Origin of the sequence: Paracoccus fontiphilus, from assembly GCF_017356265.1 — a bacterium.
GTDB classification, from domain to species: Bacteria; Pseudomonadota; Alphaproteobacteria; order Rhodobacterales; family Rhodobacteraceae; genus Paracoccus; species Paracoccus fontiphilus.
The window spans coordinates 1-43,109 of record NZ_JAFNAW010000030.1 but is presented as its reverse complement, the minus strand read 5'-3'; the positions used below and the strand labels follow the sequence as shown (position 1 = coordinate 43,109).

General features: G+C 60.0%; 29 protein-coding genes and 6 pseudogenes. 17 read left to right on the top strand and 18 right to left on the bottom strand.

Annotation, left to right across the window (positions count from 1 at the left end; all coding sequences use genetic code 11):
- A pseudogene (locus tag J0F76_RS11820) lies at positions 1-188 on the top strand (IS5/IS1182 family transposase); the annotation flags it as partial.
- Between the two features lie 199 nt (positions 189-387).
- On the opposite strand, the gene J0F76_RS11815 reads toward J0F76_RS11820, so the two are convergent.
- Both J0F76_RS11815 and J0F76_RS11810 read right to left on the bottom strand, forming a co-directional pair.
- On the bottom strand, positions 388-1,338 hold the full coding sequence (locus tag J0F76_RS11815) for a glycosyltransferase (RefSeq protein WP_207469671.1): 951 nt from the start codon (positions 1,336-1,338) through the stop codon (positions 388-390).
- 129 nt (positions 1,339-1,467) lie between these two features.
- Positions 1,468-2,707, bottom strand: a pseudogene (locus J0F76_RS11810) (transposase).
- Positions 2,708-3,306: 599 nt separating this feature from the next.
- Here J0F76_RS11810 and J0F76_RS11805 point away from each other — a divergent pair.
- Positions 3,307-6,042: a right-handed parallel beta-helix repeat-containing protein gene (locus tag J0F76_RS11805; protein ID WP_207469670.1), complete on the top strand. Its 2,736-nt coding sequence runs from the start codon at positions 3,307-3,309 to the stop codon at positions 6,040-6,042.
- A gap of 37 nt (positions 6,043-6,079) precedes the next feature.
- Here J0F76_RS11805 and J0F76_RS11800 read toward each other — a convergent pair whose 3' ends face one another.
- A complete protein-coding gene (locus J0F76_RS11800) occupies positions 6,080-7,051 on the bottom strand; it encodes a ParB N-terminal domain-containing protein (RefSeq protein WP_207469669.1) in 972 nt (323 codons plus the stop codon).
- A gap of 33 nt (positions 7,052-7,084) precedes the next feature.
- The gene (locus J0F76_RS11795; RefSeq protein WP_207469668.1) at positions 7,085-8,404 is read right to left on the bottom strand and encodes an AAA family ATPase; all 1,320 of its coding nucleotides are present in this window, start codon (positions 8,402-8,404) and stop codon (positions 7,085-7,087) included.
- A gap of 586 nt (positions 8,405-8,990) precedes the next feature.
- Between J0F76_RS11795 and J0F76_RS11790 the strand changes: the two genes are divergently transcribed.
- The 4 genes from J0F76_RS11790 (at position 8,991) to J0F76_RS11775 (ending at position 12,598) form a co-directional block, all read left to right on the top strand.
- Complete coding sequence (locus tag J0F76_RS11790; RefSeq protein ID WP_207469676.1) at positions 8,991-9,950, top strand: replication initiator protein A; 960 nt, start codon at positions 8,991-8,993, stop codon at positions 9,948-9,950.
- Positions 9,951-10,517, top strand: coding sequence for a hypothetical protein (locus tag J0F76_RS11785; RefSeq protein WP_207469666.1), 567 nt, complete (start codon positions 9,951-9,953; stop codon positions 10,515-10,517).
- A gap of 42 nt (positions 10,518-10,559) precedes the next feature.
- The gene (locus tag J0F76_RS11780; protein WP_207469664.1) at positions 10,560-11,528 is read left to right on the top strand and encodes a glycosyltransferase; all 969 of its coding nucleotides are present in this window, start codon (positions 10,560-10,562) and stop codon (positions 11,526-11,528) included.
- Positions 11,529-11,713: 185 nt separating this feature from the next.
- Positions 11,714-12,598, top strand: a complete 885-nt coding sequence (locus tag J0F76_RS11775) for a VirK/YbjX family protein (RefSeq protein WP_207469662.1) — start codon at positions 11,714-11,716, stop codon at positions 12,596-12,598.
- A gap of 79 nt (positions 12,599-12,677) precedes the next feature.
- Here the strand turns inward: J0F76_RS11775 and xrtD are convergent, their stop codons facing one another.
- The 3 genes from xrtD to J0F76_RS11760 form a co-directional block, all read right to left on the bottom strand.
- Positions 12,678-14,276, bottom strand: a complete 1,599-nt coding sequence (gene xrtD, locus J0F76_RS11770; RefSeq protein ID WP_207469657.1) for a VPLPA-CTERM-specific exosortase XrtD — start codon at positions 14,274-14,276, stop codon at positions 12,678-12,680.
- 185 nt (positions 14,277-14,461) lie between these two features.
- On the bottom strand, positions 14,462-15,022 hold the full coding sequence (locus tag J0F76_RS21245) for a VPLPA-CTERM sorting domain-containing protein (RefSeq protein ID WP_341351588.1): 561 nt from the start codon (positions 15,020-15,022) through the stop codon (positions 14,462-14,464).
- Between the two features lie 356 nt (positions 15,023-15,378).
- The gene (locus tag J0F76_RS11760; RefSeq protein ID WP_207469652.1) at positions 15,379-15,951 is read right to left on the bottom strand and encodes a VPLPA-CTERM sorting domain-containing protein; all 573 of its coding nucleotides are present in this window, start codon (positions 15,949-15,951) and stop codon (positions 15,379-15,381) included.
- 286 nt (positions 15,952-16,237) lie between these two features.
- On the opposite strand from J0F76_RS11760, the gene J0F76_RS11755 reads away from it, so the two are divergent.
- Positions 16,238-17,179 (top strand): glycosyltransferase family 2 protein, encoded by a 942-nt coding sequence (locus tag J0F76_RS11755; RefSeq protein ID WP_207469645.1) that lies wholly within the window; start codon positions 16,238-16,240, stop codon positions 17,177-17,179.
- 19 nt (positions 17,180-17,198) lie between these two features.
- Here the strand turns inward: J0F76_RS11755 and J0F76_RS11750 are convergent, their stop codons facing one another.
- The gene (locus J0F76_RS11750; RefSeq protein WP_207469643.1) at positions 17,199-18,416 is read right to left on the bottom strand and encodes a glycosyltransferase family 4 protein; all 1,218 of its coding nucleotides are present in this window, start codon (positions 18,414-18,416) and stop codon (positions 17,199-17,201) included.
- A 176-nt stretch (positions 18,417-18,592) separates the two neighbouring features.
- Here J0F76_RS11750 and J0F76_RS11745 point away from each other — a divergent pair, with 176 nt between their 5' ends.
- Positions 18,593-21,217 (top strand): AMP-binding protein, encoded by a 2,625-nt coding sequence (locus J0F76_RS11745; RefSeq protein ID WP_207469642.1) that lies wholly within the window; start codon positions 18,593-18,595, stop codon positions 21,215-21,217.
- Positions 21,218-21,290: 73 nt separating this feature from the next.
- Here the strand turns inward: J0F76_RS11745 and J0F76_RS11740 are convergent, their stop codons facing one another.
- The 4 genes from J0F76_RS11740 to J0F76_RS11725 form a co-directional block, all read right to left on the bottom strand.
- Positions 21,291-22,637 (bottom strand): hypothetical protein, encoded by a 1,347-nt coding sequence (locus tag J0F76_RS11740; RefSeq protein WP_207469639.1) that lies wholly within the window; start codon positions 22,635-22,637, stop codon positions 21,291-21,293.
- Positions 22,634-23,236 carry a polysaccharide biosynthesis/export family protein gene (locus J0F76_RS11735; protein WP_207469638.1) on the bottom strand — a complete coding sequence of 201 codons (603 nt, stop codon included), beginning with the start codon at positions 23,234-23,236 and terminating at the stop codon, positions 22,634-22,636. The genes J0F76_RS11740 and J0F76_RS11735 overlap by 4 nt, the downstream gene beginning before the upstream one ends.
- Before the next feature lie 167 nt (positions 23,237-23,403).
- Positions 23,404-25,896 carry a tetratricopeptide repeat protein gene (locus J0F76_RS11730; RefSeq protein WP_207469636.1) on the bottom strand — a complete coding sequence of 831 codons (2,493 nt, stop codon included), beginning with the start codon at positions 25,894-25,896 and terminating at the stop codon, positions 23,404-23,406.
- Positions 25,897-26,013: 117 nt separating this feature from the next.
- Complete coding sequence (locus J0F76_RS11725) at positions 26,014-26,703, bottom strand: sugar transferase (protein WP_207469633.1); 690 nt, start codon at positions 26,701-26,703, stop codon at positions 26,014-26,016.
- A 330-nt stretch (positions 26,704-27,033) separates the two neighbouring features.
- On the opposite strand from J0F76_RS11725, the gene J0F76_RS11720 reads away from it, so the two are divergent.
- Genes J0F76_RS11720 through J0F76_RS11710 form a run of 3 tightly spaced genes read left to right on the top strand, consistent with a single transcriptional unit; the run spans position 27,034 to position 30,296 of the window.
- Positions 27,034-27,933: an ExeA family protein gene (locus J0F76_RS11720; protein WP_242690159.1), complete on the top strand. Its 900-nt coding sequence runs from the start codon at positions 27,034-27,036 to the stop codon at positions 27,931-27,933.
- Entirely contained in the window at positions 27,930-29,447 is a 1,518-nt protein-coding gene (locus J0F76_RS11715; protein ID WP_207469632.1) for a GumC family protein, read from the top strand. The genes J0F76_RS11720 and J0F76_RS11715 overlap by 4 nt, the downstream gene beginning before the upstream one ends.
- Positions 29,448-29,465: 18 nt before the next feature.
- Positions 29,466-30,296: a CpsD/CapB family tyrosine-protein kinase gene (locus J0F76_RS11710; protein WP_207469630.1), complete on the top strand. Its 831-nt coding sequence runs from the start codon at positions 29,466-29,468 to the stop codon at positions 30,294-30,296.
- A gap of 177 nt (positions 30,297-30,473) precedes the next feature.
- On the opposite strand, the gene J0F76_RS11705 is transcribed toward J0F76_RS11710, so the two are convergent.
- Positions 30,474-31,646, bottom strand: a complete 1,173-nt coding sequence (locus J0F76_RS11705; RefSeq protein WP_207469673.1) for an IS5 family transposase — start codon at positions 31,644-31,646, stop codon at positions 30,474-30,476.
- Between the two features lie 173 nt (positions 31,647-31,819).
- Here J0F76_RS11705 and J0F76_RS11700 point away from each other — a divergent pair.
- Positions 31,820-32,140: pseudogene (locus tag J0F76_RS11700) on the top strand (IS5 family transposase); the annotation flags it as partial.
- Between the two features lie 255 nt (positions 32,141-32,395).
- Here J0F76_RS11700 and J0F76_RS11695 read toward each other — a convergent pair.
- Positions 32,396-33,424: an IS110 family RNA-guided transposase gene (locus J0F76_RS11695; RefSeq protein ID WP_207469625.1), complete on the bottom strand. Its 1,029-nt coding sequence runs from the start codon at positions 33,422-33,424 to the stop codon at positions 32,396-32,398.
- A 74-nt stretch (positions 33,425-33,498) separates the two neighbouring features.
- Here J0F76_RS11695 and J0F76_RS11690 point away from each other — a divergent pair.
- Together J0F76_RS11690 and J0F76_RS11685 are read left to right on the top strand one after the other, a co-directional pair.
- A pseudogene (locus tag J0F76_RS11690) lies at positions 33,499-33,681 on the top strand (IS5/IS1182 family transposase); the annotation flags it as partial.
- Positions 33,676-34,386 (top strand): annotated as a pseudogene (locus J0F76_RS11685) (transposase); the annotation flags it as partial. The pseudogenes J0F76_RS11690 and J0F76_RS11685, both read left to right, overlap by 6 nt.
- A gap of 27 nt (positions 34,387-34,413) precedes the next feature.
- Here the strand turns inward: J0F76_RS11685 and J0F76_RS11680 are convergent.
- From J0F76_RS11680 to J0F76_RS11670, 3 genes are all read right to left on the bottom strand, one after another.
- Positions 34,414-35,358 carry an IS110 family RNA-guided transposase gene (locus tag J0F76_RS11680; protein ID WP_207469615.1) on the bottom strand — a complete coding sequence of 315 codons (945 nt, stop codon included), beginning with the start codon at positions 35,356-35,358 and terminating at the stop codon, positions 34,414-34,416.
- A 201-nt stretch (positions 35,359-35,559) separates the two neighbouring features.
- Entirely contained in the window at positions 35,560-36,573 is a 1,014-nt protein-coding gene (locus J0F76_RS11675; protein ID WP_207469608.1) for a coiled-coil domain-containing protein, read from the bottom strand.
- Positions 36,574-36,587: 14 nt separating this feature from the next.
- Entirely contained in the window at positions 36,588-37,211 is a 624-nt protein-coding gene (locus J0F76_RS11670) for a hypothetical protein (RefSeq protein ID WP_207469606.1), read from the bottom strand.
- Positions 37,212-37,419: 208 nt separating this feature from the next.
- On the opposite strand from J0F76_RS11670, the gene J0F76_RS11665 reads away from it, so the two are divergent.
- Positions 37,420-41,004, top strand: a complete 3,585-nt coding sequence (locus J0F76_RS11665) for a glycosyltransferase (protein WP_207469604.1) — start codon at positions 37,420-37,422, stop codon at positions 41,002-41,004.
- A gap of 99 nt (positions 41,005-41,103) precedes the next feature.
- A complete protein-coding gene (locus J0F76_RS11660; RefSeq protein WP_207469602.1) occupies positions 41,104-41,967 on the top strand; it encodes a hypothetical protein in 864 nt (287 codons plus the stop codon).
- Positions 41,968-42,208: 241 nt separating this feature from the next.
- On the opposite strand, the gene tnpA is transcribed toward J0F76_RS11660, so the two are convergent.
- Positions 42,209-42,580, bottom strand: a complete 372-nt coding sequence (gene tnpA / locus J0F76_RS11655) for an IS66-like element accessory protein TnpA (protein WP_341351589.1) — start codon at positions 42,578-42,580, stop codon at positions 42,209-42,211.
- A 190-nt stretch (positions 42,581-42,770) separates the two neighbouring features.
- Between tnpA and J0F76_RS11650 the strand changes: the two are divergent.
- Positions 42,771-42,944, top strand: a pseudogene (locus J0F76_RS11650) (transposase domain-containing protein); the annotation flags it as partial.
- Between the last annotated feature and the right edge of the window lie 165 nt (positions 42,945-43,109).

The window sequence follows — 43,109 nt, the reverse complement described above, 5'->3', positions numbered from 1 at the left end:
GACGTCTGGCCAGATGCCCGCTGAAGGGCCGCATCGGCGACGCAATCTTCGCCGTCCTCTGCGCCTGCGGTCACAATATCCGCAAGATCCTCGCCCATCTCAGAACTCTTTGGGTCCTGCTCTTTCACCTGATCGGGGCAATGATCCGGCCCGAAACGTCCCATCAACGCGAAGCATTGGCTGCCTGATAAGGTTGTTCAGAGCCGACTATTTACATGAACAGAACCACTTCTCTACCATGTATTCTGATCGGCTCCATATTTCTGCGGAAGTCAGGTATAATTATATAATTTTATAGTTCCATCGATATTGTGGAGCAGCTCACCTGAGCTGCTCTTCATTTTCCTGAATTATTTTTGGATCAGCCTCAAACATGTTACTTGGCTTTCATGCGCTTTCAATAATCTGCTGCAACCTTTCAGCAGCTGCCTGATCTGAAAAGCTATGGTGAAATCTCTCCTTTGCCTTAAGTGCTAAGCCTTGCCTCCTTGAAACGTCTTCCCACAGGCTTAAAATAGCTAATTTCATGTCTACCTCATCACCAGGCGCAACTAAAAGTCCAGTTTCACCATCGTCAAAGTACCCATCTGTTCCTGGGCAGCGCGTTGCTATCGAAGGAACACCTAATTGCATTGCATTTAAGAAAGTAACTTGCCCAGAAGCTGTCTCCTGATTGGAGATCGGTGTCACGCTTATTCTTGCACGTGACAATAGCTGCATGCACTCCTCAGGCGTTAGAGAAGACATGAAAGTAACATTAGAACTTGAAGGTAAAGCCTCAACAATATCAGGCCGAGTTACTATAATGGTCCGTATGCCGAGGCTATCTACAGCTTTGATAAGCGTTTCATAGTCCCGTCCAGCCGATCCCATCGCGATCACATATGGGTCATCAAAATCTTCAATCCGAGCAATATCCACCTTACCTCGTTGTAGGGGAATGAATTTCACTTTGTCCTTGGGTACCCCTAGATACGAAGTATAACTTTCTACCTCCGCCGGAGAATGAACAACAAAGCATTCTATCTGGTCTGCTACAAAACGTATAGCTGCCCGTCTTCTGCCAAGCCGCAGCGCGCCAAGATTGAAGTTGTAAGCTATAATTCTAACATTACTGCGCGTAATTTTTTTCACAAAGGCAGAACACATTGCCAATTGTGGAAAGCAGGCGATAATTCCATCCGGCCTTTTTCTTGATGCTCTTAAAGATTGACGGAAATGACTGAACCATTCCCGTTTAGATGTGAGCTTGGATTTTCGGGTGTGCCAAATGCCAGAATTTTCTATTGGTGGTACTTTTACAAATTCAATCTGAGGATCGTTAATGAAATCGTCCAACCACTGGTCATTATTTCCACTGAAGAAATGGGCAACAACAGCCCAACGTGCCTTCCCTTTTTTTAGCAAAATCAAACTCCATATCGTCTACAGGTTCTTTCATATTCTATAGGGCATAGGATGTCTGCATTAGATTCCAGAGTCGTTAACTTTTTTGCGGCATGAGTGCCTTGTCAGAATGAAGCGGGATCTCACCCGTTCGACACCGCGGCAGACGGTCTGGGCCATGCCGCCGACGGTCTTGGCCCAGCCAAAGGGTTCCTCGATCAGCTTGCGACGTTTGGTGGACAGGGCATAGCCTATATGCCGTGTGTTGCGTCCGTCGATTGCCGCATGCCGCGCGTGTCTCGGGCAACATGCGGGGTGACGCAGGCCCGGCGCAGATCGGCCACGAAGCCGGCGGCATCATGGGCCTTGTCGGCGCCCGGCGTCAGTTTCCGGGTCGAGCCGGGCGAGTGGCGATGCGGCATGTCCAGCGCGGCCTTCCGTTCGGCATGACCATCGGCCTGTGTCAGGTCGCCTTGAACGATCAGCCCGTGGCGGTGCTTCATCAAGGCATGCCCCCTCAAGCAGAGCATTGCGCCGGTGCCAGGCGCTTTCTTGAAAAGGCGCGCTTCTGGATCGGTCGTGGAGGCATGGATCGCGCGGGTTAGGCTTCTCGCCTCTGACGTCGGCCTCGGCATTGCGGCTGCGATGGGGGAGCGGGGCGTTGCGGCAGTCTCGGGGTTGGTCTTGGCGGTTTGATCGTCGGGACTGTCACCTTGGGCGGGCGGCCCGTCGGGGTCCTCGTCGTCGGGCGGCACGCCCCCGGCCTTCGGCTTGAAGCTTTTCATCGACGCCCAGGCCTTGGTGAGCGTGCCGTCGACCGAGAAGCGATCGTCCGACAAGAGTGGCGCGACGTCGCGATGGGCCAGGATCGCCGCCATGACCGGTGCCGCGACATTTCCGTCCTCAGCAGCCGGTCGAGGTTCTTCGAGAACCCGGTCGGCCTGCGGCCCGGGGCTTCGCCTGTTCAGGGCTGAAATCCGTCCACTGGACAGATTTCCGCGCGCCCTTCACCCCAGACAGGGTCATCGATCCCGAGGCCCACGAACCAACGGAACAGCAGGTTGTACCGCATCTGCTCCATCAGCTGCCGCTCTGACCGGATCGGGAACAGGATCCGGATCAGGCTGGCCCGGATCAGCCGCTCCGGTGCGATCGAGGGGCGGCCGAAATCAACATAAAGCCGGTCGAAATCCGCATCGAGACTGGCGAGCGCGTCATTCACGACCTGTCGGATCTTGCGCAGCGGGTGCCGCGCAGGAATGCGGTCCTCAAGATCGACATAGCTGAACAGCGACCCGCTCGCCTCATCCGTGCCCCGCATGATCACTCCAGCCGTCTTCCTGTCGGTGATGATCATGTTCTGAAAACCGCGTCGAGAGCCGACTAGTTCAGCAGCGTGCTAGAAAGGATCGCGCTATCAAGCCGCATCAAAAACCTAGGCATATACCTAAATATTTATGGCTATGTTTGCTGTTCGATAAAAATGGGAGCCAGTTTAAGGACGTTTCAAAACAGAGACTGGATACGGCTTGGCAGTCGATTGTTACCGAAGGTAATTCAGTATATCCATAGAGTGTAATATAGTAAAGAAATCGGTAAATAAATTCATAGCTTGATAGCGTATCCTGCTTGGCATAAAAGTGAAAGCATGTATCTGATCTCTGAATTTTGTATTTAAACTTAGTTTTATTAATCTGCGTTCTAATGGCAATCTTATTGGACAACGCTGTCATCAAGAGGCTGCACAGCATCTATCCAAAAACATTATCGCAACCTAAAAGCAAGACGATTCTAGATTATACGTAGAAATAAAAAATTTATTTCAATAATTATTAAAAATCTATCTAATACAACCATAAGTTTATCTTACTTTTGCGAACATACGCTTTATAATGAAGGGCATCTTGTCTGGCAAAGAGAATGAAAATGGCCTCTACTATACAAGCTTCGGAAAAACCTTCCGATAGAGAAAAACACTACATTGCCGAAGCCGGTCGCGTCGTATCCATCGGCCTGGATGACAGCGGCCCTGTCGAAAGCGTCCGCATCCTGTCCCAGTCCAGCCATGGTCATGTCAGCGTCAACCCCGACAACAGCCTGTCGTTGGTCCTGAGCGAGGACCCCCAAGACGCCTCGGATACGGATTTCCGCTACGAGATCACCTATGCTGATGGACGGGTTCAAGCGGTCCAAGCCACCGTTGACGTGACGCTTGGTCAGCAAGAGCAGGGCTGGGGCTTGGGCCAAGTCTACATGCTTGCCAAGGACAAGAACGACCAAGTTGTGGTCGAGCATGGCGAGAACCACCGCAAGGTCCATGTCACCGAAGGCGCGCATGGCCTGACCGCGGCCGACATCGCCCGAGCAGAGGGACTGAACGCCAAGGACATCACCGCGACTTGGCTGGCAAAGCATTCCGAATACGGCGCCACGCCCGACAAGGCTCTGGCAACTGATCTCGGGATGCAGTTGTGGTACAACATCACTTCTGACAGGGCCGGCCCCAACTCGCACTGGCTGTTATTTGAAAAGGGGTACGAGTACGATAATGTCGGCCGCCTGATCACTCGCGCCTCACAAGGCGAAAGCGCGCTGAACCCCATGTTCATTGGTGCCTATGGCCAGGGGGAAGATCCAAAGATCACTGGCCCTATCCAGCTTTTCCAAGAAGATACCAGCCATGTGGTTATGCAGGGCCTAGATGTTGGCGAGTTTATGGCTCTTCTGGGTAACAACCTGCTGATGGACCGAATTAGCATTACTGGCGATTACGGTCTGAACGTCCAGAACGTCAATGGCTTCACCTTCATAAATTCTGACGTTATCGATATTGTTCGGGAAAGTCCGATCAATAATGCAGCCACTTGGGAAGCGCATGTCAATCGGATCAGCGGTGTCTATATCGCAAACACCAAAGGCATGCTGCTCGAGAAAAATCTCATTGACCGCAATGGTTGGGCCGAGGGGTATGATCCTAAACTCTCGGGGACATTCCCACAGCCGCCCAGCATGTACAGCCAAAACGTGTATCTTCAGTCCGACAATTTGGACGTCACATTGCGCGACAACATCGTCATGCGTGGGGCATCCTTTGGAGTGCAGGTTCGTTCCGGCGGCTTTGTCGAGGGAAATAGCTTTATCGATAACAATGCAGCGCTGAATTTTCTGGGTGGAGATTACAATGGCGCAGGACCTGTCGGAAACTATACATTACTTCTGGACAATCTGGTCACCTCAGCCGGTCACAAGCGCGTTTCCCAAGCCGAGGGAGCCTTGTCTCAAGGTATCGAAGGGCAGGCATCAGTCCAGAGTTCCTACATCGGCAATATCATCGCTCACTTGGCCGATCCGAACAATCCTGCCGAGCAGGCTCAAAAGAATGTCGTCCATGCTGCTTTTACAAAAGGCAAAAACCCTACTTATGACGATACGATTGTATACAACTGGGACAAGAACGAAGCGCGATCGGCCAATCCTGACCAGAACATTGCAGGGCTTTCCAAGACTATCCTCGATGAAACCACTATCCAGAACTTCGCTGCACAATTACTAGGGCAAAAGACCGCAACGATTTCAGATCTAGCCGATTACCTCCGGGCGCAGGCTTCGGGCAGGTTCGACGGGACTGTTGATGCCGATGTCATCAACGCCTTCTTCCGCAAGGGCTTCGGGCTGGACACGACCCTTCGGGACGAGGCCCAGACTTTGCGCTTCGTCCCCGACGACCGTGGTGACGGCATCCGGTGGGACAACCGCCTGAACTGGTCCACGGGCGATCTGCCCGGCACGCAGGATGGAGACAGCGTTCACCTGGGGGGCAACCGCGTCCTGTTCGGCGCGGAAACCACGATCGTCGATGATTTTATTTTCGGCGATTTTGGCCAGTTGAAGGCTACATCTGGACGACTGGATATCACAGGAGATATCTCCACTAGCAAAACCGGCAACCTGCTGCAGATCGGCAATGCCGGCCAGGTCTGGGTCGACGGGTATCGCGACAGCGATCTGCTGACGATCGACATGACTGGCGGACGCTTTGCCAATACCGGCTCTTTCGCAGGCGAAACCGCTATCAGCGCCGCAGGAGATGCGCAACTTCTTCTGGCAACGTCAGAAGGACGGTTCGATTTGGCCGGCGGCAGCAGCCTGACCGTGACCGGCAGCAAGGCCAAGGTTGGTTTTGACGGCGAAAGCGGCGAAACGGCGACCTTGCAACTACACGAAAAGGCCACCCTCGCCTTTGTCGCGGATGCCACGGGCCTTGGCACGATCAGGGAGTTCCACTCAGGGGCCTTTGAAAGGTCGCAGGTCACCTCGGGGGTTCGCCTCGGCGGAGATCTGGCAATCGACTTGTCAGCACTTAACGCGAAGGCCGGCGGAAGTTGGACACTGATAGATGTCGATCAGATGATCGGGTCCTTCGATGACATCGCGATCACAAGTCTTGGCAAGAACCGCGATGCGCTGGTCCGGATCGATTACATCAAGGACGAGGTCGTGCTGCTGGTCAGCGAGGCAGGCAAGGGCAGCGGCCAGATCCGCACCAACAGCACCGGCGATGCTGATTTCATCGATTATACGCAGGACGCTTCGCTGAAATCCCTCTGGGCCAGCCTGCATGCCGCCATGCCGCAGGTCACCGACGATCCGATCTGACAGATCAGTTTCGCACGCGAAACTTTCGCGTGCGAAACTAGCTGCGCGCTTGAAGCCACGCTGCAAGATCCTGCAGGAAATCTTCGGTCACGCCTTGGCCGAAAAGAACCACCCGGCCGGGACGCGCCTTCATGCCGATGCCCGCAGGAATTTCGGTTTCTCTTTCCTGCGGCTCCTCCATGGTGGCGGCGGAGGGACCGGGCCTGAGCGCCCATTCCAGTATCCGGCGTTCGTCGGAGGCGCTTTCGGGCCGTTCCGCTGCCAGGCGGCCTTGCAGACGACCCGTCAGGTCCGGCACGTCCTGCATGGCCTTGACCAAGGCCAGTCCCAGCTTTTCCGGGATCGCTTCCGGAAAGCGCAGCACGTCGCCCAAGGCATGGTGAAGGGCCACGAAGGACAGGATCTTCGAACGCTTCGGCGCAGGTGAATGCTGGAACAGCATCCTCACGGCGGCGGCCGGGCTGTCGAAGACGCCAAGGCGTGCGGCCTCGTGGGTCAGCCGGCCGCGCTCGTAGAAGGACAGGTCGGCGCGGATTTCGTTTTCCTCGACCATGGCCAGATAGGCCTCGGGGGCGGCATCGAAGGGGCGCAGCAATGCCTTGACGGTGGCAAAGCGCCCCTCGCCCGTATCCTCGTGGAGCGCTGTCAGGGCCGCAAGACGGCGCGCGCCAGATACGAGACCATAGCGCCCATCGGCCAAGGCCACGACCTCGACCGGCATCTGCTGGCCGCGGTCCCGGATGCTGGCTTTCAGCGAGGCCATGTCGTCGGGATCCAGATACATGCGGTCGCGTTGAAGATGCGTGGCTTCGACAGCAGACAAGGGAAGTTCCAGCACCATCCGGCCGCTGTCCCGGGCATGGCGCAGTTCGGCCGCCAGATCGTCCAGGGCAGACTGGGTCGCAGCCTCGGCCGCGATGCGCGCCACCGGGGGAACATGGGCAGGGGCAGGGGTTTCCTCGCCTTCGCCCACCCTGCCGAAGGCGGTCAGTCGTTTGCGTTTGGCCACGCCTTATCCTTTCCCATCTTTTCGCATGCGAAACTATTTCCCCTGCTCTGCCAGTTCCTCGCGCCGCCAGATGCCCAGAAGCAGGGACTTGAAGGCGGCATAGGTGCGGTCAAAGGTTTCCCGGCCCCGTGCATAGGTTTCGCGGTTGAAGTCGCGGTAATCCGCCTCGTAGATGCCATGAACCTGCTCGCCCGCTTGGCCAATCAGCGCCGTGAAATCCTGCCGGTGCGGGGACAGCGAGGGACCCAGATAGGACTGGATGAGTCCCGCCAGTTCCGCCTGCTGGCCGGCATCATAGCGGGTCATCACCGCGCGCACCGCATCCCATTCGAAATGCAGCTCCTCGCGGCCCAGGGCGCGGGCCGCGACATTCTCGCCATCCTCGATGCTGGCGAAGGTGGAATGAAGCATGTCGAAGAAGCGCCCGGTCGAGTCGAACTCCAGGAACGAGGCGCCGAAGGGAACCAGCAGGATGTCGGCTGCGGCCAGACCGTTGATGGTCAGATAGCCAAGCGCCGGGGGCGTATCGAGGAAGATCAGGTCATAGCGGTCGAGAACGCCATCGGCAGCCAACGTCTCGGTCAGGGCGTCCCACAGCTTCCACCCGCGTGAGGCCATCCGCCAGACGGGGATCTGGAATTCCGCCCAGTAAAGGTTTAGCTGCGCCCCGATCAGGTCGATGTTCGGCCAATGCGTGGACCGGATCAGGTCGCCGGCCTTGATCTTCAAGGCATCCGCTAGGCTGTCGTCCAAGGCCACGGGCGGATCGCCCCGGTCGATGCGGCGTTGGTTGTCGATGCGCAGCGTCTCGGCGTAATGGCGGGCCAGCAACGGAAAGACCGTCTGCCATTCGTCCTCGACCTGCGCCCCGAAGATCGAGGACAGCGAGCCCTGGCTGTCCAGGTCGATCATCAGCACCCGGTAACCATCAAGCGCCGCCGACATGGCCAGATGTGCGCAGGTCGAGGTCTTGCCGACCCCACCCTTGAAATTCGCCACGGCCACGATCTTGGCCGGCAGGCCCTTGGGGCGATAGGGCAGGTATTCCTTGCTCTTCGATCCTTCGGCCCCGAAATGGGCCCGCAACCTTTGCACCTCGTCCAGGGTGAACCATTTGGCGCCCGCCTCGGTCTCGGACCGGCCCTGCGGCAGGTCGGGGTTATGGCGCAGGACCCGGCGGAAATGCTGGGGAGCGACCGGGATCAGATAGCGGGTGATCTCCCAGGTGGAGAACAGCCGCAGCTTGCGATCCCCGTTTTCCTCGAGCCCGCGACCGACCAGATCCTGCCGCCCCCGGCGATAGTTCGCGGCGATCTGCGCCAGCCCCTCGGTGTCGGTGGGACCGCCCAGCATCGTCAGGGCCCGATCCGGCGAGATATTGAAATAGGGAGGAGTATCCGCTCCGCTGGTCACTGCTCTGCCCTCATGTAACGTTTTTTTCAGATCATACCCAAAAACGCGCTACACGCGAGGGATTTCGCAACCTTTCTGCTGTTTTCTAAGCAAAACCTGTCTTTCCACAAGTTCCTCCTGTTGCGCTTCTGCCATCCTCCTCTTTGTTAGATGGCGTTAGCTTATAGTTAAGCCTGCGCCCTCACCCAACACATGACACTAACTTATTAATTTATAATGATTTTCCTGATTGTTGCAAAATCATGGTGAATCCGATCCCACGATGATCTGAATCCGATCCCACGTTGCCGCGATTCCGATCCCCCGAAACATCGGCGCGCTCTTCTCCAGCCTCGCTGGACGCGCGGCATGGGGATAATTAGGATGGTGTCAATGAAACGACGAACCCGGCGGATCATTCAGAACCGCCTGAAGGGATCGCAAGAGAGCAGCAACCCGAAAGACCGGCGAACCGGCAGGGCGGGACAGGAAAGGGCAGGAAGTGGTTCCAGCATCCTCCACGGGGACGGCGGCCGAGGCACGCCTGATGCAGGACTTCTTTGTCTGCGATTTCTTCGCGGCAGTGCCCAAGCACGACCTTGCCTCCATGGAGCATCCGATCTTCTCGCTTTCCACCCGGCCCGACCGGCGCGTGGTCAGCTATGACCACAACGGCACCACGCTGACGGTGACGCCCAGCGTCAAGGGCCGGGCCACGATCTTCGATGCCGACATCCTGATCTTCTGCATCAGCCAGCTGATGGCCGCGCTGAACGTCGGTCGCGCCGTGTCGCGCAAGCTGACCCTGACCGCGCGCGACCTGTTGCAGGCCACCAACCGCGAAACCTCGGGCGATGGCTACAAGCGGCTGCGCGACGCCTTTGAGCGTCTGGCCGGCACCCGCATCACCACCAACATCGTCACCGGCGACCACGAGATCACCTCGGGCTTCGGGCTGATCGAAAGCTGGGAGATCGTCCGGAAGACCCGTGGCGGCCGGATGGTTGCCGTCGCCGTCACCTTGTCGGAATGGCTGTTCAATGCGGTGCTGTCCCGATCCGTCCTGACGCTGAGCCGGGACTATTTTCGCATGCGAAAGCCGCTGGAGCGGCGGATCTATGAACTGGCCCGCAAGCATTGCGGAAGGCAGGCGGAATGGAGCGTCTCGGTCGCCACTCTGGCCAAGAAGACCGGATCCACGAGTCCCGTCCGGGTTTTCCGCGCCATGCTGCGCGAGATGATCCGCGAGAACCGGCTGCCCGATTACGTCCTTTCCGAGGAGCCGGGCGACATCCTGCGCGTGGCCCCTCGCGCGGCGGTCATCGAACCCGGCGAAGGCCCGCATCTGCGCCCCGAGACGCTGGACCAGGCCCGCGCTCTGATTCCCGGCGACGATGTCCATGCGCTTCAGGCCGAATGGCGCGCCTGGTGGGCCACGACCGGCCGTCCCCGGCTGCGCAGCGCCGATCGAGCGTTCCTGGGCTGGGTCAGGACAAGAGGCACCTGAATGATCGGATGCGTGCTGACGCGTTGGCAGCCGGTGATCGGCGATCCGACTTGGCAGGGATGGGCGACCGTTCTGGTCTATCTGGCAACCATGGGCTTGGCTCTGGCCGCCGCCAGCCGGACGCGCCCGGCGGCCACCCAGGGGCGCGAGCGAACCTTCTGGCTGATCACCGCCCTGATCATGGCCGCCCTAGCGGTCAACAAGCAGCTTGACCTGCAATCGGCTCTGACGGCGGCAGGGCGCTGCCTGGCGCAGGCCCAGGGCTGGTACGACCGGCGACGCCCGGTGCAGATAGGGTTCCTGGTGGGACTGGCCGTGCTTGCCCTGCTGTTTCTGGTGATCCTGCGCAAGCTTCTCCGGGGCAGTCTGTCGCGCAATCTCCTGCCCATCTTCGGGCTGGTCTTCGTCTGCGCCTTTGTTCTCATGCGGGCGATAGGCTTTCACCATGCGGACCGGCTGCTGGGCCTGCCGGTTCTGGGGTTGCGCGCCAATACCGCCCTGGAATGGATCGGACCCGTGCTGATCTCGCTGGGTGCCGTCCGGCTTCTCCGGTCCGGGGGGCGTTGAATGCCGTTTGTCTTGTTCCCGCCTGTCCTGTAAATCCCGGCCATGTCCTCCCGCATCGCTGTCATCATCATCAACTATGGCACCGCCGATCTGGCCATTGCCGCTGTGGACAGCGTTCTGGCACGGCAGCACGGCGGCTACCCGGTCGAGGTCCATCTTCTCGACAACGCGTCGCCCGGCGACGACGCGGCCGTCCTGTCCGAAGCCCACGAGGCGCGGAACTGGGGAAACCGGGTCCGGCTGTGGCTTGAAACGGAAAACCACGGCTTCGGGCGCGGCAACAATCTGGTCCTGCGCGCCTTGGCCGGCAGATCCTCGCCGCCCGATTACGTCTTCCTTCTGAACCCCGATGCGGGGCTGCAGAACGAAGCGATAGCCATTCTGGCCGATCGCCTGGACGCCGCCCCGCAGGCCGCCGCGGCGGGGGCGGCGATCGCGCTGCCCTCGGGGCGCCCCGTCACGGCCGCCTTCCGCTTTCCCTCGGCGCAGAGCGAGTTTGCCCAGGCCGTGAACCTCGGTCCTGTCAGCCGCTTCTTCGCGCGCTGGATCGTGCCCCTTCCCCCCGATCTTCCCGAAGGACCTGTCGATTGGGTGTCCGGCGCCGCGGTGATGATGCGCCTTTCGGTGCTGGAGCAGTTGCAAGGCTTCGATCCCGACTTCTTCCTTTACTACGAGGAAGTCGAACTGATGTTTCGAATGCGCAAGTCGGGGCATGACATCCTTCATGTCCCCGCGGCCAAGGTCCTGCATGCGGAAGGGGCCGCAACGGGCGTCGGCCGATCCCGTCGCAAGCCCCGTCCCGCCTACTGGTACGATTCCTGGCGACTTTACCACCTCAAGACGCAAGGCCGCGTGAGAACCATCATTTCGGGACTGGCCTGGATGGGGGGCGCGGCGCTCAACGTTCCCTTGGCGGCATTGCGCGGCCAGGAACGGCATGCGCCCGAAAGGTTCTTCGGCGACTTCACCAGGCTGGTGATGCGCCCGCTGCTGCTTGGCCCCCGCCCGTGAGGACCTGCCGGGCAGGGCAAGGGTCGCGATCAATGCAGGGGGTTGACGAAAAAGCCTGTTGCGTCGAGGCATGCACAAGCGGGAATTGAAACCAGACACGACATGACTCCTGAAAAGCAGGGGTTATGGCCGGGCGGGAACGAGGGAACATGGCGGGTGACACGCTTGGGCTTCTGAAAAGGGCCATGCCTGGCATTGCGTCCGGCAGCAGCCTGGGGGCGGTCAAGATGCGGCTGCGGGTGCTGGCTTCGGCTTGCGGGCACCGCAGGCAGCTTTCGGACCTTGCGCGAACGACATCTCCGGCATTGCGCCGGATCCTGCAGGAAAGGCCTGCTTCCGCCCTTGGCCTGCTTGTCTGGCCCTATCTTTGCGCATCCTGGGACGTATCCGAACGCCTGGCGCGACTGAGCCGGCATTACCAGATCATCGATCTTCTGGGACCGCCCTTTCCGTTTTCGGTGACCGAACGGCTGGTGCTTCTGGATCTTTCCGACATCCATCCCGGGCTGCGGATCGTGATGGACCAGCCGCAATGGTTCATCCGCGAGGGCGGGTTGACCCTGAACCTCTTTGTCGAGGATTTCCGCGCCTACTCGCTGGCCTTTTCCCTGGGGGACCACCCGGCCGACGGCATCGACTGCCTGATCGGTTCCATCCAGGGCCGCAACACCGACGAGGCGCTGGCGCTTTATCGCGACCTGACCAAGGCAGCCCACGGAATGCGCCCGCGCGACCTGCTGATCGAGATCTGCCGCATTCTTTGCCGGCATTGGCAGGTCCGGCGGTTGCTGGGCGTCCGGGACAGCCAGCGCCATCACCGCCACGGCTTTTTCGGCGGAAAGACCATCGCGCCACAGGATTATGACGCGATCTGGCAGGACCGCGGCGGCGCGGTCGAGGATGAATGCTTCTACCGGCTTCCCCTTGCCCCCGATCGCCGCAACGAGGACGAGGTCAAGCCCAACAAGCGTTCGCTTTATCGCCGCCGCTACGGCTTTCTCGACCGGCTGGAGGCAGAGATCCCCGAAAGGCTGGCCGAAACCCGCCCGGTTGTCTTCGCGGACAGATGAAGCCCCAGGCCCGACCCGGCAAGCCGGAAGGACCCAGCCCCAAGCAGGGGCGGCCCTTTCGGTGGGGGCGGATGCCCGCTTATTGGGGAATGAAGCGGGGCAGGGGGTCGATCACCGCGCGGGTCATGTCCAGCAGGCGGGCTTCGGCGGCATCCTCGGATTCACCGGCATTCATCATGGTGGTCAGGCGGACGATGCCTCCGTCGGTCTGGCCGGTGCGGATGCCGTCGGCCAGAAGATAGAACTTGGCGGCAAAGTCCCAGGCCACCCGGCGTTCGCCCTGCTGGAACCAGTAGAAGACCATCATCCGGGCCTCGCCCTTCTGGATGATGGCGCGGTTCAGGGGAAACGATCCCTCGGTGCCAAGGCGGGGGGCGATGTCCACGCGCTCCAGCTTGGCGATCTCCCATCCCGAGGCGGGCAGGCAGATCTCGGGCGAATGGACGCCGCCCTTCGACTGGTCGTTGTAAAAGGCCATGAACAACCCGACCGGGGGCGTTGCTGCGTCATGCGTCATGGTCACCTGGCGATAATCGTCCGCGCCCAGGGTCCTGGCGACATCGGGGGTCAGCCGTTCCTCGGGGCCGCGCTGCTGCCAGTCGCCCAGTTGCGTGGGGAACATGGCAAAGGCGCTGCGCTGGGCCGGGATGCTGCGGTTCTCGGGCACCATCTGCCAGGCCGCCAGCGCGGCAAGGCCCAGGCCCGCGGCCGCCACCATCGCGGCCGAGGGCCGGACCAGCCGGATCCGGGACGCCTGCGCCAGCAGCCCCGAGGTATCCAGGTCAAGGGCATCCGCCAGCCGGGGTCGGCCCGGATGAAACAGCAGCATCAGCCGCGCCAGGCCGAACAGCAGCACGATGCAGATGATGAAGATCACCCATCCCTCGAAGAAATGGGTGAATCCCTCCAGCCACTCGATCCCGTAGACATTGGCGATGATCCCGGCGGTGGCGATGCGGACCGAGTTCATGAAGACGGTGATCGGCACTGCCGCCAGCAGCAGCACCGCCTTGTGCCATTTCGGACCCTGGTAGAGCACCGCGAAGATGTAGGAAAACGACATGATCGGGAACAGGTAGCGCAGGCCCGAACAGGCTTCGGCCACGTGCAGGCGCATCACGCCCAAGTCGATGATGTTGCCTTCCAGGAAGACCGGGACCGACAACAGCTTCAGGATGCCGACCCCGATCTCGGACGAGATCATCTGCAGCCCGGTGGACACCTTGTAGTAAAGGACGCCGGGCAGCGGCAGCATGTAGACGAGGTGCAGGACCGAGGGCCAGAAATGCCTGCCCCGCGACCATCCCATCGTGATAAGGATGATCCCCGCCACCCAGACGATCATGGCATAGGCCACGATGTCGTCCACCTGCGACAGCTTGCCCACGGCGCCGAACAGGAAGGCCAGGGCGATGACGGCGACGCCCGGCCAGCGATCCGGAACCGGGCCATCCTGCGGAGGATACTGCTTCAGCTCGCGCAGGAACATCAGCGCCGACAGCACCGGGATCAGCGGGCCATGGCTGTATTCCGGCGTCTGCCAGGCCAGAAGAAGGGCATCCAGCCCGTCGATGAAGAACCAGCCTGCCGCGACCGTCGCCAGGGCCAGCAGGAAGATCCCCGCTGCGTTGAAGGACGACCGGTCCCCGAGGGATACGATATCTTCGCTGGAAGCCATGAACCAATAACCTTTTCAAACCGGCAAAAGAGAGAGGCCGACTCTCTTGGGCGTGACCTTACCCTGTCGGGGTGAAGGTTTCATGTTGTCCATGCAGACAAGTTGGTCAAATTTCCGGGGGCCATGCCGGCAGGCAGCAAAAGGCCCGCCCCGGACGGGCGGGCCTTGCATTCCTTCACAGTCGATCAGGCCGACTTGCGGCGGCGCAGCGCGGCAAAGCCGCCCAGGCCCGCCAGCAGCAGCACACCGGCGGCCGGAACCGGAACGGCGGCGATCGACACCATGCCGATGTCCGCGCCGTCATAGCTCGAGGTGTTGGCAAACTGCTCCTTGGTCACGTCCACCAGCTTCAGATAGGTGAAGCCGCTGTCGATCCGGAAGCTTGCGAAGCCGTTTTCGTTGGTGATCACCTTCGAAAAGCCGGTCGCGTTCTTGTTGGCATCAAGGGCGACCAGTTCGAAGGCCTCGTAGTTCTTGTCGATCGAGGTCGGACGGGTAAAGGTGATCTCGTAGACCGAAACGTCGCCGGCCCTGAAATCGGTGCCGAAGCCCAGGGTCACCGAACCGCCCAGACCCAGCGAGTAGAAGGTGTTCTTGTTGCCGTCGATCAGGTTGGCGAGGTTCTTGCGATCATTGGCCTCGCATTTCGCCTTGTCCTTGGTTCCTGCAAAGGTGCAGGTTCCTGGGACCACGTCGGAATAGCTGGTTGCGTTATAGGTTGCTGCCTGAACGGCGCCGGCGGTCACGACCAAGGCCGCAGCGGCCACGAGAGACTTGAAAACGTGCATTAATCACCTGTCTGGAACACTATTCGGCAGCGCCGAAGCATATAAACCTTTACAGATTTTGAACGAAACAAACAAGAAATTGAAATCCGTTAACCAATCTTTTCCAGGTTTTAATGGAATTTTCCGGAAAGAGATCTCGTGTGGCGAAAGATGCTTCTTAGCGGTTCTCCCTCAGGGAGAAATTTCTTGGACAGACCGAAATGCAGCCCGTTCCTGGCCAGGTTCTTGATTCGAGATACGGCTGTGCCGGCAACAGGAAAAGGCCCGCCTTGACGGGCGGGCCTTGCAGGTCTTGATCGTCGGATTGAACCGGCTCAGGCCGTCTTGCGGCGGCGCAGCGCGGCAAAGCCGCCCAGGCCTGCCAGCAGCAGCATGCCGGCGGCCGGAACCGGGACCGGGGCGATGGCGACGCTGTCCACGTCGAAGCCGTCGTCGCTCCGGGTGCCTTCGAAGAAAGACTTGGACACGTCCACAAGGCGGATCTGGTCGAACGATCCGGCCGAACCGCGAACGGTGTTGTTGCCGCTGACATTGTCAAGGGTGCCGAGGAACCACTGAGTGTTCGACTTCGAGTCCACGGCATAAATGTCGGCCGCTTCGCGGTGACCGCTGCCCAAGCCGCCGCCAAAGGTGATCTCGAAGACCGAGACGTCGGCAGTGTGGAAGGGCGCATCCTTGAAGCCCAAGGTCAGCGAACCGCCCAGACCCAGTGAATAGAACTTGCCGTCGGGGCTGCCGAGAGCATTTTCCTTGATGCTGCGGCTTCCGGTCTGAGGTCCCCCCTCGAAGGCCACGACCTTGTCTGCATAATAGACGGCGGCATTCGCAACGCCGCTGGCGGCCATTGCCAGAACCGAAGCTGCGGCGATTGTCTTGAAAACGTTCATTGGTCACCCTGTCAAAAAACATACCCGGCAAGAACCGAGACATATAAAGCTTTATGGATATTGCGCAGGCGCAGCAAGCAAAGGATCAAGAATTAACCATTGTTTCACAAACGGATGTGATGATTATCCGGCCTTATCGCCTTGCAGGAATTTTCAAGAAAAAGATTTCACTCATAGGTAGAGTTGACCTTGCGGCGTCCGGACGCGGACAATCCTGCCTGACTTGTGATTCGCATCTGGCCGCGCCAGAAGCGGTCCAGCCTTTGCGTAAACAAGGACCGCTGCCATGGCCTCGGCATCCCGCGCCTATCTTCTGGTTTCACCCTGCCGGAACGAGGCGGAATACATGCGCCGCACGCTGGACAGCGTGATCGCCCAAAGCGTGCCGCCGGCGAAATGGATCATCGTCGACGACGGCTCGACCGACGAGACGCCGGCGATCCTGGCCGATTATGTCGCGCGCCATTCCTTCATCCAGGTCGTGACCAAGCCCGACCGCGGCCATCGCGCCGTCGGCCCCGGCGTGATCGAGGCGTTCTACCATGGCCTCGACCAGGTGGATGCCGGGGCTTATCCCTATCTGTGCAAGCTCGATCTCGACCTGGATCTGCCGCCCCGCTATTTCGAGATCCTGATGACGCGGATGGAGGAAAATCCCCGCATCGGCACCTGCTCGGGCAAGCCCTGGTTCCGCAATGCCGCAGGCCGGTGGATTTCCGAAAAATGCGGCGACGAGATGTCGGTCGGCATGACCAAGTTCTATCGCCGCGAATGCTTCGCCCAGATCGGCGGCTTCGTGCGCGAGGTGATGTGGGACGCGATCGACTGCCACAAGGCCCGGCAACTGGGCTGGATCGCGGTCAGCTGGAACGACGACGCGCTGCGCTTCGAACACCTGCGTCCGATGGGGTCGTCGCAGAAAAGCGTCTTCACCGGCCGCAGGCGGCATGGCTTCGGGCAATATTACATGGGTTCCGACCCGTTGTATTTCGTCGCCACCGGCCTCTACCGCATGGCGCATCCCCCCTATGTCCTGGGCGGACTGGCGACAATCCAGGGCTTCTTCGCCGCCTGGTTGCGGGGCGAAAGGCAGCATGGCGACGATGCCCTGCGCGCCTTTGTCCGCGCCTATCAGCGCCGCGCGTTGAAGGTCGGCAAGGCCAGGGCGGTGGCCGAGATCGAGGCCGAGCGCGCCGACCGCTGGTCGCCCCCGAACCCTGCCGCCTGATCCCGCCCGGAACGCGCGTTCAGTCCGCCGCAAGGCCGAGGCAGGCCGCCAGCTTTCGGGCCTCGCGGTCGATGTCGAAATCGGAGGCGACCCTGGCCCGGCCCGCATCCCCCAGAACACGCGCCGCCGCCGGGTCCGCCAGCAGCGCGATCATCGCCCCGGCGAAATCCTCGACATCGCCCGGCGCCACGATCCGGCCCGAAACGCCATCCTCTACCAGTTCGGGGATACCGGCGATGCGGGTCGCAAGCACCGGGATGCCGGTGGCCATCGCCTCCATCAGCACGACCGGAACGCCCTCGGCAAAGGAGGGCAGGGCGAACAGGTCGGCCCGCGACAGTTCGGCCGCGACCTCGTCCTGACTCAGGTAGCCGGTGAAGCGGACGGCATCCGCCAGCCCCAGCTGGCGGCAGCGGTCTTCCAGCGCCGCGCGGGCGGGGCCGTCGCCGATCAGCGTCAGGCGGGCATCGGGAAAGGCGGCGCGGGCGCGGGCAAAGGCTTCCAGCAGCACCGGCACGCCTTTGGCGGCGGCCAGGCGGCCGATGAACAGGATGTCGCGGCCGGGCGTGTGGCCGGGATGGGGGCCATAGCGGTCCGGGTCGATGCCGCAATGGACGATCCGCAGCTTGTCCCAATGTTCGGGGGCGGAATGCAGCATTCCCTGGGACCGCGCGAAATGGCTGATGCAGGCCACATGAACGGCGCGGGCGATCTTGACGTCCAGCCGCCAGCGCCCGGTGTCCCAGAAATCCGCCGGGCCGTGCAGGGTGAAGCCGTAGGGGATGCCCGACAGTTCGGACGCCAGCATCGCCACCGAGGACGAGGCCATCGCGAAGTGGTTGTGGATCCGGTCCACCCCCTGGCGGGTCAGGTGGCGGGCCAGGACCATCGCCTCCAGCAGGTAGAAGAGCTGCCAGACCGTCGCCTTAATGCCGGCCGGCCGGGTCGCCAGGGCCAGGCGGATCGTGCGCCACAGGCGGCCGGGCCGCGCTAGCGACCAGAACAGCGCGTCAAGGCCGGCACGGGGATTCTTCGCCGTCTCGATCACGTTGAAGGTCGTCGCCGCCGCCTGCCGTTCATCCGGGCCGCGGTGATGCTCGGGCCCGGTGCGGCGGATCGAGCAGGTCGTCACCTCGACCCCGAGTCGCCGCAGGGCCAGAACTTCGCGCAGGATGAATGTATGCGAAACGGCCGGATATTCGCCGGTCAGATAGGCAATGCGGACGGGACGCGGCATGGGAATGGGAAACACAATCTCAGGACAGGAATGCAGGCGCCGGCTTCCGGAAAAGACGCGAACAAGTCAACACAATAAAAGGCGCAATATTATCCAATGTTAACTGGCCGTTCGTAGGTGGCTTGATTTACATTTGCAAATGTAGCGTATTTTTTCTTAGTTCTCCGGGTTCTTATATGAATATCCATGCTTCGGCCAGCCTTCACGGGCGTGCCGTTCTGTCGCTTCCTGCCGCAAATGATCTGGGTTTTCTTGAAGCCGTCTTTTCCTGCCTCAAGGAAGGGCGGCTGTTTTCGATCACCCGCAATCCAGGCGACCTGGAAAGGCTTGGCCTTCCGGTCGAAACAGCCCCGTCCGGCCTGTCCGGAACGGGCTGGGGACATTTCACCCATGTTCCGCGCATCAGCGACCAGCCTGCCCAGATCGTGTTCACCTCGGGAACCGAGGGTCGGGCCAAGGCGATCCTGCTCAGCCATCGCAACCTTGCGGACGTGGTGGCGCGGCTGAATGCCGCGATGGGGGTCGATGCCGGCATCCGGGAGTATATCGGCGTTCCCGTCAGCTATTCCTTCGGTCTGGGGCGGGCACGGGCCGTGGCCGCCGCCGGTGGCGCGGTCTTCCTGCCTGACCGCTTCGATCCCCTGCAGATCGGCGACATGCTGGCGGCAGGCCAGATCAACGCGATCTCGGCGGTGCCCAGCCTTTGGCGACAGGTTCTGGCCGCGCCCCAGGCGATCGGCCGGCACGGCGACAAGGTCCGCTGGATCGAGATCGGCAGCCAGTACATGGCAGCGGCCGACAAGCTGGCGATGCGCCAGCTTTTCCCCAAGGCCCGAATTCTCCAGCATTACGGCCTGACCGAGGCTTCGCGCACGACGTTTCTCGACATCGCCGCCACGCCCGAGGCCGCGCTGGAATCGGTGGGCCTGCCCGCCCATCCCGACGCGCTGCGGATCGGCGATGACGGGGCCATCATCATCCGGGGCGATCACGTCGCGCTTGGACAGGTGAACGAAGGGGGCGATATCCGCCCCCTTGCCGATGGCGGGGGCTGGCTGGAAACCCGCGACCGGGGCGAGATCCGGGACGGGCGGCTTTACTACCTCGGGCGGCTGGACGACCAGATCAACCTGGCCGGCATCAAGCTGGGGGCCGAGGGCCTGGAAGCCGAGATCCGCCGGATGGTTCCGCTTGCGGGCGATCACTTCGCCATTGCCCCGGTGCCCGATGCGGCGCGGGGCGAAGCCGTGCTTCTGGTCATCGAGGAGGCCGCCCGCGACCAAGAAAGGCTGATCGAGGAAGCCGCCCGCCTGAGCCTGTCGCGACGCGGCGTCCGGTCCAGGCAGGGGGCCGGGTCCGCGCTGAAGCTGCTGCATCTCGACCACCTGCCGCGCACCGGGACCGGCAAGGTGCAGCGCCGCCTGCTGCCGGAACTCTGGCAGCGGCAGCACGACATCCCCGCACCCGCTTCCTTGCCCCCGGCGGCTGTCGATCTGTCCCCCGACGAAGCCCGCCTTGCCGGCATCTGGGCCCGTGTCGTGGGCGAGGCGCGTTTCATCCCCGAGGCCAGCTTTCACGAGCTGGGCGGCGATTCCCTGAGCTCGGTCCAGATCGGCTTGGTCATGGAAGCCGAGCGCCTGCCCCGGCCGGTCATCCGCGCGACCCTGGAAGGCCGCAGCCTGCGTGAGGCGGCGGCGCTGATGGACGGCCTGCCCGTGTCGCGGGACGCGGCGAATCTGCCCGATGCGACGCGCCGCAGCTGGGCCGTCACCATGACCAGGGCCGTCGTGGCCTTGTCTGTGGTGCTGTCCCACTGGGGTCCCGGCTTCTTCGGCCGCCTCGGGATCGCCGATGCCGCGGAAGCCGTCCTTGCCCCCTTCTACCGGATGGGGACGCCGGGCTTTGCCGCCGTCTTCGGCATCGGCATCGGCACCTTCATGCTGCCGGGCTTCGCCGAAAAGCGCGCCTCGGTCCTGCGTCGGCTGAACGGGTCGTTCCGGCTGGTTCTTCTGGGGCTTGCGGTTCTGGGCGCGATCCAGCTGGCAGATCTTCTGGCGCGGGGGCAGACCATCGACGGCCTGGCGGTCGCCAACAGCTTCTACGGGGTGCTGGCCTATTATGCGCTGATGCTGGGCACGGCGCGCTGGTGGCTGCCGGCCTTGGCGCGGTTGTCGCAACCGCTGCCCTGGCTTCTGGTGGGATTGCCGCTCTTGTGGATCTGCTGGCAACTGGTGCCGTCGCTTCTGCCGTATCAGCAGATGCAGTCGCTGCTGGAATGGCCCCGGCTGATGCTGGTGGCGGGATACAGCGTCTTCAAGCTGACGGCCATCGCCTCGGCCGGGATGGCGGTCGGGCTCTGGTTCGCCCAGCAGCGCGACACCGGGCGCGCGGCCCTGATCATGATGGTGGCGGGGGGGCTTGGCAGCGTGGTGATGGCGCTGACCCTGATCGAGGCCCATGGCATCGATCCCTTCGGCGACCGCGACAGCATCTTCTTCACCTCGTTGCCGGGCCTGATCTTCTACCTGTCGCTTGCGGTTCTTCTGACGGGGATCATGCTTGCGGCGCTGTCGTCCTGGGGGACATGGCCGGCCCCCGTGCAATTGCCGCTGAAGCTGCTTCTGGTCGTCGGCGGGCTGGCCCTGCCGATCTATGTCTTCCACGGCCTGGTGATCCCGGGGCGCGATCTTCTGGCAAGCTTGGGCGTGCCGGACGGCCTTGCGCTGGCGGTGACCATGGGCCTGTTCCTGGCCAGCATGGCGCTGTCCGGCCGGTGGTTGTGGAGGATCTATTTCGACTGAGGCCGCCGCAGCGGCTGCGGCGCGACGGGCGCCTTTCATGCCCAAGGCAGGTCCGGTCCGGGCCTGCCGTCCTTCAGCGCAGGAAGCTGAAGCTTCGGTTCACGCCCAGATAGACGCGATCCTCGTCGTCGCGTTCGCCGTCGCCGTCCTTGCTGCGGATGATGTTGGCGCCCGCGACCAGGGCAAAGTCGCCCGGCAGGGCGCGGCTGTAGTCGAGGCCGAAGGACACCGATCGCGCGTCCTGGTTGTCGCCCGACTGCACCTCGCTTTCGCGATAGCGGATATTGGCGGCGATGGTCGACACATCGGAAATCTGCCGGCTGTAGCTGGCGGCGACATCGGTGTTCAGCGCCTCGTCGCCATCGTCGTCGGTGACCCCGGCGCGGCTGAGCGAGGCCTGGACTTGGGAAACGCGGCTGAATTCTTGGCGATAGGAAATCTGGAAGATCGGATCGTAATTGTCCCTGAAGCGCGTCACGCCGACCTGCCCGGACAGGTCGAAGCGGCGCAGTTCCAGGTTGCGCCCGATGTTGAAGTCTTCTCGCCGTCCGGCCGTTCCGGGCTCGGATCCCAGCGACAGCGACCAGTCGCCCAAGGGGCGCGCGCGGGTCAGGCCAAGGCGCAGCGACGGCCCTTCGGCTGTTTCGAGGACGCCCTCGTCGAAGCGCCGGATATTGGTGCGGGCCAGTTCGACATCAAGGTTGGTCAGCTTGTCCACCTGCATCGAGGCGCCCGCGCCATAGCGGTTCGACCGACTGTCGTTGCCGTCGTCGCCATCGGTGCGGCTTGCCTCGGCCAGGATGCGGGCGCGGATCAGGGGCGTCGGCTCCAGGTAGACGGCGATGTTGCCGCTGCGGGTCTCGTGGTCGTCCAGGTCGGGATCGGTGGTGCCGCTGTAGTCGCGCTGCAGCCAGGACAGGCCGAATTCACCCCCCAGCTTGGACTGGCTGCCGAAGACATAGGTCAGCCGGGCGTCGGTCTGCGCCACGCGGCCTCCGTCCAGGGTGACGAATTCGTTGCTGAGGTCGTCGAACAGAATCTCGCGGTCCAGGTCGTTCTCGCGATAGCCCAGCTCGAACTCGAGGGCGGCGTTGCGGGCGCCCCGGCGGAACAGCAGCCGGCCCTGCGGATCGCCCAGGGCGAAGGTGCTGTCCTCCTCGGGGTCGTTCAGGTGGAAGGGCGCGGACAGGTTGAACTGCAGCACCTGGGCGCGAGTGGCGCGGCGGATGGACAGGTCCAGCGGCGTGATGCCGATCAGGTCGCCGTCCTCGACCGCCAGCTGCTGCCCGACGGTCAGCTGCACGCCGGGCGCCGACGGATCGGCGTCCTGCGCGGCCGCCGCCAGCGGCAGCAGGACCGCCAGGCCCGCGACAACCGTTCGGAAGGGACGGCCCGACCTGCGCCTTGCCGCCCTTGTCACTCGAACAGGCCGCGCTCGGGGACGATGATCACGTCGCCTTCGGCCAGAACCGGGTCGAGGTTCATGCCCGAGCCGCGCATGATCGCGGCATAGTTCACCGTGATGACCTGGCCCGGCATCGCGGCGCGGCGCAGCTGGATGCGCTTTGTCGCGGCGAAGGGGGTCAGCCCGCCCGCCTGGGACAGCGCCTGCAGGAAGGTGGTGCCGGGCAGCACCGCCTTGGGGCCGGGGGCGCTCGCCTCGCCCATGATGTAGATGTTGACCACGTCCTTCTCGGCCTCGGTCACCGGCGCGTCCAGCGGCATGGCGGTCACGAAGACGGTGGGCGGGGATGCCAGGACGCCGGCCAGCGACTGGCTGATGCTGTTGCTGACCGATGTGGGCGACTGGCCCGCCACCCGGATGCTGCCCGCATAGGGGAAGTTGATGGTCCCGCCCGGAAGCACCGCCACCGTGCGGTTGAGCGAGGCATCCTCCAGCACCTCGATCATCAGCCGGTCGCCGGTCTGGATGCGGTATTCCTGTGCCAGGGCGGTTTGGCCGAAGACCAGCGGCAGCGCCAGAATGGCGGCCAGCATGAAACGCAGCATGATCGTCATGGATCAGTCCCTTCGTCTGTTCCCCGGCCGGAACGCCCTTTGGCAATTTCCGTCCGGGATCAGTTGTTATCACAATGACATGGGCAGGAAGTTAAGGGAGAGAAAAAATCGCCCCCTGTCACCACAGGATCACAGGCCCGCCGCAGCCGTTCAAGCGTGGTGGAAGGTCAGTTCGCCGCCTGTTCCGGCGCCCCCGTTCCGCCTTCCGCAACCGTTCCCTGCGCCGCAGCGGGATTGTCCAGCCGGGCCTGCGCCTCGCGCGCGGCGGTGATCGACCGGCCTTCCTGGCCCTCGGGCAGCATCTCGAAGCCCTTCTGCAGCTGCGCCTTCGCGGCCTCGGTCTTGCCCACGGCCTCCTGCACCACGCCCAGGTGCAGCTGCACCACGGGATCGCCTGTCAGCGAGGCCGCGGCCCCTTCGAGATAGGGCAGCGCCACGGCGCTGTCGCCGTTCAGGTGCTGGATCCAGCCATAGGTATCCATGAAGGCGGGCACGTCGGTATCCTTCAGCCGGCGCGCGACCGCCGAGGCGCGCGACAAGGCGGCGGGATCGTCGGACTTCCAGGTCGCCAGCAGGCTTGCCAGGTTGTTGGCCACGATCACCGAGGACGAATCGCGCGCGTAAAGCTGTTCATAGATGGCGATAGCGCCGTCGACATCGCCCTTGCGCTCGATCAGGCCGGCCTTGCTCCACAGCAGGTCGGGATCGTCGGGGATGGCTGCCAAGGCCTGTTCGGTCAGGGCAAGCGCGCCGTCCATGTCGCCTTCCTGCGAGGCCAGCCGGATCAGCGCAAGGTGCGGCGGCAGGTCGCTGGGCTGTTCCTCGATCAGCGATTGGAAAATCGTCTTTGCGCCGGGCAGGTTGTCATTCGCGGCCTGCGCCAGAGCCAGGGCCATCCGCGCGGGGCGGCTGCCGGGTTCAGCCGTGACCATGTCCCCGGCGAGGGTCAGGGCGGCGGCATTCTGGCCGGTTGCCAGCTGGGCGCGGATCAGGCTCAGCTTTGTGGCGATATCGGCATCCGCCGCATTGGCCTGCTGTTCCAGATGGCCAAGGGCCGCGGCCTCGCCTTCCTGCGAGGCCAGCCGGTTCAGATCCAGGCGCTCGGCCGTGGCGACGGCCTCCTCGGTGCCGATCTCGCGCAGGCGGGTGATGACCCCCTCGGCCCGCGGCAGGTCGGGCATGGACAGGTAGACCTGGCCAAGCGCCTGCAGCAACTGCAGGTTGTCGGGCGCCCCGCGCAGGGCGGGCAGGATCGCATCTTCGGCCGGGCGCCAGCGTTCCTCGCTTGCCAGCCGGGCTACCAGGCGCAGCGTCTCGGGCGCCGCGTTGTTCGAGGCGGCGGCGGCCTGCGACAGGTAGTCGCGCGCCAGATCCGGCTCGCCCGCGCGGTCATAGGCATCGGCCATCAGGCTCATCGCCTCGGCGTCGTCGGGCGACTGGTCCAGGACGGCGCGCAGGGACAGGACGGCATCGTCCACCTTGTCTTCCCCGATCTGCCAGGCCGCCTTCAGCTTCAGAGCGCCGGGATGGCTGGCGTTCTGGGCCAGCACCTCGTCGACCTGGGCGCGCGCCCCGGCCTCGTCGCCGGTTTCCACAAGCATCCGCGCCAGCTGGACCTTCACGTCGCGCGAGGTGTCGCCGGGTTCCGTCACGCCTTCCAGGACCGTGCGGATCTCGGCAATGGCCTCGTCGCGCTTGCCTTCCTGGAAATCGAAGCCGGCGCGCAGCGTGCGGAACAGCAGGGGATCGCCGCCCTCGGCGATGATGCGGTCCAGTTCCGCCTGCGCGGCTTGCGCGCCGCGCTGCATCTCGACAAAGCGGACAAGGTCGGCGCGGGGGGCAGGATCGTCCGCCGGGGCCGCGGCGGCCAGTTCGCGCAGAAAGGCCTCGGCGCGGTCGGGCTGGTCTTCGCTCATGTAGAAGCGAACCAGATCCGCCTTGGCCTGGGTGTTTTCGGGGAACTTCGCGATGGTGGCGCGCAGATGCGCCTCGATGGCGGGCTTGTCCTCGCGCTCCGCCAGAAGCGCCAGCCGCTGCATATAGCGCTGCGGGTTGTCGGGCTGCAGTTCCAGAAGGCGGGCGGTCAGCCGGTCGGCCTCCTCCATGTCGCCGGAACCGGCCGCCCGGTCCAGAAGGATGCCCATCAGCAGCGGGTCGTCGGCCCGTTCGGCGGCCATGCGGGCCGCTTCCTCGCCCAGCTTCGCGCGTTCCCCGTTATCCTCGGCCAGGGTGGCATCGCGATAGCGGCGGGCCAGATCCAGCACCTGCACGTCCGGATCCTGGGGCGCAATCTCGGTCGCGCGGGTGGCGTGGCGGACGAATTCATCGGGCTGCTGGCCTTCGAAGGCCAGCCGCGCCAGCGCGACCCGGACTGCCAGGTCGTCGGGATACTGTTCGGCCAGCCGCAGGTACTGGCTGTAGGCCTGTCCCGCGTCGCCCCGGTTACGATAGGTCTCGGCCAGGGTCTTGCGGGCCTCGTAATGGGTGCCCTCGATGTCGAAGACGTTGCGGAACTGGACGATGGCGCGGTCCACGTCGCCCTGTTCCAGCAGTTCCAGGCCCGAGCGGTAATATTCCTCGGCCCGTTCCGCCGAGGTCTTGCAGCCCGCAAGCGACAGGCCGAGTCCCAGGACCAGCGTGGTGGACAACAGAAGACGCATGCCCCGCCGGGCGGGAAAGGGGCGGAAAGGAATGTCGGCAATCATGATAAGGAAAAGTCTCGTCGCTTGGGCGCGGCGGACGACGTTCTGACGCCCAGCCACGGAAAAACATGCGGCTCAGTATCCGGTGCCGCGCAGAACCACCACAACGGTCTTGGCCAGGATCTTCAGGTCGAGCCAGCCGGACAGATCGCGATGATAATCCTCATCATAGCGTACCCTTTCCACGAATTCCGACTCATTTCGCGCCGAGATCTGCCACAAGCCGGTGATCCCCGGCCGCAGCCGGTAGTAAGCCCGTCCGCGATACAGGTGCTGCTGGTCCACCATCATCGGGCGCGGCCCCACCAGCGACATGGTGCCGTTCAGCACGTTCAGAAGCTGCGGCAGCTCGTCCATCGAGCACTTGCGCAAGACCGCCCCGATGGGCGTGACGCGCGGGTCCTGCTTCAGCTTCTGGGTGCTGTTCCACTGCTCGCGCGCTTCGGGGTCCTGTTCCAGATGCGCCGCCAGGCGGTTTTCGGCATCGACCACCATGCTGCGCAGCTTCCAGATCCTGAACACCCGACCGTTCCGGCCAAGCCGCTTCTGCACGAAGAAGGGATTGCCGCCGTCGCAGGCGACCAGCAGCGCCATCAGCAGAATCAGGGGCAGGGTCACGGGCGATGTCAGCAGGACCAGCAGGATCTCGATCAGCCACTTGGCCCCGTTGCGGTAGAGGCCGCGATCCGGGACCTGTCCGGAAAAGCCGATGTCAGGCAGGGCAAGATCGGGCTTGAACTCGGTCAGGCGCGTATTGATCGTCAAAACTTCCCCCACCGAGGAGCACCGTGAAACAAACACCTAGGGATAGCCGGCGAACATGCCGAAATCCTGACGTGACGGAAAAACACCTTCCGGCAGGCCCGGAGCGCCCTAGCAACAATTCCCTGCTTAACATGTGCCGCCAGTAGGCTGAAAGAGAAGATTAAAAATTTCGTAAAATTTGATGCAAATGTCATATAGCGTAAAGGCGATACCGCCCGGCATCTTGTTTTCACTTTTAGGAAGTTGGCCTTTCGCGACCGGGCGTCAGGCTGGCAAATCCCCGCCTGCCCGGATATATCGGCCCCATGTATTTTCGGAGCACGTGACAGGTTGAGCCAGTTCTATCTCGAGCATTACGGCTTTGCTGTCCGCCCGTTCTCGATCCTGCCGGATCCCGGGATGCTGTTCTGGTCGGACCGGCACAAGAAGGCCTTTGCCGTTCTCGAATACGGGCTGATGACCCGCGCGCCCCTGACCGTCGTCACCGGAGAGGTGGGGGTCGGCAAGACCACGCTGATCCAGGCGTTGCTGCGGCGCACCGATCCCGACATGCGCATCGGGCTGATTTCCAACGCGCGCGGCGATCGCGGCGATCTTCTGCGCTGGATCCTCAACGCCTTCGACATTTCCGCCCCGCCTGGCGCCGATTATGTTGACCTGTTCCAGACATTCCAGGATTTCGTCCTGTCCGAATATGCCGAAGGCCGTCTGGTCGTTCTGATCTTCGACGAGGCGCAGAACCTGGGCGCCGACACGCTGGAAGAACTGCGGATGCTGACAAACATCAATTCGGGCACGGACGAGCTTTTGCAGCTGATCCTGCTAGGCCAGCCCGAGCTGCGCGAGATCATCACCCGCCCCGAACTGCGCCAGTTCGCGCAGCGCGTCAGCGCCACATTCCACCTGGGCAGCTTCGATGCGGAAACCACGGCTGCCTATATCCGCCACCGTCTGCAGAAGGCGGGCGGCACGGGCGCCGAGATCGACGGCCCCGCCTCGGCCCGCATCCATGCCGAAGCGCGCGGCGTGCCGCGGATGATCAATAAGATTGCCGATCTAGCCCTGGTCTATGGCGCGGCGGCCGACCGTCCCGCCATCGGCGCCGAGATCATCGACGAGCTAATCCGCGACGGGCTGATCCTGACGGCGGCGCCCGAGCCCGGCCTTTCCGACCGCAGCACCCGCTTGGTGCTGGCCCATGAACAAGAACCCAAGGGCAACGCGACATGATCGACCTGCGCTTTTACTGGTCCCTTTTGATGCGGCGCCTGCCGGTGATGCTGGCGCTGTTCATCATCTGCTCGGTCTTCGGCGCGGTCTGGGCGATCCGCGCGCCGGCGACCTATTCGACCTCGGCCCGGCTGCTGGTCGAAAATCCCCGCATCCTCGAAAGCCGCGAAACGACCGAGGATTCGGCGGGCGAGATGCTGCAGGTGATCGAACAGCAGCTGCTGACCCGCGCCAACATGATCGACGTGGCCAACAAGCTGAACGTCTTCGGGTCGGGAAGCACGTTGGACGTGGACCGGAAGATCGAAGAGATGCGCGCCAATACCGACATCCGGCGCACAGCCGGCCGGGACGAGGCGACGATGATGACCGTGGGCTTCACCTCGCCCGACCCGCGTATCGCCGCGGGCGTGGTCAATGAATTCACCACCCTAATTCTAGGGGCTAACACCCGGTCACGTGTAGGAGTGGCCGAGAACCGGCTGGCCTTCTTCCAACAGGAGGTAGAGCGGCTGGGCCAGGATCTGGACCGGCAAAACGCCCTGATTCTGGATTTCAAGCGCCAGAATGCCTCGGCCCTGCCCGAGAATATGCCCTATCGCCAAGACCGTCAGTCGCTTCTGCAGGAACGCGTGGCGCGGCTGGAAAGCGACCTGTCCGTCTTGCAGGCGCAACGCGCGGAAATGGTCCGGCTGTTCGAGCAAACTGGTACCGTGCAGGCCAGCGCTGCCCCCCAGACTCCCGAACAGCAGCAGCTGGCCACCCTGCGGGCTGAACTAAGCAGCGTCTTGGGCGTCTACAACGAGGACAGCCCCCGCGTCCGCGCCCTGCGCAACCGCATTGCCAATGCCGAACGCGCGGCCGAGGCGCAGGCTGTGCCCGAGTCCGGTAACTCCGGCAATTCGCTTCTGGACGTGAACCTATCGCAGATCGACAGCCGGGTAACTGCACTGCAAAATGAAATGACGCAGGCTAACGTGGAATTGGACATGCTGGCAGAGTCCATCACCGCCTCAGCCGCCAATGCCATTGCACTTGGCGCCTTGGAACGCGACCAGATGAACATCCAAGCCAGCTACAACGCCGCGGTGGCAAGCCTCGACCAAGCCCGACAGGTCGAACGGGTCGAAACCTCGGCCCAAGGCCAGCGCATTACCGTGATCGAGGCTGCCAGCGTTCCCGGTCAGCCCTCGGGGCCGAACCGCAAGAAGATCGCCTTGGCGGGCATTGCACTGGGCCTAGCGTTGGCGGGCGGGTTCTTCGCCTTGATGGAGCTTCTGAACAGCACCGTCCGCCGGCCAGCCGAATTGCAGTCCCGGTTCCAGATCACCCCCCTGGCCGTCATTCCCTATATTGAGGGGCGGGTCGAACGCCGCCGCCGCCAGTCTATCCGGATGGCCGCGGTCTTGGCGGTGATGATCATCATCCCGCTGGGTCTGTGGGCGCTGCACACGCAATACATGCCGCTGGACCTTCTAGCGCAGAAGATCTTCAACCGCTTGGGCCTTGGCTGAGCAAGGAAACGTCCGGTCATGGAAAAACTGCAAGCCGCCATTGAGATTGCCCGCAGGAAGCGCGAAGCCGAACGCGATTCCTCCTCGGCCGGAACGCCGCAGGCCGATGCTGCGCCTTTGGCTCCCGGCACGGAAAAGGATGAGCTGTGGCTGGGCCTGACGGAAACCGAGCTGGATCGCGCAACGCTTGTGCGCGGGCGGATCCTGTCGCAAAGCGCCTCGCAGGAATCGACGCCTTTCGATGTGCTACGCACCAAGATCCTGTACCAGATGCGTCAGAACGGCTGGCGACGGCTGGCGATTACCTCACCCCTGCCGAAGTGCGGCAAGTCCACAACGGCAGTGAACTTAGCTCTCGCCCTTAGCCGGCAGCCGGAACTGCGCTCTATGCTGTTCGACTTCGACCTGCGCGGACCTTCGGTGGCGGAAAAGCTGGGGCTGCCGCAACCGCCCTCGATTGCGCCGCTACTGCGCGGGGAACGAAGTCTGGCCGATCACGGCCGACGAATTGGGCCAAACTTGGCCTTGGTTTTGTCGGGAGAGCCGCAGGCCGACCCTACCCGCCTGCTGATGGCGGACGCCACCCGTGACACGCTCGCCCGGCTCCAAGAGGATTATGCGCCGGACGTCATGATCTTCGACCTGCCCTCAATCCTGATCGGCGACGATGCCCGCGCCTTCCTGCAGCATGTTGACTGTGCTCTGATCTTGGCCCGTGCTGACCAAACTCGTTATGGCGATTTCGACAGATGCGAGCGCGAGGTCGGCGAATACACAAATGTTTTAGGTGTTGTCCTGAACGGATATCGCCACAGCGACGGGCTGGTAGATGTCGAAGGATCGGCATGACAGAAAAGTTACGTGATTGCATCGAGGTTGGCCCATTCAATCTGGAACCGGGAACCCTTATCAGGCCGCTGAATTAGTCGGAGAACCGGAATGGTTTTCCGTCTTAGCAACTGTTGAAGATCATGCTCAGGTCCTTCGGCGCTCGAAAACATGGGTGCCTGGTGCCTCGTCTGGTGGTCATACCCCCAAAAGCCGAGGCAGCCGGGCCAGGTTATTGGCGGCCATTGTCAGGATGAAGCGGGACCTCACCCGTTCGACGCCACGGTAGACGGTTTGGGCCATGCCGCCGACGGTCTTGGCCCAGCCGAAAGGCTCCTCAATCAGCTTGCGACGTTTGATGGACAGGGCATAGCCTTTGTGTCGAGTAGTGCGTCCATCGATTGCCGAATGCCGCACTTTCTGGGCAACATGCGGGGTGACGCAGGCTTGGCGCAGATCGGCCACAAAGCCGGTCGCATCATAGGCCTTGTCAGCCCCTAGCGTCAGTTTTCGGGTCGAGCCAGGGGAATGACGATGCAGCATGTCGAGCGCGGCCTTCCGTTCGGCATGGCCGTCGGCCTGTGTCAGGTCGCCCTGAACAATCAGCCCGTGGCGGTTCTCCATCAGCGCATGCCCCATGAAGCAGAGCACGGCACCCGCGCCAGGCGATTTCTTGTAGAGCCGGGCCTCCGGGTCGGTCGTGGAGGCATGGGTCGCGTTGGAGCGCTTTTCGCCCTTGAAGTCGACCTCGGCATTGCGGCTGCGATGGTTGGCGCGGGGCATTGGGGCAATCTCGGGGTTAGCGGCGGCGGCCTGGTTGTCAGAGACGTAATTCTGGGCGGGCGGACCGCCAGGGCCCTCGTCGTCGGGCGGCGTGTCCTCGGCCTTCGGCTTGAAGCTTTTCATCGACGCCCAGGCCTTGATAAGGGTGCCATCGACTGAGAAGTGATCGTCTGACAGGAGGGGCGCGACCTCGCGATGGGCCAGGATCGCCGCCATCACCTTGCGCGACATCTCGGTCGTGAGCAGCCGGTCGCGGTTCTTCGAGAACACGGTTGGCACCCAAACCGCGTCATCAATCCCGAGACCCACGAACCAGCGGAACAGCAGGTTATATTGCATCTGTTCCATCAATTGCCGCTCGGAGCGGATCGAGAACAGGATCTGGAGCAGGCTGGCCCGGATCAGCCGCTCCGGTGCGATCGAGGGGCGGCCGAAATCAACATAAAGCCAGTCGAAATCCTCATCGAGGCTGGCGAGCGCGTCATTCACGACTTGGCGGATCTTACGCAACGGGTGTCGCGCAGGGATGCGGTCCTCAAGATCGACATAGCTGAACAGCGATCCGCTTGTCTCGTCCGTGCCCCGCATGATCACCCCCGCCGTCATTTGGTCGGCGATGAATCATGTTCTTCATTCGGCGTCGAGGCCTGACTATTTCAGCAGCGTGTTAAAGTCAGGCACTCCACTTCATAAAACGGGACCGTTTAAAACTAGGTTCTGTGGGGATTCACACCCGGGGGCTGATGTGATTCATAGTCAGGATGGATCGCAATGTTCTGACGGATGCCCAATGGGCGAAGATTGAGCCGCACTGTCCGGGTAAGCCAAGCGACCTTGGCCGCAGCGGGAAGGACAACCGGCTGTTTCTGGAGGCGGTGCTGTGGATTGTGCGCACGGGCAGTCCATGGCGCGACCTGCCGGAGCGGTTCGGCAACTGGAGCACGGCGTTCCGGCGGTTCCGCGATGGGCGGGAAGCCGATGTTTTCAAACGCATATTCGATGCCCTGTCGGATGAGCCTGACCTGGAATACGCCATGGTCGATGCCACGATCGTCAAAGTCCATCGCCATGGTCAGGGCGCAAACGTATGGCCCGCTCCGTCTGCAAGTGACAATTCTTCGATGGCATGATCAGTCTGCACAAACGTATCCGGCATGTCGGCACAATGGCCGCCGCCAAGATGGAGATCCGCGCGTCACGATCCTCATAAAGGGGCCGGCCTCAAGGGGCCATTTTGCGCCGGAGGTTTTCGCAACGCCGATCGACCGTCAGGCCATCTTCCTTTCACCACTCGCAGCTTGTTGCGTCCGGCCAGGTTCAGGGCGGGCGCATGTTCCTCAGCCGGCCATCTGCGGCACGGCTTCGTAGTTCCGGCCTTGCCGCAGAAGCGCCCAAACAGTGCGGGCCATCTTCGCGGCGAGGGCGACAACAGCGACGTTGGGATGGGTGCGCACAAGCAGCGCCCGCAGCCAGTCGCCTACCACAGTATTCGTCTTCGCCAATGTTGGCATGGCAGATCGCGCGCCCTGGATCAGCATCTTGCGCAGGTAGCGACTGCCGCGTTTCGTGATCCCTAGCAGCTTCGGCTTGCCTCCCGTTGTCGCCTGCCTAGGCACCAGACCTAGCCACGCAGCCAGATCGCGTCCTTTCGTGAACGTCGCGGCGTTGCCGACAGCGGCCACCAATGCGGTGGCGTTGAGCGCACCAATACCCGGAATGCTTGTCAGCCGCCGGGCCCGCTCATCGGTCCGGGCTATGGCCGCGAACTCAGCATCAAACGCGGCAATGCGGCGGTCCAGCTCGTCCCACCGCGTGCGCATGTCACCGAGCAGGAAAGCCATGCGCGGGCTAAGACGACCCGTGTCGACGTCCAGGAAGTCCGCGAGCAGGCGGCGCAACCGGGCATGGCCTTGTGCGACAACATAGCCGCGTTCCAGCAAAAGGCTCCTGATTTGGTTGGTCAGCGAAGTGCGCTCTCCGACCAGCCGATCCCGCACCCGGTGCAGCGTCTGGACGTCGAGCTGCTCTTCGCTCTTGAGTTCAACAAAGCGCATGGTGGGTCGTGTCGCCGCTTCGGCAATTGCCTCAGCATCGCGGTCATCATTCTTCTGCGCCTTGACGTAAGGCCGAACATATTCCGGCGACATCAGCCGGATCTCATGCCCAAGGGCTGCCAGCGACCGCCCCATGTGATGAGCGCCGCAACACGCCTCCACAGCCATGATGCACGGGGGCAGCTTCGAGGCAAAGGCGATGACGCCTTCACGACGCAATCGCCGGCGCACCACCACTGTCCCCGCGCTGTCGAGGCCGACGACGCTGCAGCGGTTCTTGCCCAGATCGATGCCAAGGATCACAATGCTCATGGTCCGCTCCTCCCTCCATTGAACACCGACATCCTACACGGAGATCGGCGGGAGGGGCGGGCCATCCATAAAGGGGGACTCAGAGCCAGGCCATTGGCCGCTCGAAAGGCGGCATGACGACCAAGATCCTGGCCCTCACCGATGCCTTGAGCAACCTGGCCCGCTTCCGGCTCATGCCGGGCCAGCGCTACGACAGCGTCGACGTGCCGCCGCTGATCGACGGGATCGCCTTTGACGGGTTAATCGCCGACAAGGCCTTGCGCCAACTCAAGGGCTATACCGGAAGGATCCGCCGGGAATTGCGCCGTCACTTGGAGGACATCGCCGAAGGTCCGCTGCGCCAAAAGGTGCTGGAGGCGCTCTGGCTGGTCGGCCGCCTGCTCGAGCAGACGCCGAAGAGCAAGAACAAAATCTATTCCCTGCACGAGCCCGAGGTTGACTGCATCTCCAAGGGCAAGGCGCGGGTCCGATATGAATTTGGCACGAAGGTCAGCCTCGCCACCACCCTTGATGGAGGCTTCGTGGTCGGCGCCCGCAGCTTCCCCGGCAATCCATACGACGGTCATACCTTGGCGCCTGCACTCGAGCAGGTTGCCATCCTGATCGACCAGGTGCCGGCTCTGGCTGTGGTCGACCGTGGCTATCGCGGCCACAGCGTGACCACCACCAAGGTCCTGATCAGCGGCACAAGACGCGGGCTCACCCCGCTGTTGGCAAAGCTCCTCAGGCGACGAAGTGCCATTGAGCCGGAGATCGGGCACATGAAGACCGACGGACGTCTGGCCAGATGCCCGCTGAAGGGCCGCATCGGCGACGCAATCTTCGCCGTCCTCTGCGCCTGCGGTCACAATATCCGCAAGATTCTCGCCCATCTCAGGACTCTTTGGGTCCTGCTCTTTCACCTGATCGGGGCAATGATCCGGCCCGAAACGTCCCATCAACGCGAAGCATTGGCTGCCTGATAAGGTTGTTCAGAGTATCCGTCTTGGTCAAGCAGGTTTAGGGACCCAATTGCGATCGGCTTTGACGAGAGCGTTGGCAGTCTCGATGAGCTTGCGCATGAGCGTGACGATGGCCACCTTGGCGGGCTTTCCCGCCGCGCGCAGGGCGTGATATTTCGCCTTGAGATCGGGGTTGAAGCGCATGGCCACGACGGCGGGCATGTAGAGCGCGTCACGCAGGGGCTTTCGCCCGCCGCTGATGAATGACTTTCCCTTCCACTGACCGGACTCGCGGCTGTGCGGGACAAGGCCGGCGAGACTTCCGGCCTGCTTTCTGTCGAGGGTGCCGATTTCGGGCAGGAAGGTGAGGATCAGCGCGGCTGCGATGGGTCCGAGGCCGGGGAGCGAGCACAGGATCTCGCGCTTGCGCTCCAGGGCTTTGTCGCAGGCGATATGGCGTGCAATCTCGGCATTGAGCTCGGCGAGCTGACGCTCGACGAGGGTCAGGCGCGCCTTGATCTGGCGTTTCAGGATTGGATTGAGCTGCACATGGCTGCGGTTGCGCAGGCGGGTGCGCTCCTTGACCAGTGCCGTCCGTGCCACCTGCAAGTCTTTGAGCGAAAACAGGTTCTCCGCAGCGGGCGCATCCGGTTCCAGCTTCAGGGCGGCCCCCATCCGGGCCAGGATGCGTGCATCGACGGCATCGGTCTTGGCCCGCGTCCCGCACGCTTCGGCAAAGCGACGGGCCTGCAGCGGATTGACCTTGACCAGCGGCAGCTTGCCCGACAGCGCCGTCTCGAAGGCCCGATGATAAGGCCCTGTCGGCTCGAAGACGATGCGGGCGACCGGCGTCTGACCGAGCCAGCGGATCAAGGCCCGGAAGCCCCGGGGCGCGTTCTCGAACCGCCGCGCCGCCTGGTCTTCCAGCCGGAAGGCGTCGAGATGGGTTTTCGAGATGTCGATGCCAATGGTATGTTCAGTCATCTTCGCCATGTCCTATGCTTGTCATGCGTGGCGCAAACACGCGTATCCGTTCAGGCCCCTGGTGAAGACGGCGGTTGATCAAACTCTGAAGCGGTCCTTGCTGACCTAGCAGATGACGATCCAACCGCCGCCACTGCCCGCCATGAATGGCGTGGCGGGCAGTGGCTCCTGTATACCCTCAGGAGCCACTCCCTGAATAAGACAAGCCGACTAAGTATTTGATGGCTTTTTTAAACGTTGCATTCGTGTTTTTAGAGCGCGCATTGGTGCTGTTACCCGCCACGATGTGCTAGAATGTAATTCGGAGATGGCGAATTGATGGCTTTTAAGAAGGCTATTAGTCTTGCGGCGCTCTTTATCTATTTTGTTGACGCGAGACAGCGTTTCGTTTAACTTTATTGTCATTGCTAGTATTTCATCATGCCGGCGATTAGCTAGCCGATTTAGTTTTTCAGCTTGGTTAATGAGATTTTCGCGTTCATCCGCCATACTGCTTAGCGCTATTTCGCGAGAAATTAAATCAGATTTAGCCTTGGCAAGTTCCTTTACTCTCAAATATTCAGCTTCCTGTATTTCAATATAGCTCTTATGTAGGGCATCGTTCTTATTAATTAAGGAATCTATTTTAATTTGACGGTTATCTGCAAGAGTCTTAGCATCACGAGCCTCTACTAAAGTTTTTTCAAGATGCACCGCAGCTTCGGATAAATCTGCTTCTCTGCGGGCTAGTTCAGCCATGGCTTTCGCAAGCTGCGTTTCTAATTCGGAAATATGTTTATTGCAATCGGCAACATTCGTGTCCAAGGAGGTAAGCTTCAACTTCAACTCAGTGACCTCTGTAGTACGTATTTGCGCCTCAGAGTTGGCATTTGATAATGCCGCATGAAGGTCATTCAGACGAGTGGATAGTTCTACTCGTACAACTTCTAACGACATAATGTTTGATGTAGTGCGAAGTGTCTGCTCAGATAATGCATTAAGACGCATCGATTGCTCCGCTAAAGCTGCTTGTAAAGCACCTTTCTCTGCTTGCAGTTCTTCCACTTGGCAACTTAGATCGAAGTTACTACTCTCGAGGGTTGAAAGCGCAGTAAAGTGGTCAGCCTCGCTTCTTTGTGCTGACAGAACTTCCTGTTGTAACTGTGCTATAATGACAGCCTGAGGATCTCCTGATTCTTCCTGATCTATCCTAGTTTCAGCTAGTTTGTTTATTTCATTGTTCATGTTGTCATCTGTTTTTAGTTTTGATCTAGTTTATAGGCGGCCGATCCTTGGCCATGTTCGGTAACTTGAAAGAACTGTTCAATTGCGAAGCTAACATCTTTATGGTGTAAAGTGTTCGGCTCCACTTGAAAGTGCGCCATTCTACCAATAATTTTCTGAGGCGTGATTAATTTTTCAACCAACTGATACTTTGGTCGATCAACATAATCATCGAATAGAACTATGACGGGCTTTGTCACCTGCAGCATTGCGCTGATCAGGCATGCGGTGCGGAACCGTCCATCAATCAAGATCACGTCAGGATGGCGGAAGTATGGTTCCTGCCAAATAGCGTTTGGATAGCGGTGGAAAGATCGCCACTCACGATCGTTCAGCACACGTCCCCAAGGTCCTGTCGGACCGATATCGACGTAATATACAATGACTTGCCCTGGATGCTGAGCCAGCCGGAGATCCGCTCTCAGGTTGCGTGCCCACTGCCTATCGCTTTCAACGCTCAACACATACTTTCTTGGCATAGCACTGGCTATGCGGGTGGACGCACCCGACCCGTACTCGAGAATGACACGCGCATGGTGGTAAGCCTCAGTCAGGTGCTTCACTTCAGCTGCTGGCATAGATTGGGAGCTTTTAGCCATAGGACATGATCCTTAATGATGCCATTCGGCTACTTCTTGTAAGAAAAGTGTTTTTATCGATTAGCACTGTACTGCCTCTCTTGCTAGCAAGAAGCGAACGGTGCACGAAGAGGCTGCCTTGAACAGGCAAAACCTGTTGTACCCAAGAACATGGCTCAGTAAGAGCTAGGTGACTTTGACCCCGATCGAAGACAGGAAGATAGTACTTATGACGTTTGAAGAGCAAGTCGCGCTGGCGAATTCAACCAAGCATGTTCATCATAAATGGTATAAAAGCAACTATCCGGATGTCGCCCTGCTGAAGATGGACCCATGTGCGCACTATGTGCTCTACGGCGCTGACATGGGTCGTAATCCAGGAAGAAGTTTCAATACGAAATTCTACCTTGAGACCTATCCCGATGCGGTTGCTAGCGGGATGAATCCTTTAGTGCATTATGCGCTACATGGTCAAGGTCTAGGATATGCAACCCGCCCGTCATGGAGATCTGCCGGGGTTAAGCAGGTAGGCTTACTCCGTACGAAGCTCTTATCGCTTGGCTTGACTGATCGCGCTGTAGCTGAACTAGAAGTCCTTTTGCAAAATGCACCGGACGCAGAAGCTCGCATCATGGCTGCGCAAGAGCTCGGCTTATGGAATATGCGCCTCAAAGTTACCGAAGGATATCAAATTGCTATTGATTACCTGAAAAGTGCTCGCGCCGAAGTGCCTGCCCTCAACGTCCGCCGCAAACTGGCAGTGGCCGAGTTGATGTGTCACCACTTTCTGAGTGACTTGGAAGCAGCCCATGCTTGTTACGAACGTGCGGCTTTGGCAGGTGAAATCAGCGATGATCTAATTCTAGCTAGCGCGAACTTGGAACAATCCATCGAGGAAAGAATTAATCGAATTAATCGGGTGCTAGTTGGGTCGGGCATTCCGGAGGTGAAATTAACCGATAACTTCAGTCTCTCGCCATATGATCGGCTAACATCGGCGGTGGCTTTGCCGAAGGTAGACGGAGGGCCAAAGGTTACCGTTCTTATTGCTGCTTATGAAGCCTCGGAGACGCTACCGACAGCTTTGCGCTCGCTTCAGCAACAGACGTGGCAAAATCTTGAAATAATCGTCTTAGACGACTGTTCTCCCAATCCTGATACCATCAGTGTTGCAGAGGAATTTGCTGTCCGTGATCCTCGAATTCGTGTGATCAAAATGGAGGAGAACGGTGGCGCTTACATCGCCCGCAATCGTGGTTTAGACGAAGCAACTGGTGAGTACGTCACTCTGCACGACGCGGACGACTGGTCGCATCCGAAGAAGATCGAAACTCAGGTCCGCTTCATGGAGGAAAACCCTCAAATAATGGGCTGCACCTCGCAGCAGGCCCGGACAACACCAGAACTTACCTTCCCTCGATGGGCCGGAGCATCAGCTTCAATTGGCATTACTCGGCATAATATGTCGTCATTTATGGTCCGCCACCACCCTGTATTTGAAGCAGTTGGATATTGGGACGCTGTGCGTTTCGGAGCTGATAGCGAAAAGATTCAACGTGTTCGTACGGCATTTGGAAACGACAGTGTTGCTTTCATAGAGACCGGACTGCTGTCATTTCAGAGAATTTCCGAGAGTTCCATCGCTTCGAGTGACTCTTTTGGATACGAGGGATTTTTCTTTGGAGCGCGAAGGGAATATCTTCAAGCGCAGCAAGATCATCGTAAAAAGACTTTCTGCTATAGCAATCCAAAGCAACCAAACTTCGGCGTGCCACGCGTCATGCATCCCCTGCGCTCTAAACAGACTACACATTTCGACGTAATAATCGCTTCGGAGTTCAGAATGAAGGGAGGAAGTACGCGATCTAACATCGAGGAAATCCTATGTCAGGCCAAGGCTGGACTGAGGACTGGCCTTGTGCAGATGTATCGCTATGACTGCCCCGATCGGGGGATTATCCCGGAAGTTCGCGAACTGATAGATTCTGGTCTGTGCACTGTTATTACACATGGGGAAAGTGTATCTTGTGACTTGTTGACCGTCCGATATCCGCCAGTGCTAGACAATGTTCATCGGTATCTTCCAAAAATTGATGCGAAGACAGTTAACGTCATTATCAATCAACCTCCAATGAGTGATTATGGTCCAGATGGTATCAGGCGCTACTATCTCGAGAACTGTGCTAAGAATGCACGTCATCACTTCGGGAAAAACGCTACATGGTACCCAATTGGCCCGTTAGTACGAGATGCTTTGCATGAACATCATCATTCAGAATTGTCTCATATTAACCTGTCTCCAAATGACTGGTGTAACATTATAAATGTAGAAGATTGGGATCGCGGACAACATAAGTTAACAGGAAAGTTGCGGATCGGCCGCCATTCGCGAGACCATGAGCATAAATGGCCGACTGATAAAGAAGATATTCTTTCCGCTTACCCAAATGCGGATGATGTAGAGGTGCATATCCTTGGCGGTAGCCAAGCCGCAGCATCAATCATAAATGAAGTTCCCAATAATTGGACGGTCCATGAATTCGGCAGCTTGCATCCAAGAGAGTTTCTGCGGGATATTGATGTTTGGATTTACTTTTCCAATCCTGGCTGGGTGGAAAGCTTTGGTCGGGCAATTATTGAAGCAATGGCAGTTGGCGTCCCAGTAATATTGCCTGAGGTCTATCGATCGCTGTTTAAAGATGCAGTTCTTTATGCTACGCCGAAAACTGCGCTATCCTTGGCACGAAAGCTGCACTCTGACCCTGAAGCTTACTATGCTCAAGTTAAGAAGGCGCAGGAGTATGTTCGTGAAAACTTTGGCTACGAGATGCATATTAATCGCATTCGGAAGGCCATAATTGAGGGCGGTTTTCAAGCCGCTTCCCAAACGGCCTCTATTGATGCAGAGCTTCCTAAAATTCCTAAAATTCCTAAAATTCCTAGTAAATCCGGAAAAACCGCATATGCAGAGCTAATGGATCTGCCACAACTTGATCTAAGTGCGGGTGATTGCCCTACAGTGCAACAAGCATCTCTCTTAAGATGTCATAGTAAAGGACATCGCTTTGACTTTCTCTGGTCTCCCAAAGCCGACGCAAAGCGCCTATTCGTGATTTTTTCTGGAGATGCGCGCCGAAACAAGATCTCGCCTCCTGTTTTCCAACGGTGGAAATGGGCTCCGCACTTTATAGGACATTGTCTTTACGTATCCGACCCCATGTTACATATGCATCCTGATATGGGACTTGCATGGTATGCAGGAACAGTAGATTGTGATCCGTTAAAAGAAATTATACTTCGGGTGAAAGCGCTTTTGACGTCGCTAGGACTAAAAGATCAAGATGTTTGCGCTTACGGCTCCAGTGGCGGTGGCTTTGCTGCTCTAAGAATGGCGGCGATATGGCCTGGCATATCTGTGGTCTCTATCAACCCTCAAACTAATATTGCTAACTTCAAGTGGGCATCACCCGATCTTTATGCACAAGTATGTCTTAATCGTCCGGATCGACATGCGGCGTTATCAGATTTTCCTGAGAGAATGGACTTAGTACACCAGGTTGATAAACTGAGAAATCGTAGAATTGTTTTGGTGCAGAATACGTTAGACTCTCACCACTTCGAAAAACATTATAAGCCATTTTGCTCGGCTATGGGAGTACCCTACGAAGCTAACTTGAACACAGGAAATTTTCGCCGTATATTATTTTCACATGAGGGCGGACATGCCAAGGCGGAAACTCCTGAGGTGTTTGCTACCGCTATGTCTATAGTGCAGAGAAATTTTGCTTCTTCGAATTTACTAGAAATAGCTTGAAGAAAGTTGAGACAATTGCCAGAACTTAATGCAAAATAGAGAAAGTAGATTGCTTGTTTCGCATGTTGGCTCGCAATCATCACCTTCTTAGGACCATCTATGTCTATATTTTCTGCTGTGAAAGAGCTATCTAAACGTTACGAGACGAACGCCTTAGGAAATGGTGGCGTAGAGTTTATGATGGATGGATATTCAGTTGAGTTTCATGATAGAGGCCTTGAAAGGCTAACTGTAACCTTCATTGCAAGAATGCCAGAGAAATGGAAGAAGCCGGCAACTGCTCGTAAGGGATGGGGCTACGAATTTCTACAAAAAAAAGGCACATCTGCACTGCATGTGAAATCTGATAGAAACACATGGTATCGCTTGCCGTCTATAAGGAACTTCTTTGAAGATGCTAACAGTGTAGGCTTTTTTTCGGCCTTCGAACATACTATGACATACGGTACATCTATGGGCGGTTATGGTGCACTTGCATTTGCAGGCATAGTTGGGGCCAATGCATGCTTGTCTTATAACCCGCAGATCAACTTAGGGCAAAGCGTTAGAAGCTGGGAAACTAGGTTCAGTTCAGCAATGCAGTATAGCTGGGATGATCCAACATTTAACTTGAATGATCAAATACGCGATGTGAAATTGCCTGTTGTAGTTTACGATCCTTATTATAAGCTTGATCGTAAGCAAGTTGAGCTTTTGTCAGGCGGTCACGTCATTAAGCTTCGTGTGCCGTTTGTTGGGCATCATATGCCAGATCATTTTCGTGCATTAGGTTTGTTAAATTGGATGTACTCTGAGTGTGAAAGCGGTGAAGTTGATAAACATGAATTTTATCGGAGAGTGCGTGAACGTAGGCATCTTCTTAGGTATCGTAATGTTATGCTGAGTGCAGCAAACGGGAATATTCATAGATATAATCGAATAAATAGGCTCCTTCCTCAAGAAAAACTGTTAGGTGATCCATAGCTGTTTATAGGTGTTTGATCTCATGGTTTGATGGTGTGATCCATTTCTTTGGAACGGAAGGATGCCTTGGGGGACAAGTTCGTCATGGAAGCGCCACGACTACGCACGCTGTCAGAGCTGCGATGATGAGGGCTGGCCCTCCACCGGTCCTAGGTCGGCCCGAATGATCGCAAGCTTCGCTCGCGACGCTGAGGCGGGAACTCGGCATCAATCCCAAGACAGTGGCGAACCGGAAGGGCAATCATTGTGGGTCCAACACGGTCAGCAGCGCCGCGAGATGTGAAGGGGCCGGGGGAGCAGGGATCGTCATGGACCGTCCTTTGGTCAGCGTGATGTCGATCCGGTTGTCCCCACTTCCTTGGGGGCGCATATCCGTGGGCTCTGACTCAGTGCCCTCTATCACCAAGGGCACAAAGCCTTCTCCAACGTCCGTACAACCGAGCGTCCTGTGCCGATACTCACGCCGCCAGATCGACAGTAGAGACCGCGAGAGCCCATTCCGGCGTGCCGTCGCTGAGCCCTGACGGTAGCCGAGTAGGCTCTCTTCGACGATCCGAACCTTGTCCTCATCCGACCATTGCCGGCGACGACCAACATCATCGGCGGCAAAGATCTCGATTGGTGAAGCAACTGTAGCGCATGCGCGAGTGGTGAGTCATTATACCGTAAACGGCGGCTGAACCCCACATTGTCTGGCTGAGGGGGTGCTGCGAAGTCTTTTTCATCGGCTGATGGGGAGTGCGTTTCGAAATGTGTGCCAAGAATTCGTTTCTCACTTCTCTGGGCGTGGAGAGTAGAATGAACGGGTGATGGCCCTCAACCGCAAGAACGCTCTCTTCGCCGGTCATGACGAGGGCGGGTGATCCTGAGCCCGCATTGCATCCCTTGTCGCCACCGCAAAGGTCAACAGCGTCGAGCCCTTCGTCTACCTCAAGGCAACCTTGGAAGCCGTCGCAGCCGGCCACCCGCAGGCTTAGAGCGACGACCTGTTGCCTTGGAACTTCGTAACCGCCCGATTTCCACCGCCTGCCTGAGCGTGGGGTGATCGGCTAAAGCACGTGTATAGCGACGTCGTTAACGACGTATCTTATGCGGGGCTTTCGATGCGCGGTGACATTCTGGGTTTGGAACGGCGTCGTCGC

Coding starts and splice junctions, on each gene's coding strand:
- J0F76_RS11745 (WP_207469642.1), top strand. CDS start 18,593: ATGAATATCCATGCTTCGGCCAGCCTTCACGGGCGTGCCGTTCTGTCG.
- J0F76_RS11680 (WP_207469615.1), bottom strand. CDS start 35,358: ATGGCGAAGATGACTGAACATACCATTGGCATCGACATCTCGAAAACC.
- J0F76_RS11805 (WP_207469670.1), top strand. CDS start 3,307: ATGAAAATGGCCTCTACTATACAAGCTTCGGAAAAACCTTCCGATAGA.
- J0F76_RS11755 (WP_207469645.1), top strand. CDS start 16,238: ATGGCCTCGGCATCCCGCGCCTATCTTCTGGTTTCACCCTGCCGGAAC.
- J0F76_RS11665 (WP_207469604.1), top strand. CDS start 37,420: ATGACGTTTGAAGAGCAAGTCGCGCTGGCGAATTCAACCAAGCATGTT.
- J0F76_RS11775 (WP_207469662.1), top strand. CDS start 11,714: ATGCCTGGCATTGCGTCCGGCAGCAGCCTGGGGGCGGTCAAGATGCGG.
- J0F76_RS11710 (WP_207469630.1), top strand. CDS start 29,466: ATGGAAAAACTGCAAGCCGCCATTGAGATTGCCCGCAGGAAGCGCGAA.
- xrtD (WP_207469657.1), bottom strand. CDS start 14,276: ATGGCTTCCAGCGAAGATATCGTATCCCTCGGGGACCGGTCGTCCTTC.
- J0F76_RS11785 (WP_207469666.1), top strand. CDS start 9,951: ATGATCGGATGCGTGCTGACGCGTTGGCAGCCGGTGATCGGCGATCCG.
- J0F76_RS11675 (WP_207469608.1), bottom strand. CDS start 36,573: ATGAACAATGAAATAAACAAACTAGCTGAAACTAGGATAGATCAGGAA.
- J0F76_RS11670 (WP_207469606.1), bottom strand. CDS start 37,211: ATGGCTAAAAGCTCCCAATCTATGCCAGCAGCTGAAGTGAAGCACCTG.
- J0F76_RS11695 (WP_207469625.1), bottom strand. CDS start 33,424: ATGAGCATTGTGATCCTTGGCATCGATCTGGGCAAGAACCGCTGCAGC.
- J0F76_RS11750 (WP_207469643.1), bottom strand. CDS start 18,416: ATGCCGCGTCCCGTCCGCATTGCCTATCTGACCGGCGAATATCCGGCC.
- J0F76_RS11715 (WP_207469632.1), top strand. CDS start 27,930: ATGATCGACCTGCGCTTTTACTGGTCCCTTTTGATGCGGCGCCTGCCG.
- J0F76_RS11760 (WP_207469652.1), bottom strand. CDS start 15,951: ATGAACGTTTTCAAGACAATCGCCGCAGCTTCGGTTCTGGCAATGGCC.
- J0F76_RS11780 (WP_207469664.1), top strand. CDS start 10,560: ATGTCCTCCCGCATCGCTGTCATCATCATCAACTATGGCACCGCCGAT.
- J0F76_RS11795 (WP_207469668.1), bottom strand. CDS start 8,404: ATGCTGGGCGGTCCCACCGACACCGAGGGGCTGGCGCAGATCGCCGCG.
- J0F76_RS11790 (WP_207469676.1), top strand. CDS start 8,991: ATGCAGGACTTCTTTGTCTGCGATTTCTTCGCGGCAGTGCCCAAGCAC.
- J0F76_RS11735 (WP_207469638.1), bottom strand. CDS start 23,236: ATGACGATCATGCTGCGTTTCATGCTGGCCGCCATTCTGGCGCTGCCG.
- J0F76_RS11705 (WP_207469673.1), bottom strand. CDS start 31,646: ATGCGGGGCACGGACGAGACAAGCGGATCGCTGTTCAGCTATGTCGAT.
- J0F76_RS11730 (WP_207469636.1), bottom strand. CDS start 25,896: ATGCGTCTTCTGTTGTCCACCACGCTGGTCCTGGGACTCGGCCTGTCG.
- J0F76_RS11660 (WP_207469602.1), top strand. CDS start 41,104: ATGTCTATATTTTCTGCTGTGAAAGAGCTATCTAAACGTTACGAGACG.